Here is a 53,162-nt window from a genome sequence, read left to right on the forward strand (position 1 = left end):
CCTGGTCGTGATACATGCAGAGCGCCGCGTCATAGGAAGCGCGCGCGCGCGGATGAAACATCGTGTCAGCCGGCAGCGGTCCGATCGCGTCGATCCCTTCCGCTTTGAGCATCTCGACGGCCGGGGTCACGATCGCAGCATCCTCCAGGCCCATGGCGCCGCCTTCGCCGGCATGCGGGTTGAGTCCGGCGATCGCAAGCTTCGGCCGCGCAATGCCGAAGCGGACCTCGAGATCGGCGGCGGTGATGCGCGCGGTCGCGACGATCAGCTCCGTCGTGAGCAGCTTCGGCACTTCGGCCAAAGCGATGTGGATGGTCACCGGAACGGTGCGCAGATCGGGTCCCGCCAGCAACATCACCGGCGTCACATCCCTGCCGGTGTGGCGCGAAGCCAGGTGCGCCAGATATTCAGTGTGGCCGGGAAAGCCAAATCCGGCATCATAAAGCGGCTTCTTGGAGATCGGGCAGGTGACTATCGCCGCGGCGTGGCCGGCGAGACAGTCGGCGACGGCGCGGTCGATGGCCTCGATGGTGCCGGCGGCGTTGGCCGGGTTCGGCTGTCCCGGGCTGTCGAAATGACGCGCATCGAGCGGAACGACAGGCAGAGCCCGGGCAAAGTGGTGCGCCGCCTGTCCGGGCAAGGTCTCGGCGATCGTCACATTCGCGCCGACCAGGCGGGCGCGGGCTTCGATCAAAGCGGGGTCGGCAAGCAGATAGAAGGGCGGCACACCGGCGCTGTCGCCAGCTTGCCAGGCGGCGATGGCGATCTCAGGCCCGATGCCCGACGGATCGCCGACACTGAGCGCCAGCGGCGCGTGGGTCTTCTGCGTGCTCATGCGGTCGGCTGGCTGCGGCATCGCACGCTTGTCGCTCAGAGCATGATGCCGAAAAGTGTGCAGCGGTCTTCGGACGACATCATGCCCTATCTCTTTGATTTAGAGCCGGATTCAGATTTCAGGTCGACTCGACCTGAAATCATCCGGCTCTAGCGTTCGACGATCTTGGCCTTCTGGCGCAGCTCGGCGACATATTTCTTGCTGAGCTCGTCGGCGTCCTTGTCGTTGCTGCCTTCCGCCTGGAACACCATCTGTGCGGCCTTGTCGTCGGAAACCTCGCGCGAGGAGCAGATGCCGATGAACTCGACGCCGCGCTCGGTCTCGCGCGTCGGCGTCGCGGCGCCGACCTTGGTCGCCTTGATCTGCTCGGCCCAGTCGGACGGCAATTGCGGCGCCAGCACGCGGCCGAGGTCGCGCACGGTGACGTCGATCAGGCCCTTGGCGAATTCCCGCGTGGTGCTGCAGCTGCTGAAGCGGGCGCGCATGGCGTCGGCCTCGTGCTTGCGCTTGGCGAGCGTGCCGGCGCGCTCCGATGCCGGAACCACGAAGATCACCTGTTGCAGCATGTATTCCGTCGCGGTCGGCTTGGCGCCGCCCTTGTCCAGCATGCGCCGCACGGCGTCCTGCTCGGTCACCGAGCCGCCTTCGCCGGAGCGGTAGCGCGCGCTGAGCGCCTGGTTCCAGGCCATCTGGGCACGGATGAATTCCTTGAAATGTTCCTTGGTGACGCCCGACTGCGCCATGATCGCGTCGAGTTTCGCCAGCGGCATCTTGTTGCCCGAGGCAAAGCGCTGGTAGGCGGCGTCGACCTGCTGGTCGGTGATGTGGATGCCGAGCCGCTTGGCCTCGGCCAGGCGCAGGGTCTGGTCGATCATCTCCTGCGCGGCATCACCCTTCTTGTGCTGCAGCTTGAAGAAGGCGGCGCGGTGCGCGATGTCGCCGGTGGTGATCGGCATGTTGTTGACGACATACTTGATCTCAGCGGCGAAAGCAGGCCGCACGACAGCCGTGACCGAAATCGAGGCCGCCACCAGAAGCGCGAATCCCGCTGAAAACAGGTATTTCCTCATCTTACCTTCCTAATTTTTCCCCATCCCGAGTTTCCCGCCATCGCGGCGCCGCGCGTCCTCCGAACGCTTGCGGATGCAGTCGACCCCATGCCCATCTTATGCGGCGAAACGATGTCGCCGACGCATGGCCTTGGGAAACGCGCCCATTTTCGAAGGAACACGCTCCAAATCAAGACCAAAGCCCATCAGCGCCCCAGCCGGCGCACGGCTCGGAGACCGCGCGCCCGCCGCTTGATCACTGGATGGTATCGACCGCGCTTGTTGACGAACCGAAATCGCCGAGCGTGCGGAACGACAGGTTGAAACCGATGTTCTGCGACACTTCCTTGGTGACGGTGTCGCGCGTCTGCGAATACGTCATGATGTAAGTGAAGCAGCTATCGTTGTAGGCGAAGCCGACGCCGTCCTTGACCAGCACATTTGTCTCGATGTCGTAGGTGCCGGTGCCGAACAGCCGCCAGTTCTGCGCCAGATGGGTCGAAGCGCCGAGCGTGAGCTCGTGGCGGTCGGTGGTGAAGCCATAGAGCGGCTGCGCCTCGATGAAGGCGTATTTGGCGCTGACCGATATCGGCAGGCTGGAATAGGCGGCCTTCACTTCGGCGCGCCTGACCTCGAATGTCTGCTCGTCGAAACGCCCGCTCAGCGAGCCGGAGAAACCGCTCGGGCTGTTGAAGCCGACAAGACCGACATAATCCGAGGTCTGCTTGTCCAGGCCGGACTCGGCCCCGACATTGACGAGGTCGGGCGCGGCAAAGGAGTTTTCGCCCGCGAGCTGGTATGACTGGCCGAAAATTGCATTCGTGGCCCAGCCATTGTCATAGGCGCCTGAATACCGGAAGCCGACATTGGCGCGCGTGCCGCCTTCTATGCGGTCATAGCCCGAGAATTTGTCGCGCTCGAACAGCGTGGTGGCGTCGAAGACGAAGCTCTGCGCGTCTTCGTTCGGGACGGCCAGCCCGCCGACATATTGCTCGTTCGGGCGCACGAACACCTGCGCCGTCGGCTCCAGGACATGGCTGGAGTTCGCCATCGAGAACAGCAGCGGCCAGCGCGCCTCGAGCCCGAGGGTGGCCATGTAGCGGGCAAGCGAGGAACGCATGTCGTCGTCCTCGCCGAGATTCGTCCCCATCTGGTTGACGGCGGCGAGCGAAGCCGAATTGGCGTTGACGTAACCGGCATCGCCGCGGAAGGCGAGCAGAGGCGTCAGTTGCAGACCGCCATCCGTGGTGAAGGTGCGCTTCCACTCGGCTTCCGCCGTCAACCGGCTCGACTCGCCTTCGATGCCGCGCACATTGTTGATGGAAGTGCTGTCGATCGGATTGGCCAGCACAGCATCCAGCCGGTTGCGGCTGATCACGCGTGTATTGACGTTGAATGACAACTGGCCGCCGGCCACCGACGTGTCGGGGATATAGGCGTAGTCGAGCGACGGCAGCACCCAGGGCTGCTTGGCCGAGCGCGACGTCGGATCGCTGGAGAGCGTGTCTTCCTGTACCTCGAAGCGCATGGCGCGAACGTCGAAATAATTGCGGTCGCTCAAGCCCGTAAGATAGATCGACGACTGGTGGACGAGGTCGCTGTAGCCTTCGATGTTGTAGGTGCGCGAGAATTCCTTGTCGGTCTGGAGCAGCACGTCCCAGCCGAAATCCCAGCGCTCATTGATGGCGAACTGGCCCTTGGTGCCCATCATGCCGCGGAACTTGTTCGGGTCGCCTTCCGGGCCGGAATTGACGTTATGGCCATGGTTGATGTCGAGCGTGCGCGTATCGATGAACGCGTTCGGATCCTGCTGGTTGATGCCGGCAATCTTCAGCGTGTACTGGCCGTTGTTGAAGCGCTGGCGCCACTCGGCCTCGCCGAGGAAACCCTGCTTGGTATAGCCGCTGCCGGTGACGGTCAGGTCATAGGTCGGAGACAGGGCGAAATAATAAGGGACTTTGATGCCGACGCCGAGATGGTTGTTGTAGACGATGCCGGGGATCAGGAAGCCGCTCTTGCGCTTCACCGTCGGGTCGGCGATCTCGAAGGCCGGCAGATAGGCGAGCGGGAAGCCGAAGAACTCGAAATTCGAGTTTTCGAAGCGGACCGTCTTCTTCTCGCCGTTCCAGATGATCTTTCGCGCCTTGATGCGCCAGGTCGGCGCTTTGTCCGGCTTGTCCTCGCAAGGCTCGCAGGCGGTGTAGACGCCGTTGTGGAAGGTGGTGAGCACGCCGCCCATGCGCTCCGCGCTCTCGGCGGCGAAATAGGCTTTGTCTATCGTCTCGACGCGCAGCGCGTTGACAAAGCCGTCGGCAAAGTCGTCGGTGATGTCGATATGGTCGGAATTGACCTTGGTGCCGTCGCTGTTGATCAACTCGACGGCGCCGCTGGCGACGAGGCGCTTGGTGTCGCGGTTATACACCACGCGCTGGGCGACCAGCTTGTTGCCGCCATAGTCAATCTGCACGCCGCCGACGGCTGTCACCGTGTGCTTGTCGTTGTCATAGACAAGCGTGTCGGCGGCCAGCAGCATCTGCGTGCCGGAAGGGACGGACTTGGCAGTGATCTGCTGCGCCAGCGCGGATGCCGTCGGCACCGCGCAAGCGAACAGACACGCCAAGGCAGTCGCCCCATAGAGGCGTGCCAAACCGGCCTGCCTATGGCTGCGCAAAACCGCCTCCCTCACTAGCCGTCTTCCTTGTATAGCAGAAACGTCACCCCAAAGAACATAGCCACGACAACCGGAACCCATGCAGCCACCACAGTAGGCACGAATCCGGCTACACCGAATGCCTTGACCAGTACCGAAACGACATAAAGCAGAAAGCCGGCCACGACGCCACCCAGAATCATCGTTGCCGACTGTCCCATTCGCGCAAATCGCATTGAAACCGTTGCAGCAATCAGCGTCATGGCGACGAGAAGGAACGGCAAGGCCACCAGCGAATCAAACTGCATGGCGAAGGCGTTCGCCTTGAGTCCGAAGGAACGCGCAACCTCGATCTTGCGCGGCAGCTCGTAGAACGGGATGGTTTCCGGGCGCGCCAGGCGCTCCTGCACGAATTCCGGCTTGAGATTGGTCGGCACCCTGTCGGACGCCAGCGCCTGGATATTGCCCGCCTTGAAGACCTTTACGTCCTGCAAGTCCCAATAGCCGTCGCGCAGGAAGGCTTTGGCTGCATCCTTGCGTTCGGCGATGTTGCCCTGCGGGTCGAGGATGAAAAACACCGCCTCCGCCATCTCCAGCCCCTGATTGAGGATGGCGCGGGCGCCGATGATGGTGTCGCCCGATTCGGTCTTCTGCCTGAGCCAGGGCGTGACGTTGGTCGTGACGGCGTTCGACTTGCCGGCCCTGAGGTCGTTCTCCATCTGCTCGGACCAGGAAAAGCCGTGCGCTGCGATCGGATTGATTACGGCGACCGACAGCACGCCGAACATCAGCGCGCCGACGCAGCACGGAAACAGGAACTGCCAGGCCGAGACGCCGGCCGAGCGGGCGATCACCAGCTCGTAACGGCGGTTGAGCGACACCAGAGTTGCCATTGCCGAGAACAGTCCGACGAACGGCACCGTCTGCAGCATGATCATCGGCATCCTGAGCGCCGAAATGGCGAAGGCTGTGCCGTAGGTGAAGCCGGGCAGCCCGGTCGTGCGGCCGGAAAGCTCGGTAAAGTCGATCAGGAACACCAGGGCCAGCAGGCCGAGGAAGAACCAGAAGGTGATCGAGACGTAACGGAAAAAGAAATAGCGGCCCAGCGTCCAGCCCATGGTCAGGCTCCCTGGCCGGAAGTGCGCCGGACGAGCCAGAGCTTGAATGTTGTCCAGTTGTCGCCGGCACGCTTGGCGAGGCCCGTCAGCCAGTCTGCCCAACTGACCGGCAATTCCATGGTGCGCGACGATACGATGAACCAGATCGAAACCGCGGAGGCGATGAGCGGTATAGCGTAGAGCAGGTAGACATAGTACCAGACCCTGTCGGCCTTGCCTGCGGCGAAGAAGCCCAGCCACCGCACGAAAAGCGCTATCGCGATTGCCGTGATCAGCGGATTGATGCGCGCCTCCCGGTGCGAGCGCGCGTCGCCCGCAACGGCAAGCGCGATCAGCGCGAACACCAGCGAATAGGACCATTCGGCGAGACGCTGGTTGAGCTCCGCCCGGTAGCTGCCCGGTTCTCGCTGGAACATCTTGTCGTTGGGATCCGGGCTGAGCAGATATTGCGTCGTGCGGTCCTTGGGCAAAAGCGTGATGTCGTTCGCCGCCGACATGAACGCCGACATGTCGAAAGCATAGGAGGTGAAGCGGATGACGGAGAGGTCGCCGGTCACCGATTTGCGGTTGATGACGCCGTCATTCATCATCAGCACCTTCTCGTCGCCCTTTTCGACGATGCTGCCGGTCTTGGCGTAGTAGGTCAGGCTGGCGCCTTCCTCGCGTGAATCGGCCACGAAGATGCCGCCGAGCCGGTTGCCGGGAAGCCGCTCGCCAACCTGCAGGAACAGGCCTTCGTCGATCTTGCGGAACGTGCCTTCCTGGATGATCAGCGACAGAAGGTCGGCGCGCGATGCTGCCACCAGCTGGCGGTTCTTCTGCCTGGCGTAGGGATCGATGGCGTTGTCGACGATGAAGGAAAACGCGCAAGCCGCTATCGCGAGCAGCAGGATCGGCCGCGCGATCGTCCAGCGTGAGGCGCCGGCGGCGCCGAGCACGGCGAGTTCCGAATCGGTGTTCATGGCGCTCAGCGTCTGCGCCACCGCCACCACCAGGGCGAACGGCACCACGATCGGGATGATCGAGGGGATGATGAGTGCCGCGACTTCGAAGAAAGTCAGCGCCGACTGGCCATTGTCGGTGACGAGGTCGATCTTGGCCAGCACCTGCGTGGTCCACACGATCGCCAGCGTCCAGACCAGCGCCGCGAGGAACATCGTCAGCGCGCGGCGCATGATGTAGCGTTCAACGACCTTCATGAAGGCTTTTCTCGATTTTGCCGAACGGCATCATGCCCGCCGACAAGGTAGTGATCCGGCGGCGCCCGCACAACTGCGTCATGGGCGGCTCGCTCCGGTTTGTCGCCCCACGCCACTTGCCCCGGCGTGGCGGAGTCTCCGCGCCAATGAATAAGAAATGCAAAACATCGATGGTTAACATTAGGTTGCGGTAGCAAGCTAAGGCCGTGCCGAGGCGAATCCTTTGTCTATGGTGGCGCCGATATAGACCGCGATTTCGGCCAAAGTCTTGCCAAATGGCGGAAAACGACCAAATGTCGCGCACTCTTGCCAAACCTCTCGCCCGTTGAAAATTACCTTTGCCGGCACCTTACGGCCATCCCCGAAAGCAGGACCTGATGACGTCGAGACCATCCATTTCCTTCGCCAAATTCGCCGCGCCCAAAAAGGGCAGCGTCTTCGTCTTCGCGGCCGATGATGGCGGGCTCGGCGAGGCGGCGAAGGCCTGCGATCCGGCTGGTGCATTGGCTCGCGCCTTTCCGGTCGCCGATTTCTCCGGCAAATTCGCAAGCTCGGCCGAGGTGCTGGCGCCGGAAGGAACGCCGGTCGACCGGCTGGTGGCGGTCGGCGCCGGCAAGGTCTCGAGCCTCGACGACTATGCCTGGCTGAAGCTCGGTGGCGCCGTTGCCGCTTCGCTGCGCAAGGCGACCGAGGTGGCCGTCATCCTCGATCTGCCGGAGTATCAGCCCGACGGTCGCCAGGCGGCGAGCCTTGCCGCCGGCATCCTGCTGCGCAGCTATTCCTTCGACAAATACAAGACCAGGAAAGACAAGGAAGACGGCCAATCCGACACGAAGTCGGGCAAGCCCGCCAGGGTAACCGTTCACTGCGCCGATCCCGCTGCCGCGAAGAAGGCTTTTGCCGGCGAGGAAGCGGTGGTCGACGGCGTGCTGCTTGCGCGCGATCTGGTCAACGAGCCGGCCAATGCGCTTGGGCCCGTCGAATTCGCCGAGCGCGTCAAGGCGCTGGAGCAGCTCGGCGTCGAGGTCGAGGTCCTGGCTGAAAAGGAGATGAAGAAGCTCGGCATGGGCTCGTTGCTCGGCGTCGCGCAAGGCTCGCCGCGCGGCGCGCGCCTGGCGGTGATGCGCTGGAACGGCGGCAAGGCCAAGGACGCGCCGCTCGCTTTCATCGGCAAGGGTGTCACCTTCGACACCGGCGGCAATTCGATGAAGCCGGCCTCGGGCATGGAGGACATGAAGGGCGACATGGGTGGCGCCGCCGCCGTCACCGGCCTTATGCGTGCGCTCGCGGCGCGCAAGGCGAAGGCCAATGTGGTCGGCGTCATCGGCCTGGTCGAGAACGCCGTCGACGGCCATGCCCAGCGTCCCGGCGACATCGTCACCTCGATGTCGGGCCAGACGATCGAGGTGCTCAACACCGATGCGGAAGGCCGCCTCGTGCTGGCCGATGCGCTCTGGTACGCCAACGACCGTTTCAAGCCGAAATTCATGATCAACCTGGCGACGCTTACCGGCGCCGTCATGGTGGCGCTCGGCCAGCATTATGCCGGCCTTTTCTCCAACAATGACGAACTTGCCGGCCGGCTTTTCGGCGCCGGGCAGGCATCGCAGGAGCGGCTGTGGCGCATGCCGCTCGGGCCTGAATACGACAAGCTGATCGATTCCAAGAACGCCGACATGAAGAACATCGGCGGCCGCTATGGCGGCGCCATCATCGCCGCGCAGTTCCTGCAGCGCTTCGTCAAGGACACGCCCTGGGCGCATCTCGACATCGCCGGCACCGCGATGGGCGCGCCGTCGAGCGAGATCAACCAATCCTGGGGCTCGGGTTTCGGTGTGAGGCTGCTCGATAGGCTGGTCCGCGACCACTATGAGGGTTAGGTTTCCGGGATGACCGACATCCTGTTCTACCATTTGACCGAATCGACGCTCGAGGAGGCGCTGCCGGGCCTGCTCGAGCGCAGCGTCGAGCGCGGCTGGCGCGTGGTGGTGCAGACCGGCACGGAAGATCGCCGCGACGCGCTCGACCAGCATCTGTGGATTTTTCGCGACGATTCCTTCCTGGCGCATGCCACCGACCGCGAAGCCTATCCGGCCGAGCAGCCGATCCTGCTCACCACGGGCGAGGGCAACCAGAATGCCGCTCAGATCCGTTTCCTGGTCGACGGCGCGACGCCGCCCAACTTGTCCGGCTACGAGCGCGCCGTCTTCCTGTTCGACGGCCATGACGCGGCACAGCTCGAAGCCGCCCGCGGCCACTGGAAGACGATGAAGGAAGCCGGTCACGCCGTGACCTACTGGCAGCAGACGCAGGACCGACGCTGGGAACGCAAGGCTTAGCGCTTCTTCGCAATCGAACTGCGGCCACACCTTCGGCGGCGGTCGCACCAAGACGTCCGGCTCCCGCTCAACCCTTTGCCAGCGCCGACAGTTGCTCCAGAGTTATCTTGTGGACCAGCGGATCGGCGTGCCGGTGCGCCAGCAGCCATTCGCCGTTTTCACGTCGGAAAACCAGCGTCACCCTGAGCGGCCATTCTTGGTCCAGGCCACCGACCTTGCCATGCCCCCATTCGATCACGGCGAGCACCGCCATGTCGCCCGATGCGTACGCTTGCACCAACTCCATTTTCACCCCGCCGTCCTGAAAGTAGCTGGCCAGTTCGGCCAGATGCCCCGGGCTTCTGTCGAAGCCCCTCGAGAACGGACCGCCGAAGGGCTGCATCAAGGTGAAGTCGGGGGCGATCTCGATCAGGTCGAGATAGGTTTTCATGTCGCCACGCATGAACGCCGTGCTGGCCGCCTCCGCCCGTGTCAAAAGCTCCTTCAGAGCTGCATCGTCGATGGCCGCTTGCGGCGCAGCTTCGCTCAACGCTGCCTGCACCGCCAGCGGCAAGGCAAGCGGTGCCGCCAGCGCCAGCCGCCTGGAAACGGTTTTCCTGCGGGCTTTCCTTTCAAGCGGCGCGCTGGCCTTGCCGGTTGTGTCGGTTAATTTGGACATGGGAAATCTCCTCAAATTTGAAAATGGATACCGGCGGCGCTCGGGCCTTCCGACCGGTGCGCTGAGGGATCTCACTTCAATCGAGATGAATCCAGTGATATGATTTCAAGAATATGCTGCATCAAATTGATCTCTCTCGCGCCGATCTCAACCTGTTGGTCCTGTTCGAGACCGTCATGGAGGAACGCCATGTCGGCCGATCGGCATCGCGGCTCAACCTGTCACCGTCGGCGGTCAGCCATGGCCTCGGCCGGCTGCGCGGCCTGCTCGGCGATCCGCTGTTCCTGCGCACGCCGAGGGGCGTCGTGCCGACCTACCGCGCGCTGGAGCTTGCCGCGCCTGTCGCCGAAATCCTGGCGCGGGTGAGGAGCGTGGTCGCCAGCGCCGAGCCCTTCGATCCCAGCCGTTCCAGCCGCCGTTTCGTCATCGACGCGCCCGATGGCGCCTCGGCGGTGTTCCTGCCGCCGCTGCTCGAAGTTCTGCATCAATTCGCGCCGGGCATTGACATCGGCATCCGCCAGCTGCTGCCGAGGCAAGGTGAGACGTCGCCGTTGCCCGCCTGGAGCGACGTCATCGCCGAACTTGAGGCAAGAATTATGGATGTCGCGGTCCTCCCGATCGGCGACGTGCCCGAACGCTTTCTCCGGCGCGCGCTCTATGAAGAGGATTTCGTCATCGCCATGCGTGCCGGACACCGGTTCTCACTGGCCCCGAGCATCGAGGCATACTGCGCCATGCAGCACCTCGTCGTGTCGCAGACAGGCGACGCGCACGGTTTCGTCGATATCGCGCTCGCCGCGCGGGGTCTGTCGCGGCGCATCGCGCTCACCGTTCCCAATTTCATGTTTGCGCTCTCCGTGTTGGCCGAGACGGATTTTGTCTCGGCGCTGCCGCGTCGTTTCGTGGCCAGGCATGCGCGCCGCTTCGGTGTGATCGCGGTCGATCCTCCCGTGACGCTGCCACCTTTCCAGATCACCGCCGTAGTGCCGAAGGTCGCGATGATGGACGCTGGCATTGCCTGGCTCGTCGGCCAGTTGGAGCAGGTCGGATCGGCGATCGATCCATCTGGCCTCACGGCCGGCTGATCGACTTCGGAGTCGCAAATGCGGCGCTTCATGGGTTAGATAGGGCCAAGCTCACGTGGCGGGGGGAGAATGCAGGTCAGGATCGTCGGAACCGGCAGGGCGGTACCGGCTGAGCGGCTGACCACGCGCTCGCTGGAGGAGCGGCTCGGCCTCGGCCAGGGCGCGCTCGAAGCCGCGACCGGCGTCCTCGAGCGCTATGTGTGCAGTACCGAATCGCAAATCGATCTAGCTTGCGCCGCGGCGACGCTGGCGCTTGAGGATGCCGGCCTCGATCCCGGCGCGGTCGACCTGATCATCGGCGGCTGCGGCGTGCCTTACCAGCCGCTGCCGGCGACCGCGCCCTTGGTCATGCAGCGCCTTGGGCTGGCCGACGGCTCGGCCGCCGCCTTCGACGTCAACAGCACTTGCCTGGGCTTCCTCACCGCCTTCGACACTGCCGGCCGCATGATCGAGGCCGGGCAATGCGAGACGGCGCTGGTGTTTTCGTCCGAGGTCGCCTCGCGCGCCTTGCCGTGGCAGGATGCGCCCGAGATCGCCGCGCTCTTCGGCGACGGCGCCGCGGCCGCCGTGCTGCGCAAAGGCGGCCAAGGCGAGGGCAAGGTGGCGGCCAGCCTGATGCGCACTTATCCGTCGGGCTGGGAAGCCTGCGGCATCGGTTCGGGCGGCACGCGCTTCGATTTCCGCAAGGAGCAGGAAGCGTTCGCCGCGCACAGCCTGTTCCACATGGACGGCAAGGAATTGTTCAGGCTCACCGCGCGCCATTTCAACGGCTTCGTCGCCGCTCTGCTTGAGCGCGCCGGCTGGCGGCATGGCGATGTCGATCTCGTCGTGCCGCACCAGGCGAGCCCGTTCGCGCTTACCCATATGGCGCGCCAGACCGGCTTTGCGCCGGAAAAGCTCGTGGACATCTCCGCCCGCTTCGGCAACCAGATCGCGGCTTCCATTCCCTTCGCGCTGGACATCGCGCGCCGCGAGGGCCGCGTGGCGCCGGGCATGAAGCTGCTCATCCTCGGCACGTCGGCCGGCGTCTCCTTCGGCGGCATGGCGCTGGAGGTCTGAGGATGGCCGTGCTCGTCACCGGGGCCAGCGGTTTCTTGGGCTCGCATGTGCTCGAGCGGCTGGCTGCGTCCGGTACGCTGGCGCTCGGGCTCGGCCGCGATGAAACGTGCTGCGCCGCGCTGGAGGCCGCCGGCCATCGCATCGTCCGCCACGATCTCGCGCAGCCGCTCGACGCCGCGCTCGATCCGAGGCTTGGCAGGGTCGAACGGATCATCCATTGCGCGGCGCTCTCTTCGCCTTTCGGACGCCTCGCTGATTTCGAGGCGGCCAATGTCACGGCAACGCGCAACCTTGTCGATTTCGCGCAGCGGCAAGGCGTCAGCCGCTTCGTCCACATCTCCACCCCGTCCGTCTGCTTTGCCTTCCGCGACCAGCTTGGGCTCAGCGAGGACGTGGCCTTGCCGGAGCCCGTCAATTACTATGCCCGCACCAAGCGCGAGGCCGAAAAGATCGTGCTCGGCCAGCCCGCCATTCATCCGCTGGCGCTGCGGCCCCGCGGCATCTACGGCAAAGGCGACCACGCGCTGCTGCCGCGCCTGATCAAGGCAGCCAAAAGCCGGCCGCTGCCGCTGTTTCGCAATGGCCGGGCGGCCATCGACCTCACTCATGTCGACGATGTCGTCGACGCGGTGATGGCGGCACTTACCGCGCCCGGGGAGGCGGAGTGCCAAATCTTCAACATCTCCGGCGGCGAGGTGCTGCCGGTCCGCCGCATTGCCGACGAGGCCTGCGCCCGCGCCGGTCTCGAGGCGCGCTGGCGGCCGACGCCGCTCATGCCGGCGATGCTGGCGGCGGGCCTGATGGAAGCAGTGGCGCTCCGGTTGCCTGGCCGCCCCGAGCCGCCGGTCACCCGCTATGGGCTCGGCCTCTTCGCTTATGCGCAAAGCCTCGATATTTCCAAGGCCAAGCGGATGCTTGGCTGGGCACCGAAAATCTCGTTCGAGCAAGGGCTTGACCGCACTTTTTCCGGTGGGGCGCAGGCATGAGGATCGTCTTCGCCAACAGCGCCTGGGTGAGCGCCGCCGAGCGATTGATCCTGCGCGGCGGCCGCTGGCAAAGTGTCAGGCTGCGTGTCCGCTACGGGCTGTTCTTTCACCCAACTGCCGGGCCTGTGCTCATCGACACCGGCTACACATCTGAGGCGCTGAGCGGTGAGCGGCGTAGCCGCACGCTTCGGCTCTACGGTGCGCTGCTGAAACCCGAGCTCAACGCAGACGAGCAGGTCCTGCCGGTGCTGCGGCGTTTCGATCTGTCGCCTGACGACATCCGCACAATCATCGTCACCCACTTTCATGCTGACCACATTTCGGGCCTGTCCCTGTTCCGCAACGCGCGCTTCATCGCCAGCGATGCGGCCTGGGCTCGGGTCAAGGCGCGAGGCCCGGGGCGGAATCTGCGGCATGGCGTCTTCGCCGAACTCTTCCCTCCGGATTTCGAGGCGCGGCTGGAGGGCATCTCCGCGAAGCCCCGCGTAACGCCGCAGGGCGCCATCCCCGGCGGCGGCGATCTCTTCGGCGACGGCAGCGTGATCGCGGTCGATCTTCCAGGACATGCCGACGGCCAGTTCGGCCTGCTGTTTACCGGACCGGCCCAGCCGCTGCTCTACGCCGTCGATGCGCAATGGCTGCTCAATGCGTTGACCGAGAGCCGCACGCCGGGTTTCCCGGCCACGTTGATCGCCGAGGATGCCGCGGCGATCGAGCCGACCAGCGCCATGCTGCGTCGCTTCCTCGCCTCAGGCGGCGAAGTGATGCTCTGCCATGATCCCGCTCCGACATTTTACGACCTCGCACCGGAGGCCGCATGAACGGGCTGGCGGAAGCGGCAGGCTCCTTCGCCTTGACGCGCTGGGTCTCGCGGAAGAGCCGCGCGGATTTTGAGCGCTGGCAGGCGGCCGCCTTGCGGAGCTTCCTGAACCGCGACCTGCCGCGCACGCCCTTTTACAGCAAGGCGCCGGCGCGCCTCATCGATCTGCCGGTCACCGACAAGGCGCTGCTGATGGCGCGCTTCGACGAATTCAACATCCACCATCTCACCGCCGCGCAAGCCTGGGCGGCCGTGGCGGGCGAGGGCCGCGCTGGATCGCTCACCATCGGCGCCAGCACCGGAACATCGGGCAATCGCGGCCTGTTCGTGATTTCCGAGGCCGAAAAATACCGCTGGCTGGGCGCGATCCTGGCCAAGGCGGCGCCCGATCTACTCTGGCGCGGCATGCGCGTCGCCGTCATCCTGCCGCAGAACACCGGGCTTTACGACAGCGCCCGCAAATCGCGCCTGATAAAGCTCGCCTTCTTCGATCTGACCTTGGGCCCGGAAAGCTGGCGCTCCGCGCTCGAAGCCTTCGATCCGACGGTGATTATCGCTCCGCCGAAAATCCTGCGGCATTTCGCAAGCGAGGGTTTCCGTCTGCGTCCGAAGCGTGTCTTCTCGGCGGCTGAAACGCTGGATCCGGTTGACCGTCCGGTTATAGAGGATTTCTTCCGGCTGCCGCTCGATCAGATCTACATGGCGACCGAAGGCTTGTTCGCGGTCACCTGCCGGCAGGGCGGACTGCATCTTGCCGAAGACTCCGTATTCTTCGAATTCGAGCCGGAGGGCGAGGGGCTGGTGACGCCGTTAGTGACAACCTTTCGCCGCCGGACACAGATCATGGCGCGCTACAGGATGAACGACCTGCTGCGCTTGTCCAAAGCACCTTGCCGATGTGGTTCGCCGCTGCGCTGCCTCGACGAGATCGTCGGCCGCATGGATGATGTGTTCCGGCTCATGTCGCCGGACGGCCCGGTGCTCGTCACGCCGGATGTGCTGCGCAACGCCGTGCTCAAGGCCGATCGCCGCATCGACGATTTTCGTCTTGTCCAGACCGGGCCGGACAGGGTCGAGCTCAGCCTTCCGCCGACGTTCGCGGATGATGCGGCGGCGGCCGCGCATCAAGCGGTGCAAGCGTTGCTGGATGCGCGAAAGGCGGTCGCCACCGTCACGCTCGTCCGCGCGCCGCTGCCGCTGGAGACAGGCCGCAAGCTGCGTCGCGTCGAAGCCCGCCTGGAGCGCGCGCGATGAGCGGCGCGGCGATGGCGCAAAGGCTTGTGCAGCAGGCCGACCGGGTCGAGAACAAGCCGGCAAATGTCGAGGTTTTTGTAAGGCTCTTCAACGAGATGCCGGTGCGCCATATCATCGCCAATCTGGACACGAAAGTCGAGACGCTCGAAATCGCCGCGCGAGTTTTTCCGCTGACGTTGAACGACGGGAGTAAGGCGCACAATTGCTATATCTGCTGCCCGACCAGCGCCTATATCGACTACGCTATGGACGAGACGCGCAACTTCGCCGCCCATCCTCTGTTGCGGCGCGCGCTGAGTACCCTGATTGGAGCCTGCGCGCCGCTGGTCAGGGCAAGCGGCCTCGACCGTCAGGCGCAGGTCAACAATTGGCTCTATTCGACCAATCCGGTGCCGCTGCTCGACCGGCCGGCGATCGCGTCGCTGCGCGCGGCCCTGACCGCGCGCTTCCCCGATCGCGCCATCGTCATCCGCTCGTTGAACGATATTGCCGATCCGGCGACCATTGCCGCCTTGAAGGCCGAGGGGTTTCGCATGCTGGCGGCGCGCCAGATCTACATCTTCGCCGATCGCAGCGCCGCGCCCGCAATGACGCGCGACATGAAACGCGATCGCGCCTGCCTGCGCACAACGCCGTTCGAGCGAGTGGGCAATGAAGATTTCACCGAGGCCGATTATGCGCGCGCCGAGCAGCTCTACACCATGCTCTATCTCGACAAATACACGCCGCTCAATCCGCACTACACCGCCCGCTACATCGCCGAAATGCACCGGCGCGGCATCATCAGCCTGGCGGGGTTGCGCCGGCCGCGCGGCGAGCTGGTCGCCGTCACCGGCCTGTTCGAAAACGGCGGCACGCTGACCCAGCCCATCGTCGGCTATGACACCAGCCTGCCGGTCGCCGACGGGCTTTATCGCATGATGATGGCGGTGGCGCAGGACCATGCGACTTCGCGCGGCCTGTTCTTCAACATGAGCGCGGGCGCCGCCGATTTCAAACGCCGGCGCGGCGCGGTCGCGGCGATCGAATACAACGCCGTCTATGCCGGGCATCTTGCGCTTCGCCGGCGCTTGGCGATCCGTATCATGGAGGCCGTGCTGGCGCTGGTCGGCATTCCCCTGCTCAGGAGGTTCGAACTGTGAGCGAGCGCGGCGGGGAAGCCCATTGGCAGGCGGTGGCGTTGTCGACCGACATCGTCAAGCGGCCGAAGCGCATCCTGTTCGACGGCGCGCCCGTGGTGCTGTTCCGCTCGGCGCAAGGCATTGCGGCACTTTTCGATCGTTGCCCGCACCGGCTGGTCGAGCTGTCGACCGGCAGGATCGTCGGCGGGGAGATCGAATGCCCCTATCATGGCTGGCGTTATGACGGCGAGGGACGCTGCACCGCGATCCCCGGCCATGTCGGCGCCATGCCGCATTACCGGGTCCGCCGCTTTGCCGCGATCGAGCGCGACGGCGTCGTCTTCATTTCTTCCGGCTCGCCGACGAGCAAGCCTTACCTGCACTGCATGCAGGGCAAGGATGTCATCGTGCGGCGGGTGCGCTCATCGACGCAGTCGACGGTCATCGATGCGGCGGAAAACATCCTCGATGCCACCCATACCCATTTCACCCATAAAGGCCTGCTGCGCGGCCTGACCTCGAAGCGCCATCTGGTGCGGGTCGAGGTGACCGGAGGCGAGGGCTGGGTCGAGGCCTGCTATACCGGCGAGGACCGTCAGCAGGGCCTGATCAGCCGGCTCATGGAAGGCGAGCGTGCGAAAACCATCGGCCGCTTCCGCCATCCCGGCATCGCCGAGCTCGAATATTGGGGCAGGGACGGGCTGGTCTTAGCCACCACCTTCCATCTGCGCCAGGCCGACGAGCGCACCGTCGAGGGCGTCGGCTGGCTGATCGGACGGCGCCAAGGCCTGCTCGGCGAGCTGAAGGCGCTGGCCTTCAGGCCGCTTTTCAACATCGCGCTGCACCAAGATCGCCGGGTGCTGAAATCGGCGAGCGACAATGCCCGGCTACAGCCCCAAGCCCTGCCGGTGATCGGCCCGCTCGATTTCCTGCGCCGCGACATCGCGGCGATCATGGATGGGAAGATGCCAGCGGCTGCAAGTGAGGCAAGGGTGCATGAGATTGAGCTGTGATTGTTTGCCGATAAGGCGGCAGGTCGCGTTCCTTCGCGCCCCCCTCTGGCCTGCCGGCCATCTCCCCACGAGGGGGAGATTGGACGTCGCGCCGGCTTTGCCAATCGCCGGCGTGGCAGAAGGAGCGAGGCGCCCGAGCTGCTGATCTCCCCCCAAGTGGGGGAGATGTCCGGCAGGACAGAGGGGGGCGCTGTCCCGCCAGCTTCTACAATATGCATGCTTAGCCCGGCCCATTCCATTCGATATCCTGCGTCGAAGCCGCCTGCAGGCTGACCCGCTCGCGCAATGCCACCCGTGCAATCTCCGCCAGCGCCGGCCATTGCGCCTTAACCGGCGCTGAATCTTCCGTCCAATTGAGCAATTCCTTGCCCTCGCGCATCGCCTTTCGGAATCCGCCAAACCCTCCCGAACGCAGCGCCGCCGGCAATCCGTAAATCCACATCGCAAGCCGCACCGTTTGCGGGGCGGTGACGTCGGGCGCGACTTCCTGACCGTCGCCGAGCACGGCATCCATGAAGCGCGCGGGGTCGCGAAAGAAATGCAGGCCGCTCACCGCGCGCGGATTGCATTCGAGCGGCAGCACGCGGCCGCCCGGCTCGCGCATCAGGTCGAAGGAAATCTGCCCGGTCCACGTGGTGCCGGCCACGATCCGCTCGACCAGCTCGCGCGCGGCCTCGTCCTCGACCCGTTCGAAGAAGATGCCTGCTCCCTTTCCGGCACGATAGAGCGAGCGGTAGAGCGCGAGCGCCTTGAGCCTGCCCTGGCGCGCCACCGCATAGGCGCTGATCTCCTCGCCCTCGACAAAACGCTGCGCCACCCAGGGCATGGCGGCCGAGGGCGCGATCGCATCGAGTGCTTCAGGCGGCGGACGCAGCAGCACATGGCTGGCAAAGCGCGACCAGACCGGCTTGAACGCCAGCTCGCGAGAGCGGCTGCGCACGACCTCCATATCGCCACGCGAGCTGAGCAGCGTCGTTTCCGGCACCTCCAGCCCGAGCCGTTCGGCGAGCCGGATGAAGCTGTGCTTGTTGTGGACCTCCGCCAGCAGCTCGATATCGGGTGCGAACAAAAGCGCCGGCATGCTCCTGCCTAGCCAGGCAAGCGCAAGGTGAAAGACCTCCTCGCAGGTCGGGACGACGAGGCCGATGCCCTCGGCCCGGATCAGCTCCTCAACCGCATCGGCATAGGCCCGCGGCTCGAAGCGCGGCGGCGGCAATCGATGATAACGCGCGCAGGCTTTGCTCGCCGCCGCGATCGGCCGCGCCGGCGTGTCGGCCAGGATCACCCTATGGCCCGCGCCATGGAGAAGGCGCGCGAGATGCAGCGCAACCGGCGCCCGCGCCCCGGTAATCAGGATGGATCCGTCAGCCCCCGGCATCGCTCATTCGCGTCGTTCCCATCGCGAAAAATCGTTGCGCGAAATCGGCGTGATTGGCAACGCGGGCAGCGATCGATGCCGGAGCGGCAAGATCATTTCTTACGCGGCTTCGCCTTCTCGGTCGCCGGCTTGCGCGGCCAGTGCCAGCCTTCGCCCTCGCCATGCGCGGCCTGCGGCCGCGCCACATAGGCGAGCGCGCCATTGGCCTCGAGATAGACGCGCGACAGCATCTCGGCGAGCACGCCCGACGTCACCGCCTGCAGCCCGGCGATCACCAGGAAGAAGCCGGTGATCAGCATCGGCCTTGTGCCGATATCCTGCCCCCAGAAAACCTTGATAGCGAGGAGATAGGCAAGGATCAGCGAGCCGAGCACGCCGAACACGATGCCGATGCCGCCGAAGAAATGGCCGGGCCGCGTGCGGTAGCGCAGGAAGAAGAACATGAAGACGAGGTCCAGCACCACGCGGAAGGTACGCGAGATGCCGTATTTCGACTGGCCGTGGATGCGGGCGTGATGCGTCACCACCTCCTCGGCGATGCGGCGCGGCGTCGTCACCGTCGCGAGCCAGGCCGGGATGAAGCGATGCATCTCACCATAGAGCCGCACGCTGCGGATGACGCTGCCGCGGAACACTTTCAGGCTGCAGCCATAGTCCTTGAGCTGCACCCCGGTGACGCGGGCGATCAGCCTGTTGGCGATGCGCGAGGGCAGGCGGCGCATCCAGAAACCTTCCTTGCGGTCCTTGCGCCAGCCGGCGACGAGGTCGAGATCCTCGGTCAGCAGGCGGTAGACCATGCGCGGAATGTCGAACGGGTCGTTCTGCAGATCGCCGTCGAGCGTCGCGATGACGTCGCCGCGCGCGGCGTCGAGGCCGGCCTGCATGGCGGCGGTCTGCTTGTAGTTGCGCACCAGTTCCACGCCATGCACATGCGGCCCGTATTGGGCCGCCAGCCGGCGGATCTCGGCGGGCGTGGCGTCGGTGCTGCCGTCGTCGACCAGCACCACTTCCCAGGGCTGGCTGTAATTTTCCATCGCCTGATGGATGCGGACCAGCAGCGGCTCGACATTGTCGGCTTCGTTGTACATTGGGACGACGATGGAGAGCTTGTGCTCGGGCATGATGGCGCCCTCGGGCAATCCGGAAGCCGGAATGGGAAGCACGTTCATGGCGGTCATTTCCTTGCCGGCCCCGCCGCCGGGGTTTCCGGCAGCGTCGATTTCGAGGGGAACAGCCAGGCGATCGCACCGGTTGCGACCGCCGAGCACAGGATGAAGAGATGCAGCGCGAGCGCGGCCTGCAGGCCGTCCTTCATGGCAATGCCGGAATAAAGCAGTGCGGCGGCCGCGCCCGCTTCATAAGTGCCGAAGCCGGCGACACCCTGTACCGGCAGGATGGCGGCCGCCTCGGCCCCGACCGCGCCGGGAAAGGCGGTCTGGAACGAGGTGTCAAGCAGCATGGCGAGCAGCCAGCCCTGCACGCCGAGCTTCAGCGCCCAGTTGGCCATCGTCCACCACCAGCCGTAGCGCGAGCGTCCCGTCGCTTCGGTGAAGATGTCGCGCAATTTGCCGAGCTTCGAGACGATCCTGCCGCCCGCCGTCCAGTTGTGCGGCGCGCGCGCCCAGCGCGGCAGGTACCATGCGGCGGCGATCAGCGCCGCGATGCCGGCGGCCCGCAGCGCCGGGTGCAGGCCCGGCCAAACCAGGCATGCCAGTACGCCGACGACGAAGGCGTCCTGCAGCCTGAACCACAACAGCGAAGCGCTGGCGCGCACGATCGGCACGCCGAACACCTGGCGCAACAGGATCGGGAAGGCCGTCTCGCCGCCGCGGAACGGCACGATGTTGATCATCGCATTGTGGATCAGGATGACCCGAAGCACGGCGCCGAAGCGGCCGTTCACGTCGCCGCGGAATTCGTCGCAGACACGCAGCGCCCTGAGCACATAGGTGACGAACAGCGCCACCGCGACTGCCACGAAGGCGCCTGGCGTAATGGAGGCGAAGGCATCGCCGACCATCTTCCAGCGCTGGTCGCTGGCAAGCCATGCCAGCAGCGCCAGAGTGACGATTATCGATATCGCTCGCTTCAAACAGGTCTCCAACGGGCCGCCCGGTCGGGGCGGAAGTGCCATTCGAGGGCCTGCAAAGGGGGCGCTCTCGAATGTCGGCCCGGCCGGCGCCGGTCCGATATCGGATCCGTGCCGGCTTTTTCAAGGCGCTGTTCCTATAGAGCAATTTCAGGAAAAGTGTGAGCGGTTTTCCGTCCGGAATTGCGTCAAAACAAAGAGATAGAGCGGTTCGCCGTGTCCGTGAAACGGTGAAACGCTCTGGCGCAGCGGCGGCGGCGAATCCACAAGCTTGGTTGGAGCAGCGATTGGGGCGGCGAAAAGCGGGCGGACATCGCGTCCGCCCGATATGCCGATTAAGCCTTACTCTCCGCCCATCTCTTTCTTGAATTGATCGAAATCGACCTGCATGCCATTGAAGATGGTGCTCCAATGGCGCGTCAGCGCCGCCATGGTCACGGCCTCCTGAATCTCCTCGTCGGTGGCGCCGGCGTGCTTGGCGTTCTGGGTGTCCGACCAGATGCAGTAGCTGCAGGGGATCTGCGCCGCGACCGCCAGCGAGATCAGCGACTTCTCCTTCGGCGTCAGCGCCGTCTTGTCGCTGAGCTCGATGGCCTTGACCTCGGCCCAGGCGCCGGGCAGACCGGCCTTGGGGAACTGTTTGATGAAGCTCGGCACACCGCCCATGGTCGACTGGATGTCCTTCAGCGCCGCGTCATAGTCATCGGCGCGGGCCGGCGCGGAGGCGAGCAATGCGGCAGACACGCCCGCCGCGGCGATCAGCGAGGCGAAGCGAAGGCAGGAATGCGCGGTTGAGATGATGCGAATGACTGACATGATATTCTCCTCTGGTTTTTGTTAGCCTTACGATGTAAGGTGTGTGGAAGATGAACCTTACAGTGTAAGTTGTCAAGCGCCATGGATGCACCGAGCAGAAAAAAGCGACCCCGCGGAAAACTCTCCCGCGAGATGATCGAGGACGCCGCCTTCGAGGTGATCGAGCGGGAAGGGCTTTCCGGCTTTTCGATGCGCAAGCTCGCCGCCAGGCTCGGCTGCGAAGCGATGAGCATCTATCACCACTTCCCCTCGCAGGCGCATCTCTACGAGGCGCTGGTTGACCGCCAGATGAGCGGGCTTGTAATCCCCGACGATAGGCTGCCCTGGCGCGAGCGGGCCCGCATCGGCATGCAGGAATTCCGGCGCGTCGCTACCGAGCACCCGGCCTTTGCGCCGTTCATCGTCGTCTACCGAATGAACTCGCCGCCGTGCCTTGCCAAGCTCAACGCCATCATCGGCCTGTTCGAGGATGGCGGTTTCGGCCCCGAGCTCAGCGCCCGCCTGTTCCGCGCCGCCGGCTACTATCTGATGGGCGCGATCCTCGACGAGACGGCCGGCTATGCCAAGGGGCCTTCGGCGGTCACCACCGTCAGCGACGAGGAGCTGGCGCGCGACTATCCGAGCGTCGTGAAGGCCGGCGCCTATTTCGGCGCCGCCGGCTTCGACAAGACTTTCGAGCTTGGCCTGGAAATGTTTCTGGACGAGATGGAGCGGGTCCGCGAAGCTGCGCGAAACGAACCCGCCAAAAAATAGCAGCGATCTCGCTCAGAAACCAAGGCTCTGAATGCGCTTCCTGTGTGTCCTTCTCCTCATCGCCGGTGCCGCCATCGGCATCTTCTATCCCTGGGCGATGAGCAATTTTTCCGGCCACCCCATCGGCACGTATCGCGTCTATGAGGGCGGCCGCTTCCGGCCCGCCACCGTGCAACTTGCCGCAGGCGACGCTCCGGTAAGGGTGCTGGTCGACCTGACCGCGCGGGCCGAGCGCGTCGCGGGCCAGCAGCGAACGGTGCTGACGCTGACCGCAGCGCATGGCGGCCGCACGGTGCTGGCCTCGGCGCTCTCCTTCAACCACACGGACAATCCGCGCCAGGCCAGCCCGCAACTGCCCGACAAGATCTTTCGCGACGAGGCCGGCGTCATCGATAAGGTCGTGCCCGGTCCTTACCTCTTCACCGTCGGACCCGGCGATGCCGACGGCATCGCCATGCGCGCGGTCGATCTCATCCTGCGCGCGGACACCGGCTCGATCGACGAACGCGCGCGGCCGGCCGGCTATACGCTGATGGGCGTCGGCCTTGCCGGACTGGCGGTTTCGCTGGTCTTCGGGCGCCGCGGCGGCGGCCCGCAAAATCCCAATTCGCAGCCGCCACCGCCGCGCTGGGGCCGCAACGGTTCGCCACGAGCATGATGCCAAAAAGTGTGAAGCGGTTCTCGCTCGGCCTCATGCTCTCTGAAGGTAAGCGCGCATGAACTATCGCCACGCCTACCACGCCGGCAATTTCGCCGATGTCGTCAAGCATGCCGTGCTCGCGCGCCTCGTCGAATATCTCAAGCAGAAGGACAAGGCTTTTCGCGTCATCGACACCCATGCCGGCATCGGCCGCTACAATCTTGCCTCGGTCGAGGCCGGCAAGACCGGCGAATGGCAGACCGGCATCGGCCGGCTGGTAGAATCCGCGCTCGAGCCGAAAGCGGCGGCGCTGCTTCAGCCCTATCTGGAAGCGGTACGCGCGCGAAATCCCGACGGCGGCCTCGAGTATTATCCCGGCTCGCCGCTGATCGTGCGCCATCTCCTGCGCAACCAGGACCGGCTGACGGCGATCGAGCTGCATCCCGAGGATGCCGCGCGGCTGAAATCGGTCTTCGCCGGCGATTTCCAGACAAGGGTCATCGAGCTCGACGGCTGGCTGGCGCTCGGCGCGCAACTGCCGCCGAAGGAAAAGCGCGGCCTCGTCCTCATCGATCCGCCCTTCGAGGAGGAGGGCGAGTTCTCCAGGCTCGTCGAAGGCCTGCAGAAGGCGCATCGGCGCTGGCCGGGCGGCATCTACGCGCTCTGGTACCCGATCAAGGACCGCAAGGCGGTCACCGCTTTCCGCACGGCGTTGACGGAGACCGGCATTCCGAAGCTGCTCGACATCGCCTTCGAGATCCGGCCCGCCTCGAACGAGCCCAGCCTCGACGGCAGCGGGCTGGTGGTGGTCAATCCGCCCTACACCCTGGAGAGCGAATTGCGGTTGATGCTGCCGGTGCTGCACAAAGCGCTCGCCCTCCGACAACCGTCGCGCTGGTCGCTCGAGTGGCTGGCGGGCGAGTAAGGCGACCGGATCGCCTAAACCAGCGCCGTGGGCGTAACACCGGTCAGCCGCCGGCTTTCGCGGATCAGATGCGCCTGGTCGGCATAGCCGGCCTCGATGGCGAGCAGCGCGGTCGAGGCGTCGCCTTGCTGTCGTTGCAAGCGCCGGTACCGATGGAAGCGCAGGATGCGGTCGAGCGTCTTGGGGCCATAACCGAAGGCGTCCTCGAAGCGGCGTCGCAGCGTCCGTTCGCTCATATGGAGCTGGCGCTGCAGGAAGGGAACCAGCGGCGTTTCCGGCGGCAAACCTTTGTGAATGACGTCGAAGGCCCGTCCCATCTGCGGGTCGAGCGCATCGCGGCCTTCGGTGCGTATGCCGACCGTCTCTTCCAACTGCCGCAGCATGGCCGGCAGATCGCTCGCAGCCTTGATGCGATCCGACAGTTCGCGGGCACGCGTACCCCATAATTTCTGGAGATCGAGCCGCCCGCCGACGATTTCGCTGGCCGGCACGCCCAGCCAACCGGCGGCGGCGCCGGGCCGGAAGCGGAAGCCGACGATCACCGCGCCCGCGGCAGGCCGCTCGATCTGCGGCTCCTTGTCGGGGCCGGCCACGCGGAAGCGGCCGTCGATCCATTGCAGGTCGATCGTCGCATCCGGCGTGATGACGATGGGCGGAACGGCGCGGTCGTCCATGCGGTGGACCCAGACCGCGCAGAAGGCATCTGCCAAGCCGCCAGCGACGGGCCGCTCGCGAAAGAAGCCGGTGGTCTGCGCCAGGACCGGTTCCATTCTCTCTCCGATCTGCTCCAGCAAGGTTGCCGGATCGGTGCGACGGTCATTTTGGCCGAAATATTCAATGCCGGCCACGGCATCCATGGCAAAACGGACGCAACTTCACCGCGCTTCACGCGCTCGCATCAGACCGCATCCGAACGCGGCTGTGGTCACGAATATAGAAAGGAGTGAGAGAAATGAAAGCTCGCATCACCGTATTGACGCTCGGCGTCGACGATCTGGAAGTGTCGCTCAAATTCTATCGCGACGGCCTCGGCCTGCCGACGGAAGGCATCATCGGCCGGGAATTCGAGCATGGCGCCGTCGCTTTCTTCGAACTCGCCGGCGGCTTGAAGTTCGCCATCTTCGAACGGTCCAGCATCGCCCATGACGCGACGGTGCCGCAGAGCGGCCGCAGCCCCACCGAGCTCACCATCGGCCACAATGTCGGCAGCGAGGCCGAGGTCGATGCCGTGATGGCCGAGGCCGTCAAGGCCGGCGCACGCGTGGTCAAGCCGGCGCAAAAGACTTTCTGGGGCGGCTATGCCGGCTATTTCCAGGATCCCGACGATCATCTGTGGGAGGTCGTCTACAACCCGGCCTTCATTCCGCTGGATTGAGCAAAGCGAAGCGCGTCGTCGAGAGAGGAGGCCATCATGCCCGTTCAATCCGTTCAAGCGCTTGGCGCTCTCCTCATCGGCGGCGTGTTCGTCTTCGCCGGCATCGAGCATTTCCTGAAATTCGGCGCGATGCGCGACTATCTGGCCGCGCAGAAATTTCCGGCTCCGGCCTTGATGCTGGCCGTCGGTTCGACGGTCGAGGTCGCTGCCGGTTTCCTGCTTGCCGTTGGCATAACTCGGCCCTTTGCCGCCGGTGCGCTCGCCACCTTCACGCTGGCGACGAACGTCATGCTGCTACGCTTCTGGGCCGTGGAGGAGCCCGCGAGGCAGGTCCTGCGCAACGCATTCCTGATCAACATTGCCGTCATCGGCGGGCTGCTGCTTGCCGGCACAGTTTAGGTTGGATGGGGTTTCAGGTCAGGCCGGCTGACCTGAATCTCCATGCAACCCAATTAGCCGGTGAAGTCTGGAACGAAGTTTTACGGAAACCATTGTTTTCGCAACCGCTTGACCGCCGCCAAGTGCTCCCGCACAGTGCGCGGAACCGACCTTGAGAGGCTGTCATGACTCGCTTCGCCCATTCCGCCCTTGCCGCGCTGATTTCGCTATGCACCCCGTTGGCCACATCGCTGGGCTTCAGCCAGGCAGCGCATGCCGCCGACCTATCCATCTACACCGAGGATGACGGCAGCGTCTGCGGCGAGGCCTGGGTGCTGAACAAGATCACCGACCGCTTCTCTTATCAGGTGCATCACGTGCCGCATCTGCCGGACGTCGCGATCACTGATTTCCGCAACATCCGCCAGCATCGTTATGAGCCGGCGAGCGATGAATGGCCGATCGGCCGCCACTATTGCCGCGCCACCGTCAACCTGACGGACGGCCGCGACCGTTCGATCTTCTACCTGATCGAGGAAGGCCAGGGCTTTGCCTCGATCGGCGACAATGTCGAATTCTGCGTCTCCGGCTTCGATCGCTGGCTGGTGTATAACGGTCGCTGCCGCGTGCTGCGATAATATTTTGCGGGCTGGTAGACATTGAGGTCGGCGCTCTACGGCGCCCCCTCTGGCCTGCCGGCCTCTCCCCCACAAGAGGGGAGATTAGCGGCTTCGGCGTCCAGCTGCATTCTGCAGCCTTGGTGATTGGCGAAAGCCGGCGCGCCATCTGATTTCCCCCCTTGTGGGGAGATGGGGCGCTGTCCTGCCGACCTGTCGGAAGTTGGCTTCTGGTTTTCAGAGGTCGCCGCCGGCAGCCATGCAAGCAGCTCCCGCTCACAGCCAGCTCCGCTGCCGCTCACTCAGGCTGCCTTGCGGCCCGATACGTAAGCCTCGATCAGCTCGACCAGTTGCTTCTGCAATTCCGGCGCGTCGAGCATGTTGCGCCGTGCCGCGTTGTGGATCACGCCTTCGACAGCCGATGAGAGCACGCGCGCCATCGTCTCGGTATCCTTGCGGCGCTTGCGATACTGCGCGACGGCCGCCGCATAATGTTCGAGATAGCGCGCCTGGAACGAGGCATGGGCGGCGCGCGAGCCGCGGTCGCCGGGCGCCTCGTCCAGCAGCACCTGGTGCAGCGTCGGATGGATCGAGTGCGCGCCGATCATGCCGCGCACCAGCTCGCGCGCGAATTGCCTGAGCGGCTTCTCGTCGGCCGCCGCTTCGCGAATCACCGACAGCACATGATCGAAGTGGCGGCGCCGGATCGCTTCGACCAGGGCGAGCTTGTCGGGGAAATATTGATAGAGCGAGCCGATGCTGACGCCCGCGGCCTCTGCCACCTTGTTGGTGGAAAAGCCTGCCCAGCCGAGCTCGCTCAAAACGTGAGCACCGGCTTCGATGATCGCCTCGACGGTAGCGATCGAACGCGCCTGGCGCGGCTGCTTGCGCATGCGTGCGGCCGGCTTTGCAACGCGAGTAGACATGCTGGCCCGTCTCCCGAGAATATAGACAGGATACTCACATTCAATTCACCAACGCAAATGGGGCGGCAAAGATGAGTGCCAAGACCTTGCTGAAGGGCATGCTCGCCTACCAGGCCCGGGCGAACGACGAGCTGGTGGAGAAGCTTGCCGGGATGGATCCGTCTCGCGACGCCGGGGAACGCCACGCCGCGATCCGCCTGATGAACCATATCCATGTCGTGGCGCGGATTTTTGCCGCGCATCTGAAGGGCGTCGCCCATGGCTATGCGAGCGACAATACGCCGGACACGCCCGAGCCGCGCGCGTTGCGCGCCGCCTTGGCCGAGATCGACGGCTGGTATCTCGACTATCTCGAAGCCGTTTCGGAGCAAAGGCTTGCCGATCCTGTCGCTTTCACCTTCACTGACGGCGACAGGGGCTGCATGACGAGGCAGGAGATGCTGATCCATATCGTATTGCACGGCAGCTACCATCGCGGCGAAATCGGCCGCATGCTGGCCGCCATCGCGCTCTCGCCGCCCTGGGACACCTACGCCGTCCATCTGCACCAGGCCGAGCCGGCGCGCCGCCTGTGGCGCGGACGCCACCCGGCGGGCGTTTGAATGCGGCGCGTGAATATGAGCTTTATGCTCACTTTTAAGCGCCTAAGCTTTGGTCGTCGCATCTGGCCGGTTCGTCTGTAGATGTTTCTGCTGGACAAGATGAAGTCGACGTTCAACGGCCTCTTGTCTATTATGAGCACTCTGCTCACATTGTGATGCAAGGTTATGACGCTGGTCGATGGAGGATCAGGCGATAGAAGCCGCGCGAAAATCTGTGCGCCAGGCCGTCACGTCGAAAGTGATAGATTCGCTCACAATTTTTCCATGAGATGCATCTTAAAGCGTTTCGTGTAACTAAAATTCAATAACTGAAAATCATTGTGTTGCTTCGCTGGCTAGACAGTCGCGAGTCAGATATGCATAGACACGCCGGGTCACTCACGACCATTGGCAAAACGCAAGGGGCATCGCATGGCAAAGACGACAACCAAAGCGCCGGCGGCGAAAGCGCCGGCAAAGAAGCCGGCAGCTAAGGCTGCCGCGAAACCTGCAGCAGTGAAGAAGGCAGCCGCACCGAAGGCAGCCGCCAAGGCCCCGGCCAAGGCAGCAGCGAAGCCGGCAGCGAAGGCTGCGGCTAAGCCCGCCGCCAAGAAGCCGGCAGCGAAGGCTGCGGCCAAGCCCGCCGTCAAAGCAGCGGCAAAGCCGGCGGCCAAGCCCGCCGCCAAGAAGCCGGCAGCGAAGGCCGCGGCCAAGCCCGCCGCCAAGGCTCCGATGAAGGCCGCCGCCGCCAAGGCACCGGCAGCCGTGAAGAAGGCAGCTCCGGCCAAGAAGCCGGCCGCCAAGAAGTAATCGCGTAGCTTCGCTCGCGAACCGCAACAGGTGAGGGCGGGTGCCACTCAGGCACCCCTCTCGCCAATTCGGTGTCACGGCGAGCGGAGTCGGAGCGCACGCTCCTCCTAAAGCTCTCGGTAATTTTGCTGCCAGGCAAACTTCCGGGAGCTTTTTTTGTTGCCGCGCCCGGGCGTCAAAAATGTATTGGCCAAGCTGGATCGGCCTTGCTGGGCCGTTGCCCTGGAGACCCATTCGGTCAACAGTGCCGCAGACAAACTGGAAAGCCGATCATGCCGAAGCTGCTTTACGCGCCCACGTCTCCTTATAGTTCGAAGGTCCGCATGGCGGCCCTCCATGCCGGGATCGCCATCGATCTCGTGCCGGTCAAGACGGAGGACAAGCCGGCCGAGCTGATCTCGGCCAATCCGCTCGGCAAGATCCCGGTGCTGGTGCTGGAGGACGGCCGGTCGGTCCATGACAGCCGCGCCATCACGCAACATCTCAACCGGCTGTCGAAGAATGCGCTGTTCCCTCGCAATCCCGACAAGCGGCTCGAAGCGGAAGTTCTCGAGGCGCTGGCCGACGGCATCTGCGACTGCGCGCTGTCGATGGTCTATGAACGACGCACGCGTCCGGAAACGATGGTCTACCAGCCCTGGCTCGATCGCCAGTGGGCGAAGGTCACCGCCGCGCTCGACCTCATCAACGCCAACCCGCCGAAGCTGCCGAAGAAGATCACCGCCGGCCATATGGCGCTGCGCGCCTGCCTCGGCTATCTGGCGCTGCGCTTTCCCGGCCAATGGGAGAAGGGCCGCAGCCGGCTCGTGCGCTGGGCCGCGAGGTTTGATGAGAAGTTTCCGGAGCTGAAGGGCAGCGTGCCGGGGTGACGGCGGCGCCTCCTTCTCCCCTTGTGGGAGAAGGTGGATCGGCGCGCAGCGCCGAGACGGATGAGGGGTGTTGGACGGAGTGGGACTCTGGCGAACCCGGTGCCGTCCATCGCTGATGAATGCGTCAAGCTGGAGCACCCCTCATCCGTCCGAGCTTCGCTCGGCCACCTTCTCCCACAAGGGGAGAAGGGGAAGACCGCCTTGAACCCCGTCCGTTTCCATGCTTGCCTGACACCGCCCAAGTCGGAGTGGTGACATGGCAAAGCCCTCAACCAGCCTCGCGCCCGACCCTATGGTCGAGCGTCTGCGTGCGGCGCTCGACCGGCGCGCCTTCACCGAGCAGAAAATGTTCGGCGGCACCTGCTTCATGATCGACGGCAACATGCTGATTGGCACGTCGAAGCGCGGCTTGCTAGTGCGTGTCGGCAAGGCCGCGCATGCGGCCGCAGTCGCACGGCCCCATGCAAGCCCGATGGAAATGGGCGGGCGCTCGATGGAAGGGTATGTCCATGTCGCGCCGGAAGGCACAGCCACGGAGGCGGATCTCCGTGGCTGGCTCGGCCTTGCGCTGGCATTCGTCGAAACTTTGCCGCCGAAACCCGCCAAGGTCGCAAAGAAACGCGCGTAAGCCGCTCGTCGCATCGGCCTTGCGGACCGCGATGGGTCAGTGTTGTTGAGCTGGCCTCGAGGAACGAACGGCCAGGGGAGGAAGCAATGGCACTCAATGGGCATTGCATGTGCGGTGCTGTGGCCTGGACCTATTCAGGCGAGATCACGCGCAACCTGGTCTGTCACTGTACCGATTGTCAGCGGGCGACATCCGCCCCCTTCACGGCCTTTCTGGGAATGAGGCCGGACAAGCTGAGCTGGAGTGGCGACATCAGGCACTATGAAAGCAGCCCGAATACTTTTCGCGGTTTCTGCCCGTCCTGCGGCGCGAGGCTCTACTTCCGCTCCGACCGATGGCCTGCCGAGATCCATGTCCACGCCGCCACGCTGGACGACCCGGGCGAGTACCGTGCGGATGCGCAAGTCATGATGCGCTCAAGAGCAAAATGGCTCGACCGGCTGCAGTCGATTCCAGTCCATGAGGATTTCCAGCAGGCGCCGTCGACGCCGACTCCCTGAAGTCAGGGCGATACGGCTCGCGTGCAGTTTGTTGCCTGCTCGTACAAGGTTCTCGAAACCGGCAAGGGCAGAAGGACAGGATTACAAACACAAAAAAAGCCGGGCTCAAGGCCCGGCTTTTTCGTGTCGTGGCTTCTACGACTTAGAACTTCATACCGACGCCGAAGGTGACGCGGTTGTCCTTCGACTTGACGTTGCCGAGGGCGCCGAAGTCCTTGTCGCCGTAGTCGGTGTAGCGGTACTCGACGCGGCCGAACACGTTGTCCGTGATCTTGATGTCGGTGCCGACACCGGCCGTCCAGCCGAGCATTGCCTTGCTCTCGTCAGTGGCGGTGACGCTATCCGTGATCTTCTGGTTCTTGGCGGCGAGACCGCCGGTGCCATAAAGCAGGATTTCCGGGGTCACGGCATAGCCGAGGCGAGCGCGCAGCGAGCCTTCGAGGCCGCCCTTGGCGTTGATGCCAGCGCTGTCGCCCTTGACGCCGTTGTAGCCGAGATCGGCTTCAGCGCCGTAGACGAAGTTATCCTGCTGCCAGTTGTAGCCGCCGAACACGCCGCCGATGAAGCCCTTGGTCTTCACATTGACGCCGGCGTCACGAGCATCGGCATGGCCGCTGAAGCCGTAGCCGAGGCTGATACCGGCATAGGGGCCAGCCCAGGAAGCGACCGGAAGCTCGGCAACCGGGGCGGGAGCCGGCGGCTCTTCGGAAACGACGTCGGCCGCAAAGGCGGTGCCAGCAAAGGCGAACAGCCCGAGCGCAGCGGCAAGCGGCGCGAATTTGAGATTGGTCTTCATTGTTATACTCTCCTTAAGCCACAAGACACTTAGGCTTTTTTGTTCATGAAACGCCCCGGCCCGTCCGGGGGGATAAACGGGCTTGGCGCTCAACGGTTCCGAATGTCGTGCTGAAATGCGGCTGAAGCGAACCTGAACTTGGGTCATTCCCCGGCGCGAATAAGGCCGAAAGTTGACGTTGCATCTTCGCAACAGCGAATGTCAGCAGGCTAATCATGTTGCGCTGCACACCGCTTGGTTCAAGGGGTCCGGCGACATATATTGCCGTGAACGGCGCCCCGAATCCGATGGGGCGGAGGCGCGTCCGGGCCGCTTCGCCACATTCCTGCCTCAGGTGGAAATGGCATTTAACGCTTGGCCCGTCACATTGTGCCGGCTTCCCGGAATCGTGAAGTCGATTGAGGATTGACACCATGAGACAAGCCACGACCGTCGCGCTGGTGACGGGTGGAGCAAGGCGGATCGGCAAGGCGATCGTCGAGGATCTGGCCGCCAATGGCTTCGCCGTCGCCATCCACGCCAATCGCTCCGGCAACGAGGCCGAGGCGCTGGCAAAGAAGATCGTGGCCGGGGGCGGCCACGCCGCCGCTGTCGCCGCCGATCTCACCGACATGGATGCCGTGGGTGATCTTGTCGGTCGCGCGCAGGCGGCGCTCGGACCCGTCACGCTGCTGGTCAACAACGCTTCCTTGTTCGTCGACGATCGCGTCGAGGATTTCGACTGGCGAGCCTGGGACCGCCACTTCGCCATCCACGTGAAGGCGCCGGCGCTTTTGGCGCAGAACCTTGCTCGCGCGCTGCCGCAAGAGGGGGAGGGGCTGATCGTCAACATCATCGACCAGCGCGTCTGGCGGCCGACGCCGCGCTATTTCTCCTATGCGCTGTCGAAATCGGCGCTGTGGACGCAAACCCAAATGCTTGCACAGGCGCTCGCACCGCGCATCCGCGTCAACGCCATAGGCCCCGGCCCGACACTGAAGAACAAGCGCCAGGACGACGACGATTTCGAAAGCCAGGTCGAGGGCCTGATCCTGAAGCGCGGCCCGCAATTGCCCGAATTCGGCGCCACGATCCGCTATCTGTGGCAGGCACGCTCGGTGACCGGCCAGATGATCGCGCTCGATGGCGGCCAGCATCTTGCGTGGCAGACGCCCGATGTGACAGGCATGGTGGAATGAGTCCCGTAGCCCAAAGAGACAAACGAAACGGCGCCGCCGACGATCTGCCGCCCGATATCGACCCCGAGATGGACGTTGAGGACGAGGCGACGGAGGAGATCGTCGAGGCCGAGCCTTTGCCGTCCGGCCCCGAGGTCGCCTTCACGGCCATCGACTGGACGCCGCATGCCGGCGACGCCGACGGCATGGTCGGCGCAGAGGTGATCCAGACCCTGGTCAAGCGGCTGCCCAACCAGCCCGGCGTCTATCGCATGATGAACGCCGCCGGCGACGTTCTCTATGTCGGCAAGGCGCGCAGCCTGAAGAAGCGCGTCACCAATTACGCGCAGGGGCGCTTCCACACCGCCCGCATTGGCCGCATGGTGCGCGAGACGGCGACGATGGAATTCGTCGTCACCCGCACCGAGATCGAGGCGCTGCTGCTCGAGGCCAACCTCATCAAGCGGCTGCGGCCCCGTTTCAACGTGCTGATGCGGGACGACAAGTCCTTCCCCTACATCCTGCTCACCGGCGACCATGTCTCGCCCGGCATCTACAAGCATCGCGGCGCGCGCTCGCGAAAAGGCGACTATTTCGGCCCCTTCGCTTCCGCCGGCGCCGTCGGGCGCACCATCAATTCGCTGCAGCGCGCCTTCCTGCTTCGAAGCTGCACCAACTCTTTCTACGAGAACCGCACAAGGCCGTGCCTGCTCTATCAGATCAAGCGCTGCGCCGGGCCTTGCACCGGCGAGATATCGCATCAGGGCTATGCCGAGCTGGTCGCCGAGGCCAAGGACTTTCTCTCCGGCCGCAGCCAGAAGGTGAAGACCGAAATCTCGGCCGCCATGCAGCAGGCCTCCGAAGAGCTCGATTTCGAGCGCGCCGCCATCTACCGCGACCGGCTTGCGGCGCTCTCGCATGTGCAGGCACATCAGGGCATCAACCCGCAGACGGTCGAGGAGGCCGACGTCTTCGCCATCCACCAGGAGGGCGGCCAGACCTGTATCCAGGTATTCTTCTTCCGCACCGGTCAGAACTGGGGCAACCGCGCCTATTTCCCCAAGGCCGATCCGGCGCTGGAGCCGGCGGAGGTGCTGGACTCGTTCCTGGCGCAATTCTATGACGACAAACTGCCGGCGCGCACGCTGCTGCTTTCCCAGGCCGCGCAGGAACAGGAACTGCTCGCTGAGGCGCTCTCCACGCATGCCGGCCGCAAGATTACGATTTCGGTGCCACAGCGCGGCGAGAAGAAGGAACTGACAGACCACGCGCTGCAGAACGCGCGCGAGGCGCTTGGTCGCAGGTTGGCCGAGACCTCGACGCAGGCGCGGCTGCTCGCCGGCTTCGCCGAGACCTTCGGCCTGGCAAAGCCGCCGGTGCGCATCGAGGTCTACGACAACTCGCACATCATGGGCACCAACGCGGTCGGCGCCATGGTCGTCGCGGGACCGGAAGGTTTCGTGAAGAACCAGTACCGGAAATTCAACATCCGCTCCACCGAGATCACGCCGGGCGACGATTTCGGCATGATGCGCGAAGTGATGCAGCGGCGCTTTTCGCGGCTGCTCAAGGAGCATGGCGACGCCCAGCCCGGCTCGGCCGTCGAGGACGAAGCCGGCGAGGAGGATCTGGTCGCCGGCAATGGCGGCTTCCCGGCCTGGCCGGATGTCATCCTGATCGACGGCGGCCAGGGCCAGATGACGGCCGTGCGCCAGATTCTTGCCGATCTCGGCGTCGAGGACAGGGTGGTGGCCATCGGTATCGCCAAGGGCCCGGACCGCGACGCCGGCCGCGAGCGCTTCTTCGTCAAGGGCAGGGACTCTTTCATGCTGCCGGTGCGCGATCCGGTGCTCTATTTCGTCCAACGCCTGCGCGACGAGGTGCACCGTTTCGCCATCGGCTCCCACCGCGCCCGCCGCAAGAAGGAGATGGTCAAAAGCCCGCTCGACGAGATCGCCGGCATCGGTCCCGGCCGCAAGCGCGCGCTGCTCCACGCCTTCGGCACCGCCAAGGCAGTCAGCCGCGCCGCGGTCGAGGACCTTGTCAAGGTCGACGGCATTTCCGAGCACGTGGCGAAGCTGGTCTACAATCACTTCCACGAGAGCTGAGGGCTGGTCACGCGCATGGAAGGTTGACCAAGGCGTCGGTATGGCGAGGGATGTTGCACCTTAGCGATTAGCTCAAACGCCCACCACGTCGTCATTCCAGGGCGGAGCAAGGAGCGCAGCGACGCGGCGCAGACCCTGGAATCCATTCCGTTCCTCTAGGCGCTGCAGCGGTTCAGAAAACCTCCGTTCTGCTCCGTTGCAGTCCTCGCGCGAGGTCACGGAATGGATCCTCGGGTCTGCGCGTCCGCTTCGCTCCCGCTCCGCCCGTGGATGACGAAGTTGCTTAGGCTTCGCCTATCCCAACGTTGCAAGAAGAGTATACATCGAAGTTGCCAATCTCTGCCTCTGACGTGGAATGCCCAGACCAGAGCGGGTGCTTCACGCCGACCTTCACGCCATTTTTCCCTGGTCAATCGAATCTCGGCTGTTGACCCCCTACATTGGCTTCTGATTTGAGTACGTCTGGCGGTGGAGATTTCCCGAGACGACATGGCACAGCGCGCGTTCAACCTGCCGAACATCCTTACCTATGCCCGCATCGTCGCGGTGCCGCTGGTCGTGCTGTGCTTTTTTCTTGAAGGCCACCTGAAGTCGTCCGACTTCGCCCGCTGGTCGGCGCTGGTCATTTTCCTGCTTGCCTCGATCACCGATTACTTTGACGGCTATTTCGCGCGCGCCTGGCAGCAGACCTCCAACATCGGCAAGATGCTCGACCCGATCGCCGACAAATTGCTGGTCGCAACCTGCCTGCTCCTGCTTGCCGCCGACACCGACCGCCATGGCGGCATCGCCGGCTGGTCGCTGTGGGCTGCAATCATCATCCTGTGCCGCGAGATCCTTGTTTCGGGGCTGCGCGAATATCTGGCCGCCTTGAAAGTGTCGGTGCCGGTGACCCAGCTCGCCAAATGGAAGACCACCATACAGATGGTCGCCATCGCCTTCCTGCTGGTCGGCCCGGCCGGCGACAAGATCTTTCCGCTGACCACGCAGATCGGCCTCGTGCTGCTGTGGGTTGCGGCGCTTGTCACGCTCTACACCGGCTACGACTATTTCCGCGCCGGCCTCAAGCACATCATGGACGAGTAGGAAGCGCGGATGTCGACGAAACTCATCTATTTCGCCTGGGTGCGCGAGCGGATCGGCAAGCCGGAAGAGGACGTCGACTTGCCTGCCGGCATCGAGACGGTCGCCGATCTGCTGCGCTGGCTGAAGTCGCGCGGCGAGGAGTATGAAAACGCGCTGCAATACCCTGATGTCATCCGCGTCGCCATCAACCAGGAGCATGTCGGCCATCGCGAGAAGATCCAAGGCGCGCGCGAGATCGCCCTGTTCCCGCCGATGACCGGGGGCTGACATGGCCGGCGCGGTAGTGCCTGCCATCCGCATCCAGCGCGAGGACTTCGACGTCGCCGCCGAGATCGCCGGCCTGACCAAAGGCCGGACCGATATCGGCGCCGTGGTCACTTTTTCCGGCCTTTGCCGTGACGAACAGGGCGCGCTCTCGGCGCTCGAGCTCGAGCACTATCCCGGCATGGCGGAGGCCGAGATCGGCCGCATCGCCGCCGAGGCGGCCGGGCGCTGGCCGCTGCAGGGGCTCACCGTCATCCACCGCCACGGCAAGATAGCGCCGGGCGAGAATATCGTGCTGGTGGTCGCGGCCTCGTCGCACCGCCAGGCCGCCTTCGAGGCGGCGAATTTCCTGATGGACTACCTGAAATCGCGTGCCCCCTTCTGGAAGAAGGAACACCGCGCCGACGGCTCCGAGGGCGGTTGGGTCGGGGCCAAGGAAGCCGACGATCAAGCTGCGGAGCGCTGGAAGAAACAGGGCGAATAATGCATGTCGCCCAGAACTGTGCAGCGGTTCTGGGCAACGACATGCATCAGAAAAAACTCCCGTTCGGCCATCGAACGACCGCAATCCATCCCAAGCCTGCCGGGTGGTTTGATTTGCTTGGCGGGAGCAATCTCATGCTGGACCGCATCGCGGAATTCTTCATTTTCGGGCTGGTGCCATTGGTCGTCGGTGCGCTCGCCGTGCCGGAAGCGACCAACGCCGGCGAAATGACGATCGCGGGCGAGGTGACCTACCGCGAGCGCATCGCGCTGCCGCCCGACGCCGTGCTCGTGGTCGAGCTTGCCGATGTCTCGCTGGCCGATGCACCGGCAACCGTGGTCGCTAGGCGCAGGATAGCGCCCACCGGCCAAGTGCCGATCAGGTTCGAGATCGGTTTCGATCCCAAGGCGATCCAGAACGGCCGGACCTATACGCTGCAGGCGCGCATCACCGTTGGCGAACGGCTGATGTTCGTTACCGGTGCAAGTCATCAGGTCGATCCGCTGGCGGGCAAGCCTCAGACGGTTCTGCTGAAAATGGCGCGCTGACGTCGCGCGCCGAGCCCGACCGCGCAACTTTTGTGCCTGGACACCGTTTTCTCCGGAATAACCCGGCGACGCCGGGCGTTCACCTATGCAGATGGCGGGCAGGCAAAGGGACAATGTCCCTTCACTTAAGCCGCCAGACCGAATGCGCGGGCTCGATCTGGCCACTCAAAGGAGACCAGACATGAAAAAGCGCACGCTCATCCTCGCAGCCGCGGGTGCATCGCTGATTGCCTTTGCCGGCGTTGCCCGGGCGGACGACCATCTGTTCAATGCCGAGCAGCATGGCCTCAGCCCTGACAGCCAGCCGTTCCAGACCAACAAGGCCGGCCACAGCGGCGACCTTGCGCCTGGACAGGGCAGTCCGTTCACCGGTGAGGAGACGAAGACGCCGTCTACCGATACCGAGGCAGCGAACGCCCATGCGAATGTGAAAGAGCGTCAAGCCAAATGACGTCTGCCCGCCGGGGGCGGCGGGTTTATGAGCAATTCCGGGAAAAACGGGGCGCGGTTTTCCGTCCGGAATTGCATCGAAAACAACAGAGCATGATGTCGTCCGAAAACCGCTCCGCTTTTCGGCATCATGCTCCGGCTGGCCTGACCGTCTCAACGGCTCTGTCCGTCATTTAAGCACGCCGCAATTGACCACGCTGTTGCAACCGCCTAGCTTCCCTCGAAAATGGGGATGGGGTTCCCCCGAAACCGCCCTTATGGGCTGATGACTCCTGCCAGGCGTGCTCTCGCGCGGCAGGATTTGTTTTTCCGCTCCGCTTCGTGCCTGTTCTTGTGAGGTGATTCCGGTTTGGGATCGCGTTTGGAAAGGCATTGAAGCGATGACCCTTGCGGCTTGCGCCCTGGTCCTGATCGGCGGTTTCTTCGGCGGCATTTCCCGCTTTTTCCTCTCCGGCGTGGTCGGCCGTTCCATCGGCGAGACCTTTCCCTGGGGCACGTTGTTGGTCAATGTTTCCGGCGCCCTGGCCATCGGCGCCTTCGCCGGCGCGGCACGCTCGGTCGGCGGCGTCTTCGCCAGCGATCTCGTGCGCGACCTGATCGTCGTCGGCCTGTTCGGCGGCTACACCACGGTGTCGTCCTTCTGCCTGCAGACGCTCAACCTGGCGCTCGAAGGCGAGGGGCGGCTGGCCGCCTTCAATGTCGTCGCGTCGTCGGCTCTGTGCGTGCTGTTCGTCGCCCTTGGCTTCTGGGCGGTGGTGTGGGTGTTTGGTTCATCCATCGGGGCTGCGGGCTGAGCGATGGTGGACAGACAGATGGCAATGCGGCTTTATCTGGCGGTCGGCTGCGGCGCGGCGACCGGCTCGCTGGCCCGCTTCCTGTCGGGCTATGTCATCGTCTCGCTGCTAGGCCTGAACGCGCTGTGGTCGACCGCTTTCGTCAATGTCGTCGGCTCGTGGATCATCGTGGTTTTCGCCACGCTCACCGGACCGGACGGCCGCATGATGGTCGGTCCCGCCAGTCGCAATTTCGTCATGGCGGGCTTCTGCGGCGGCCTCACCACCTTTTCAGCGATGAGCCTCGACACCTTCACTCTGCTGTTCGAGGGCGACTTGCCGCTGGCCGCGACCTATCTCATCAGTGTGGTCGGCCTGTCGCTCGCCGCCGCGTGGCTGGGCTATCTCATGGCGTCCAGGCTCAACCGCCTGCCGGTCGACAGGCAGTCGGCCAATAGGTGATGGGCCAACACAGGTGACCAGGGAGAAGAGAACATGGAACTTCCCGCGCAATGCGCGCTGCTCAGGATATTCTTCGGCGAGGATGACAGGGCGGCCGACGGCAAGCCGCTGCATGAAGCAATCGTCATCAAGGCGCGCGAGACCGGCATGGCCGGCGCCACGGTGCTGAGGGGCCCACTCGGCTTCGGCCGCTCCAGCGTGCTCCACACCGCCAAGATTCAGCGCCTGTCGCAGGATTTGCCCATCGTCGTCGAGATCGTCGACGTGCCGGAGAAAATCGAGGCGCTGATCCCCGAGATCAAGGCACTGACCAGGACGAAGAGCTGCCTGATCACCCGGGAGAAGGTGGAAGTCATCCGCTACGGCGACGGGGACTGAACTCCCCGGCTCTCCACGTCACCGCCTCGGAGACGGCGGCCGATGGCCACTTCATCGAAGACACCGGCGGAAAACAGTCTCATCGCCTCTATCGCCAGGTCCGACGCCTCGGGACTGCCTAAGACGATGCCGCGCTCCTCGCAGACCTCGTCATAGATACGCTTCAACAGGACAAGATCGTCCGGATAGGCAAGGCCACTTTCAGAAACATGAGGCTTGATCATGCCTCCCTCCTCGGTTCGGCGGAAGCGCGGCTCACAGCCGTCGACGCCCAGCGCTACTTTTGCCAATTTCGCTGAACCTAGGGCAGGCGGCGGATGTGACCACCCGTTGCAAACAAAAACGGCCCGCTGGAGCGGGCCGTTCCGTGAAACTCGAGCTTGCGCCTCAGCCGACGATCTCAGTGTCCGAGAACCAGTACTTGATCTCCTGAGCGGCGGTTTCGGGCGCGTCCGAGCCATGCACCGAATTCTCGCCGATCGACAGTGCATGGACCTTGCGGATGGTGCCCTCGGCGGCGTTCGCCGGATTGGTGGCGCCCATCACTTCGCGGTTCTTGGCGATGGCGTTCTCGCCCTCCAGCACCTGCACGATGGTCGGCGCCGACGACATGAATTCCACCAGCTCGCCGAAGAACGGGCGATCCTTGTGGACGGCGTAGAACCCTTCCGCCTCGCGGCGGCTCATCCACACGCGGCGCGATGCGATGACGCGCAGGCCGGCGTCTTCCAGCATTTTGGTGATGGCGCCCGTCAGGTTGCGCCTGGTCGCGTCCGGCTTGATCATGGAGAAGGTGCGTTCGATCGCCATAGGGTCGTCCTTGTTGTGGGAATGGAAATTGGAGTGGCGGGCTCTATACAAGCCGCCCGGCGGCTTGCCAAGGGGAGGCGGCTTCTGGTCAAGGCGAGCGCTTTGCGGGATAATTGGACGGCTGCGAACGCGCTGGACGCAGCTTGGAGCCGAGGCGATGAACTGGCCCTATCTCAGTCGCGGCGACATGGCGGGCATTGTCTTAGTGGCCGTGGTTCTTGCCTTGGCTGTCTTCGCCCTGCTGTTCTTCCCGCAGCGCGCAGAGCAGAATTTCGGCTTCGGCCCGGAATGGCAGTGCGTGCGCATGGAACAGGGCGATCCGATCTGCGTGAGGCTGGCCGACGGCAATGCGCCGAACGGGGACGCGCGCGACAAGGACGCGTCAAAATAGACGCGAATGGCACTGCACAGGGATTTTGACCGGTCGGCTTCAGTCGGCTCTGATCTAAAGCTCGACCTCAATGGTCAGCTTCGGCGAATCCCCTGCCTTGAGACCTTCGCGCTGGCGCACCGAGGCCTTGACCGGCAACAGAAGGCTGCCGGACGCCTTGTCGGGAAAGAGTGATGTTTGCCACCTGGTCTTGCCGATCGCCGCCGTGATGCCGAGCGAGCCCCAAGGGCGCGCCAGCCCCGTCATCGCCGCCTTGATCCGTGCCGCGAACTCCAACGGTAGTGTCACGAAATGCCAGCCGCCCTTGCCGGGGTAGACCCAAATCTCGGCCCGCATCTCATAGCGCAACATGCCAGCCCCCAACACTCGCGGTCTTCACGCCGCCGCCGCGACCTGCCGGCCGATCCCGCCATGCAGGTCGAGACAGCGCTCGAACCAGCGGGCGATGCTGTCGCCGTCGTCGAGCAACCGGAAAGGCGAGGCGATGCGGCCCCATTGCAGCGCCCCGAACACGATGTAATCGGCAAACAGCGGCGCCTCGCCGCCGATGAAAGACTGGTAGGCGAGGGTCGAGCGCAGCGGCTCCAGCGCAGCGCGGAAGGCCGGGAGCCCGGCATCCCGGTTGGCCACGACCTCTTCCAGGCGCTTGCCATAGCGCTGCTCGCGATTCTCGCGGAAATAGGCAGCGTTCGGTTCGTCCTGCATCGCATGCAGATCGGTCAGCGCCACCGTCGCGATGTAGGGGTGTATGGTGAGCTGCGACCAGCGCTCGATGAAGCGTGCCATCGCCTTGCCGCCTTCGCCGGAAAACAGCGTCGGCCGTTCCGGATAGGCTTCGTCGAGATAGAGCGCGATGGCGAAGGAATCGGCGACAACCCGCTCGCCGTCGCGGATCACCGGCACCGTCTTCGACACGCCGCCTTCGACTTTCGGCACCTCCAGGAAGCGCGTCGGCACGTCGGTGGCGGCAAGTCCCTTATGCGCCAGTGCCATCTTGGTCTTCCAGCAATGCGGGCTGAACGGGCGGGCGACGTCGTGGCCGACGAGGTCATAGAGCAGAATGGTCATTGGCGGGTCCGTTGCTGCGGGTTACGAAGGGCCCGGATTCGGGTCAAGCCGGGTGGGAAGAATGAAGCAGCATTTCATGATGTTTGCGGCCTACAATCAATGGGCCAATGGCCGTCTCTATGATGCCGCCGCCGATCTTGCCGAAGAAGAGCTCGGTCGCGACGTCGGCGCCGTCTTCGGCTCGATGCTCGGCACGCTCAACCATCTGCCGCCGTCGACCGCGTATGGATGAAGCGCTTCACCGGCGAGGGCGACGCGCCTTCGAACACCGCCGCCATGCTCTACCACGCCTTGCCGGCCCTGAGGCTGGCGCGCGAGGCCGAGGACAGGAGGATCGTCGACTGGATGGGCGGGATCGGCGACAAGGCGCTCGCCGGCCGTTTCTCCTACATGACCGTCGACATGCGCACCGTCTCGCAGCGCCTTTCGCCGGCGCTCGGCCATTTCTTCAACCACCAGACCCACCATCGCGGCCAGGCGCATATGGTGCTCACGGTGCTCGGCCGGCCCTCGGTGTCGCTCGACCTGGCACTGTTCCAGCGCTCCGAGGAAGGTCGCGCCTACGCCTGAGCGCTGCGTGGTCCAGGCTTTTCCGCGAGCCGATTGTTGATCAAACTCGACCATCAAGGAAGACGCGGAATCAGCGAATTTTTCCTTGAAAAAATGGAACCCTGACCGAGCCCGTTCGTATTCCCTTCATTCCCTCTCGCACAGGCATGCGCACGGACCCGGCAGTCCGGCGATGCAGTGCGAAAAAAAGTGGCAACGAAGGAGAATGCCATGAATGGTATCGTAGAAAAAATCGCCGGCACATTGATCGGCGGCATCGCCATTCTCGCCGTGCCGGCGAATGCCGCTGGTCTCGACATCGGCTTTGGTATTGGCAACACTGGCGTCGCGGCGGGTAACCCGGGCGGCGCGGGCACCGGCACGGGCTCCTCGATGGGTGGCTCAACCGGTCTCGGCACTGGCTTTGGCAGCAGCATCGGCGGCGTCGGCGTGGGCGGCACCGGCGGCTTCAACGCCGGCACTACTGGCTCGATCGGCGGCGTCGCGGGCACGACTACCGGGACAGGCACCTCGTTCGGTGCGACCGGCGGCATCGGCGGCACCGGCACGGTGAGCGGCGCCAGCGGCTTGAACGCCGGCACCGGCGGCTCGATTGGCGGTGCCATGGATACAACCACCGGCACCCCGTTCGGCGCGACGGGCGGCATCGGCGGCGTCGGCACAGTAGGTGGCGGCGGTGGTTTGAACGCCGGCACCAGCGGCTTGACTGGTGGTGCCGCGGGTACAACTACCGGCACCTCGTTCGGTGCGACGGGCGGCATCGGCGGCGTCGGCACAGTAGGTGGCGGCGGTGGCTTGAACGCCGGCACCAGCGGCTCGATTGGCGGTGCCATGGATACAACCACCGGCACCTCGTTCGGTGCGACCGGTGGCGTCGTCGGTACCGGCTCCGTGGGTGGCGGCGCTGGCGGCTTGAACGCCGGCACCAGCGGCTCGATTGGTGGTGCCACAGGCACAATCATCCCCAATACTGGTACCTCGTTTGGTGCGACGGGCGGCGTCGGCGGCACCGGCACGGTGGGCGGCTCCGGCGGCTTCAACGCCGGCATCGGCGGCTCGGCCGCCGGCTCCACCATGGGTTCCGGCAATACCTCGACCGGTGGAATCGGTGGCACCGTGGGTGGTTCGGGCAGCTCGACAGCCCACTAAAAGGAAAAGCAGAGCCCGCCGCCGTGGAGGCGGGCCTGCCGTTCGCGTTATTGCTGCGCGCACCGAGCTTGCATTGAAGCCGATATTGTTCTCCCGCTGGACAATCGACCGGTTGCAGCGGGGCAATACCATGCAGCCAACGGCCAACCGGGAGCATCGGACCGGCCGTGAGGCTCTGCGGCACTCCTGCCGCGTTGCCGGCTGCGGCCGGCGGTGCCTGACGAGGTCTCCGGCCAGTCGGAGAGCCTTCCGTGGTGGCTTTCTGCTTGCCCCCACCGCAGGCGGTGCCGACGGCGTGTTAACCACACTTGCATTGAAGCTAATATGTTAGGACTTCTTTTGCGCTCGCGCTCCACAATAAGCGTGTTGCAGTGGGAGCAAAGGGCATGCGCATCGATTTGTCCCCGACAAGTTGGGGCAGGGTCGTGGTGGTCACCGCCGCCGGTACCGCCTTTTTCATTGCCGCCGCTTTCTTCGTCGATTCCTTCAATTTCCCCTCGCTGTCGCCGCAGGCGCTGCTTTGGGCGCAACTCACGGACCTTTTCCTGCCGCTTGTCCTTGGCGGCTCCTTCCTGTTCTTCCTGATGTGGAAGATGCGCCAGCTGGCCATCACGCAGAAGGAACTCGGCGTCATTGCTGCGACCGACAGCCTGACGGCGGTCTTCAATCGCGGTGCCTTCTCGATGCTGGTCGAAGCCTATCTCGAGCGGGCGCGCGACCAAACGGTCGCCGACACCGGCGCGCTGCTGATCGTCGATGCCGATCACTTCAAATCGATCAACGACCGCCTCGGTCACGATTGCGGCGACCAGGCGCTGAGGTTGATCGCCGCGACGATCAAGGGGCAACTGCACGGCGCCGACATTGTCGGACGCATCGGCGGCGAGGAATTCGCGGTCTTCCTGCCCGGCGCCGACGCCGCACGCTCGTTTCTGGTCGCCGAATCCATCAGGCGCCGCATCCGCGAGGCCGAGTTTGCGCCGGGCGGCCGGCCCTGGCCGCTTTCCGTGAGCATCGGCGGTACCGCCTTCAGCGGCCCGACCACCTACCATGACATGTTCCAGGTCGCCGACCGCCATCTCTACAAGGCCAAGTCCAATGGCCGCGACCAGGTGAGCTTCGAGATCCCGCGCGGCGGGCCGGCGGGTGATGCCGCCGGCACGGTCCACTGAATCCGAGGTCAACGGTGCCTGCGGTTGAGCAGCGGCCTGTGCTGGCGGATCAACTGGCGCTCGACATTGAGATAGGCCTGACCGGGCCCGCCGCGGTCGGGGTCGACCCCGGCTGATGCACCACCGCCATCAGCATGCCGTGTTCGGCGAGCAGGTTCAGCCACTTCAGCGCTTCCCATTTAGGCGTCGCGCCGCCGCGGCCCGTGAGGCTGCGATTGATGTAGCCGGGATAGGAAAGCAGGCGCTTGCCCGCCGAGGCGCCGCAGGTGCCGATCCTGACCGCCTGGCCGTCGGTGGTGACCCAGGCATAGACGGCTTCGCCGAGTTCGCAGGCCTTCGGATCGGTTATCGTCGCTCGGATCGACGACTTGTCCCGGCCAAGCCGCATTTCGGCCGCCGGCTTGAAACGCTCGCGATCGAGAAACATCCGCCCTCCCGATGCATGTCGCCCGGAAGTGTGCAACGGTTCCGGGACAACGACATGCATCAAAACAAAGACTTAAAGCGCGTCCGCAACTGACATTGTGAACGGCAACCGTCCGTGTGGTGTTTCACGCAGCCGTCGAAAAGTTTTCATGCGATTTCGCAGCGCCGCGTATGCCAGCAACGGTCCGTTCATTCTTTGGCGGCTAGTGTCGGAGACTGGCCTCAGCCGATCCGCGAGCGACCGTGTTCGATCTCATCGACTACAAGGCGGTGCTGGTCATCGCCCTCATCTTCATTCCGCTCGAGCAGCTCCTGCCGCTGCATGCCGAGCAATCGGCCACGCGCCGGCATTGGCTGAACGACGTCTTCTATCTGCTCTTCAACGGCATCGTCATCAAGTTCGGCCTGTTGCTGGTGATCGGCGCTGCGATGCTGGTGGTCCCGCGCGTCGTTCCCGAGGCGCTTTCGGCCGCCGTCCGGTCGCAGCCTTTATGGCTGCAGACGATCGAGGCCCTGCTCATCGCCGATATAGGCTTCTACTTTGCCCATCGCGCCTTTCACGCGGTGCCGTTCCTGTGGCGTTTTCACGCCATCCATCACTCGATCGAGGAGATGGACTGGCTGGCCGGCCACCGCGTGCATCCGGTGGATCAGATCCTGACCAAGTCGGCTTCGTTCCTGCCGCTCTTCGCCCTGGGTTTTTCCGGCGAAGCGGTTCTCATCTATGTGCTGATCTATCACTGGCAGTCGGTGTTCATCCACTCCAACACCCGCATCAAGTTCGGGCCGCTGAGATGGCTGATTGCCTCGCCGCAGTTTCATCACTGGCACCATGCCAACGAACGCCAGGCCTATGACAAGAACTTCGCCGGACAGTTGCCCGTCCTCGATCTGATCGGCGGCACCTTGTTCATGCCGCAACATATGCCGGAAAAATACGGCATCGACGAGCCGGTGCCGCAGCTCTATCACCAGCAGCTCGTCTATCCCTTCGTGACCGCGGCCGAGCCGGTCGCGCCGCTCGCAGAAACGTTACCGGCGGCCGCCAAGCCGGAATGACGTCACGGAAAACCCGCCACTGAGGGCGGGCTTTCCGGGAGGGCGGTCTTCTGTAAAATTCAGGCGGCGAAGCCGCCATAGCCGCGCGCCACCGGCTTGACCGAGACGACCGGCTGCTCCGAAGGCCACAAGACGCCTGCCGTCACCGCGAAGGTGATCAGCGCATCGCGCGCGGCCTCGACCGGGATTTCTCCATTCCGCGCGGCCTCGCAGGCCTTCACCGCGGCGCCATAGCTGAGGCGGCGGCGCGACGGCGGGAACTCGGTCAGGAAATCATGCATCTCGAACAGCGAGGCGATCATGCGCTTGTGGCCGGCGCCGACGCTGAGGGCGACCGGTGTGAAGAACGTCCTGTCGTGCATTCGGACCTCGTCAGTTGGCTGCGGAGGCGGCGAGCCTCCCTGGCTGGGGAAGGACGCCACACAACGCGGCTTGCGGCGGGAGGTTCCACGCATGCCGCTGTTTTCTCAAGGATGGCGTCCCCCCCGCTGACGCGGAGACAAATCGGGCTCTTTGCCTTGCAGTCGCTGGAACGGCCAGGCAGCCTATTTCCACATGCCGCGCATGCGGGCGCCGAGGTCGACCTTGACGCCCGGCCGCTGGCGCGGGTCGTCCTTGAGCGCGGCGCTCGCCCAGGACGACTGCTCGAAGGCCGAAAGCATCGAGGCCGGGATGAAGCGCGTGCGCGAGGCATAGACGTGGCGGTCGCCGCGCGCCGCCTGGTTGTGCGGATAAAAGCGCTGCGGCACGACGAGATGCAGGCTGTCCTTGGCCCGGGTCATCGCCACATAGAGCAGGCGCCGCTCCTCCTCGATGTCCTCCTTGGTGCCGACGCCGAGATCGGCCGGGATGCAGCCGTCAACGGTGTTGAGCACGAAGACGTTCTTCCATTCCTGGCCCTTGGCCGAATGGATGGTCGATAGGATGAGATAATCCTCATCGCGATGCGGCGGCCCGGCCTGGTCGCTTGTTGCGTCGGGCGGGTCGAGGGTGAGCTCGGTCAGGAAGCGCTCGCGCGACGGATAGGTCGATGCGATCTGCTCAAGCTGGAGGAGATCGGCCCGGCGCGTGATCGCATCCTCATGGATGCGCTCCAGATGCGGCTCGTACCACAGCCTGATCCGCTCGAGGTCGGCCGGCCATTTGGCGCCGGCGCGTAAGCCGCCATAGATGTCGAGGAAGACCGGCCAGTCCTGCGCCGCGCGCTGCGGCGGCCGGAAGCGGGCAAGGCCCAGCGTCTCGTCCAGCGATGTCGCCATGGCGTCGACGATCTGCGAGGCGGCGGACGGGCCGATGCCCGGCATAAGCTGCAGCACGCGAAAACCGGCGACGCGGTCGCGCGGGTTCTCGGCAAAACGCAGCATCGCCAGCATGTCCTTGACATGCGCGGCATCGAGGAATTTCAAGCCGCCGAACTTGACGAAGGGGATGTTGCGGCGCGTCAGCTCCACCTCCAGCGGCCCGCTATGGCTCGAGGTGCGGAACAGCACCGCCTGTGCCTTCAGCGCCGTGCCCGCCTCGCGCTCGGCCAGGATCGCCTGGCATACATAGTTGGCCTGCTCGGCCTCGTCGCGCACGCTGACCAGTTGCGGTTTGTGCGAGGACCGGCGCTCGGTCCACAGATTCTTGGTGAAGCGCTCGCTGGCCTCGCCGATCACCTTGTTGGCGGCGGCCAGGATCGTCTCGGTCGAGCGGTAGTTGCGCTCCAGCATGACGATCTCGGTGGGCTTTGCGAATTGTTTCGGGAAATCGAGGATGTTGCGCACTTCGGCAGCGCGGAAGGAATAGATCGACTGCGCATCGTCGCCCACCACGGTCAGCCCGGCGCCGTCCGGCTTCAGCGCCAGAAGGATCGAGGCCTGCAGCCGGTTGGTGTCCTGGTATTCGTCGACCAGCACGTGGTCGAAGCGGCCGCCGAGATGCGCCGCGATCTCCGGCTCGGCCGCCATCTGCGCCCAGTAGAGCAGCAGGTCGTCGTAATCGAGAACATTCTGCGCCTGCTTGGCCTCGACATAGGCCGCGAACAGCTCTTTCAGCTGTTCGGCCCATCCCGAGCACCAGGGGAAGGCCGAACCAAGCACTTCTGCCAGCGGCGCCTGCGCGTTCACCGCGCGCGAATAGATCTGCAGGCAGGTGCCTTTGGTGGGAAAGCGGCTTTCGGTGTTCGAGAATCCCAGCTCGTGTCGGGCAAGGTTCATCAGGTCGGCCGAATCCTCGCGGTCATGGATGGTGAAGGCCGGGGCGAGGCCGATCTGCTCGGCATAGTCGCGCAGCAGTCGCGCGCCGATGCCGTGGAAAGTGCCGGCCCAGGCCAGCGCGTCGGCGATGATTGCCGCGTCGCGCCCCAGCACCTCGCCGGCAATGCGCTCGACGCGCTTGGCCATCTCGGCCGCCGCGCGGCGCGAGAAGGTCATCAACAGGATGCGGCGCGGATCGGCGCCCCTGACGATGAGATGGGCGACGCGATGCGCCAGCGTGTTGGTCTTGCCGGAGCCGGCGCCGGCGATCACCAGCAGCGGCGCCGCCACCTTGCCGTCGCCATGCATCACCGCCAGCCGCTGCTCGTCGTTCAGCCGGCCAAGATAGGCGGGCGCCTCGAAGGACGAATCACGAGCGGCGATGTTCATCGCCCATCAAGCATCGTTTCCGCTTTGTTCGCAATAATTTCCTCGGCCCGCGCAAGGGGGGAGAGATGGCCGCGAAGCGGCCGGAGAGGGGCAGCGCCGACATCCACGCTTCACCGGAAGGGGCTATTCCCAATCGAAAGAGCCGCTACCGCTTCGGCTCGACCCCCATTGCCGCCGACTGGCGCCGCAAATTGCGCCTTTCGTCGCCCGGCATATCCAGCGGCGCGACGTCTCCAGGCACTTCGTCGATGATCCTCACGGCAACGCGATAGGCGGTGTAGGCAAAAAGCCCGGCAAGCAGAAGGCGGACCATAATCAGTTTCCTCGTTGCGTTCGATTGGCTCGGGATTCCAACCGGACTCGGATCGGTTGGTTCCCGCCGGTCAACGCAACCAAACCGCCACCGTCCCGTTTGCCCCTCAAAGGAGCGAACGAGAGGAGGTCGTCATGAAGAAGCTTCCTGTGCTGCTGGCTCTTGCGGCAGGGCTCGTGCTCGCCGCCTGCGACAACAGCGTGCCGCCCACCAAGGCGCCGGGCGATGAAGTCAACCAGAACCCACAGGTCGACAAGAACCCTGTGCCGAAATCGACCACCGGCGGCGATCAGCCGGGCACCCCGCCGAAGCAATAGCGCCAGGGCCGGCCTTGCCGAGATTATCGTCGGGCTGAAACGAAGAAGGCCGGCGCTGCTTGGGAGGAAGCTGGGTAGCGCCGGCCAAGCGGGAAAATCAGGCCCGCCGCACAACACAAGATAGCTGAGTCTCCGCTTCGCGTCATGGCGCGATCACGCTAGCCGGCTAGGGAACCACAGAAAATCACGAAATTCTGCAAAGCCCGCCATTGCGAGGCCTCCGGAGGTGCGGAATTCGCTCAAGTGAGCATCCGTGGAAGACTGGCCTTCACGCCATCGCCACGCGCCGTACCGGCACGTTGGCGATCTCGATGTCCAACTGGCGCTGCGTCAGCGCCGCTTCGGCCATGATCCACCGCTTGAACAGCTCGACCTTGCGGGCGCCGACCGCCTTGATGGGGCTGACGAAATACCAACCCGCCGTGTTGGGATGGTGGACCGCGAAGGGGGCCACCAGCCGCTCGGCGCGGATGTCGCTTGCCATATAGGCGCGGTTGGCGACGGCAAAGCCCATGCCGGCATTGGCCGCTTCGTAGGACATCATGCAGCTATCGAAATAGACGCTCCTCGTTTCGCCAAGCACGAAGCTTGCGCCGGCAAAGCCCAGCCACGACTGCCAGTTCTGCGTGCACGTGTCAGAGTGTAGCAGCGTGAAGTAGCGCAGATCCTCCGGCACTACCTTCGACAGCGGTTTGTCGCCCAGCACCTCATGGAAGAGTTTGCGGCTGCACACCGGCGTCAGATCTTCCTTGAACAGCAGCTCCGACGTGAGACCGGGGAAATTGCCGTCGCCGTAACGGATTTCGAGGTCGTATTCCGAAGTCGAGAATTCATGGGTGGCGTAAGAGGTCGACACCCGCATCTCGATGTCGGGATATTGATGCTGGAAGGCCGAAAGCCGCGGAAACAGCCAGCGCGCCGCAAAGGTCGGCAGCACGCAGATCCGCAACACATGCGCCTGCGACTGGCCGGTAGCCTCCATGCTGGCCGCCACGATCCGCTCCAGCGCCTCGCGCACGCGCGCCACATAGGTCTCGCCCTCCGGCGTCAGTGACACCGCGTTGCCGCCACGCTCGAAGATCTTGAAGCGCAGCTGATCCTCCAGGCTCTTCACGCGCTGGCTGACGGCGGAAGCGGTGATGAATTGCTCTTCGCCGGCGCGCGTGAAATTCCTGTGCCTCGCGGCGCTCTCCACGATTTTCAGCGAATTGAGATTGACCTGACTGAGCAGTCGCACGGGGTTTCGACCTTAAGCTGCGCTTACGCTACCACCAGCATTCCTAAATTTACAGGGGTAGGTGTTTAAATGACTGTTAACCAAGTGTTGCCCCCATCTTGGAGAAAATAGAATGAACGCCCATACAATTCCCGAACTGCGCTGTGCAATGAGCCGCGAGGCCATCATTGGTCATGAGACCTCCTGGAAAGTGTCGGGTTTCGGCGTCGCCCAGTATCGTCACGGTTACGACCCGGCTCTGCTTGCCGCCATCGAAGAAGCGGCGCTCAAATTGAAGGCCAGCCATGCCGTGCACAAGCACCTCGACCTCACCTTCATCACTGGTGCCGACCGCTATATTCCCGAGATCAAGGAGCTCTTGCACGACAAGCTGCGCCTGGAAAGATTGTCCGACATGATGGGAACCAAGCTCGAGCCCTATCCGCTGTCGATCGTCGGCTCGACCGTCACCTTCATGAATCCAAGGGATGGCGCGGTCGAATGGCATTGCGACGGCGTTCCGGTGACGGAGCTCATTCCGCTGTCGATCAGCGATCCTCTCATCGGCGGTCATCTGGAAATCTACTGCGACGATTCCGAGACCGGCCGCTCGATCCTGGAATCCGGCCGCGAGCTGCCGCGCAACAAGATCATGCGCATCGACCACAAGATGAATTACGCCACGCTCGGCCAGTTCCTCGGTGTGCTCCACCGCACCGCGCCGATCCAGCTCGGCGAGCGCGTCACCCTGGTGCTCAACCAGCGCTCGACGGCCAAACCCTATGTCGACGACAACCGCATGTTCTACCTCGCCGCCGACAACGACCATGACCGTGCCTGGGTGAACGAGCTGGCCGAGGATGTCTGGACCAACCAGCTGCCCGCCTACCGCCGCCATGCCGAGGAACATCCTGTGCCGCAGCCGACGGCGGAAGCGGTTTCCGGCGGGGCGAGGGAGTCTTGGTAATGACCGACGATCCGGTCGAGTGTCAGCCGCCTTCAGTGTCGCTGAGCCTCGGGCCGGTCATGCCGGAAAGCCAAAGCCTTTCCGGCGCCCTCGGCGCGGCGCTTGCCTTCGCCCTCGGCGCCGTGGCGCTGTGGGCGACCAACGCCCTAGTCGGCAAGACCTTGCTTGCCGTCTATCCGGTGTCGCAAGTGCAGTTCCTGCAATTTTGCGGCGCGACGATTGTTTTCGCGCTGATCCGGCTCTTTCCTTCCCCCCTTGTGGGGGAAGGTGGATCGGCGCGCAGCGCCGAGACGGATGAGGGGTGTTCCAGCGGAGTGAGACGCTGGCATTCCCTGGAACACCCCTCATCCGTCCTCGCTACGCGAGGCCACCGCCCGGAGGCGAGCCACGGGTCTCGCCCCGTCCTTCGGACCCCACAAGGGGAGAAGGGAAATGCCGCGCTCGCCTATCTCGTCGGCTTCCTCGGCCTGGTCGGCACCATGGTCCTGCAATATATCGGCTTCGCCTCGGCGCCGGTCATCGAGGCGAACCTTGTCGCCTATACTTGGCCGCTGATGACTGCCGCGGCGGTCATCCTGCTTGGCAGGCCGCGGCGTCCGGTGTTGCTCGGGCTGGCGGCGGCGCTTGGTTTCGTCGGCGTGGCGCTGGTGATCTCCGGCGGCCGCGCGCATTTTTGGTCCAACGGGGCATGGTTCGAAGGCGGCAGCCTTGTCGGCTATCTCGCCGCTTTCGGCTCCGCGCTCTGCATGGCCTTCTACTCGTTCGCTGTCGGCCGCCTCGCCGTGTCGCCCGAGCGGCTGCTCCTGCCTTCGGCGCTGATCGGTGTCGCGCTCACCTTCGCCTGGTGCCTTCATGATGGCGTCGTGCGCCCGACCGGCGCGCATCTTCTGCTCGGCTTCTATCTCGGCGCCGGCCCGATGGGGCTCGGCTATTATTTCTGGTCGCGCGCGGCAAAGCTCGACCACGGCGGCAGGATAGCGGTCGTCGCCTATCTGACGCCGATAGCTTCCACGTTTCTGCTGACGCTCTCGGGCGAAAGCTTGTCGATGACGGCTGTTGCCGGCGCCGTCCTCGTCATTGGCAGCTGCCTTGCGGTCGGCATCGAAGGTACGGAGAGCAGGCACAATGTCCAAAATGGCCGTTGACGAGGACGAACGCCGCGCCAGGCAGGAGGCGCACTGGCTGGTCAGGGAGTTTGGCGCGGAGGCGCCGCTCTATGCGGCCATGAAGGCCGAAAAGGCCATCGAGCAGAAGGACTTTAGCCGCTGCGCGCGCTGGAAGCGCGTGCTGGAGATCCTCGCGGAGAGGCCGCCTGCCGAGCTCAGGCGCGGTGTCGCCGCCGGATGAGCGATTTGCCATGGGGCCGCCGAATCGCGCATGGTCGAGCATTCGGCTGGCGGATTGCCGTTGCCGTGCTGGAACTTGGCCTGAACTTCGATTTTTCAGCAACTCCTACCGTAGGTTGAAGTTCTGTAGCCCCTTTTACCTATCCAGGCGGGCGGCCGGTGCTATAAAGCGTGCGCTATAGCTATTAGAATTCCTAACTTGCGCGTTTCCAATCCGTGTAGAAACATCACCCGGTATTGAGTCTCGTAGCTTTACTGACTCTGGACGGTCCGTTGGGGGACAGGTCCAATTCGATACACCGACGAAAGTCTTAAAAAAAGAGCTGGCGATTTGAGGGCCAGCAGAAGGTGAAAAAATTGTCCAACATCGACGACAAGACTGCAATCGAACTGACCGCCGACATTGTCTCGGCCTATGTCGGCAACAATCCGCTCCCTGCCTCCGGCCTGCCCGATCTGATCGCCAGCGTCAGCGCGTCGGTGCGCAGGCTCGCCACCGGCAGCGTTGTCAAGGAGGCGGTGGCGCAGACGCCTGCGGTCAACCCGAAGCGCTCGGTTTTCCCCGACCACATCGTGTGCCTGGAGGACGGAAAGAAGTTCAAGTCGTTGAAGCGTCACCTCGCGACCGATCATAACCTGACGCCGGACGAATATCGTGCCAAATGGGGCCTGCCCGCCGATTATCCGATGGTGGCGCCGAGCTACTCGGCCACCCGCTCGGCGTTGGCCAAATCCTCCGGCCTCGGCCGCAAGC

The 53,162-nt window shown here is 64.4% G+C and carries 61 protein-coding genes, 1 pseudogene and 1 riboswitch (2 of these 63 cut by a window edge); of the genes and pseudogenes, 40 read left to right on the top strand and 22 right to left on the bottom strand.

Going from position 1 to position 53,162, the window contains the following annotated elements; translation table 11 throughout:
* The 5 genes from pdxA to lptF all read right to left on the bottom strand — a co-directional run.
* Window positions 1-856 carry the 5' portion of a 4-hydroxythreonine-4-phosphate dehydrogenase PdxA gene (gene pdxA / locus LB523_RS18170; RefSeq protein ID WP_224605588.1) on the bottom strand. It extends 200 nt beyond the left edge of the window, so the window shows 856 of its 1,056 coding nt (coding positions 1-856); the start codon lies at window positions 854-856; the stop codon falls past the left edge of the window.
* A 128-nt stretch (window positions 857-984) separates the two neighbouring features.
* Window positions 985-1,905 carry a SurA N-terminal domain-containing protein gene (locus tag LB523_RS18175; RefSeq protein ID WP_224605590.1) on the bottom strand — a complete coding sequence of 307 codons (921 nt, stop codon included), beginning with the start codon at window positions 1,903-1,905 and terminating at the stop codon, window positions 985-987.
* A gap of 235 nt (window positions 1,906-2,140) precedes the next feature.
* Window positions 2,141-4,570 carry an LPS-assembly protein LptD gene (locus LB523_RS18180; RefSeq protein ID WP_224605591.1) on the bottom strand — a complete coding sequence of 810 codons (2,430 nt, stop codon included), beginning with the start codon at window positions 4,568-4,570 and terminating at the stop codon, window positions 2,141-2,143.
* Window positions 4,570-5,652 (bottom strand): LPS export ABC transporter permease LptG, encoded by a 1,083-nt coding sequence (lptG, locus tag LB523_RS18185; protein WP_224605593.1) that lies wholly within the window; start codon window positions 5,650-5,652, stop codon window positions 4,570-4,572. The genes LB523_RS18180 and lptG overlap by 1 nt, the downstream gene beginning before the upstream one ends.
* A 2-nt stretch (window positions 5,653-5,654) precedes the next feature.
* Complete coding sequence (gene lptF / locus LB523_RS18190; RefSeq protein ID WP_095767018.1) at window positions 5,655-6,851, bottom strand: LPS export ABC transporter permease LptF; 1,197 nt, start codon at window positions 6,849-6,851, stop codon at window positions 5,655-5,657.
* A gap of 377 nt (window positions 6,852-7,228) precedes the next feature.
* Between lptF and LB523_RS18195 the strand changes: the two genes are divergently transcribed.
* Together LB523_RS18195 and LB523_RS18200 are read left to right on the top strand one after the other, a co-directional pair.
* Window positions 7,229-8,731 carry a leucyl aminopeptidase gene (locus LB523_RS18195; RefSeq protein ID WP_224605596.1) on the top strand — a complete coding sequence of 501 codons (1,503 nt, stop codon included), beginning with the start codon at window positions 7,229-7,231 and terminating at the stop codon, window positions 8,729-8,731.
* 9 nt (window positions 8,732-8,740) lie between these two features.
* A complete protein-coding gene (locus LB523_RS18200) occupies window positions 8,741-9,190 on the top strand; it encodes a DNA polymerase III subunit chi (protein ID WP_224605598.1) in 450 nt (149 codons plus the stop codon).
* 67 nt (window positions 9,191-9,257) lie between these two features.
* Here LB523_RS18200 and LB523_RS18205 read toward each other — a convergent pair whose 3' ends face one another.
* Window positions 9,258-9,848, bottom strand: a complete 591-nt coding sequence (locus tag LB523_RS18205; RefSeq protein ID WP_224605602.1) for a YybH family protein — start codon at window positions 9,846-9,848, stop codon at window positions 9,258-9,260.
* A gap of 113 nt (window positions 9,849-9,961) precedes the next feature.
* Here LB523_RS18205 and LB523_RS18210 point away from each other — a divergent pair, with 113 nt between their 5' ends.
* The 7 genes from LB523_RS18210 (at window position 9,962) to LB523_RS18240 (ending at window position 17,186) form a co-directional block, all read left to right on the top strand.
* On the top strand, window positions 9,962-10,933 hold the full coding sequence (locus LB523_RS18210; protein WP_224605606.1) for a LysR family transcriptional regulator: 972 nt from the start codon (window positions 9,962-9,964) through the stop codon (window positions 10,931-10,933).
* A 69-nt stretch (window positions 10,934-11,002) separates the two neighbouring features.
* Window positions 11,003-11,992, top strand: coding sequence for a 3-oxoacyl-ACP synthase III family protein (locus LB523_RS18215; protein WP_224605609.1), 990 nt, complete (start codon window positions 11,003-11,005; stop codon window positions 11,990-11,992).
* 2 nt (window positions 11,993-11,994) lie between these two features.
* On the top strand, window positions 11,995-12,978 hold the full coding sequence (locus LB523_RS18220; RefSeq protein WP_224605612.1) for an NAD-dependent epimerase/dehydratase family protein: 984 nt from the start codon (window positions 11,995-11,997) through the stop codon (window positions 12,976-12,978).
* Window positions 12,975-13,799, top strand: coding sequence for an MBL fold metallo-hydrolase (locus LB523_RS18225; RefSeq protein WP_224605615.1), 825 nt, complete (start codon window positions 12,975-12,977; stop codon window positions 13,797-13,799). Before LB523_RS18220 ends, LB523_RS18225 begins: the two co-directional genes overlap by 4 nt.
* Window positions 13,796-15,052, top strand: coding sequence for a F390 synthetase-related protein (locus LB523_RS18230; protein WP_224605618.1), 1,257 nt, complete (start codon window positions 13,796-13,798; stop codon window positions 15,050-15,052). The genes LB523_RS18225 and LB523_RS18230 overlap by 4 nt, the downstream gene beginning before the upstream one ends.
* Window positions 15,049-16,194, top strand: a complete 1,146-nt coding sequence (locus tag LB523_RS18235) for a GNAT family N-acetyltransferase (protein ID WP_224605622.1) — start codon at window positions 15,049-15,051, stop codon at window positions 16,192-16,194. The genes LB523_RS18230 and LB523_RS18235 overlap by 4 nt, the downstream gene beginning before the upstream one ends.
* Window positions 16,191-17,186, top strand: coding sequence for a Rieske 2Fe-2S domain-containing protein (locus tag LB523_RS18240; protein ID WP_224605626.1), 996 nt, complete (start codon window positions 16,191-16,193; stop codon window positions 17,184-17,186). Before LB523_RS18235 ends, LB523_RS18240 begins: the two co-directional genes overlap by 4 nt.
* A 220-nt stretch (window positions 17,187-17,406) precedes the next feature.
* On the opposite strand, the gene LB523_RS18245 is transcribed toward LB523_RS18240, so the two are convergent.
* From LB523_RS18245 to LB523_RS18260, 4 genes are all read right to left on the bottom strand, one after another.
* Window positions 17,407-18,564, bottom strand: coding sequence for a hypothetical protein (locus LB523_RS18245; protein ID WP_224605629.1), 1,158 nt, complete (start codon window positions 18,562-18,564; stop codon window positions 17,407-17,409).
* 92 nt (window positions 18,565-18,656) lie between these two features.
* A complete protein-coding gene (locus tag LB523_RS18250; RefSeq protein WP_224605632.1) occupies window positions 18,657-19,733 on the bottom strand; it encodes a glycosyltransferase family 2 protein in 1,077 nt (358 codons plus the stop codon).
* Between the two features lie 5 nt (window positions 19,734-19,738).
* Window positions 19,739-20,656 (bottom strand): lysylphosphatidylglycerol synthase domain-containing protein, encoded by a 918-nt coding sequence (locus tag LB523_RS18255; protein WP_224605635.1) that lies wholly within the window; start codon window positions 20,654-20,656, stop codon window positions 19,739-19,741.
* Between the two features lie 339 nt (window positions 20,657-20,995).
* Window positions 20,996-21,469 (bottom strand): carboxymuconolactone decarboxylase family protein, encoded by a 474-nt coding sequence (locus LB523_RS18260; RefSeq protein ID WP_224524957.1) that lies wholly within the window; start codon window positions 21,467-21,469, stop codon window positions 20,996-20,998.
* Window positions 21,470-21,601: 132 nt separating this feature from the next.
* Here LB523_RS18260 and LB523_RS18265 point away from each other — a divergent pair, with 132 nt between their 5' ends.
* From LB523_RS18265 to LB523_RS18275, 3 genes are read left to right on the top strand one after another with little or no spacing between them, the layout of a single operon-like run.
* A complete protein-coding gene (locus LB523_RS18265; RefSeq protein ID WP_224605650.1) occupies window positions 21,602-22,222 on the top strand; it encodes a TetR/AcrR family transcriptional regulator in 621 nt (206 codons plus the stop codon).
* 31 nt (window positions 22,223-22,253) lie between these two features.
* Window positions 22,254-22,880 carry a hypothetical protein gene (locus LB523_RS18270; protein WP_095767034.1) on the top strand — a complete coding sequence of 209 codons (627 nt, stop codon included), beginning with the start codon at window positions 22,254-22,256 and terminating at the stop codon, window positions 22,878-22,880.
* A gap of 58 nt (window positions 22,881-22,938) precedes the next feature.
* The gene (locus tag LB523_RS18275) at window positions 22,939-23,787 is read left to right on the top strand and encodes a 23S rRNA (adenine(2030)-N(6))-methyltransferase RlmJ (protein WP_224605667.1); all 849 of its coding nucleotides are present in this window, start codon (window positions 22,939-22,941) and stop codon (window positions 23,785-23,787) included.
* A 14-nt stretch (window positions 23,788-23,801) separates the two neighbouring features.
* Here the strand turns inward: LB523_RS18275 and LB523_RS18280 are convergent, their stop codons facing one another.
* Window positions 23,802-24,557 (bottom strand): AraC family transcriptional regulator, encoded by a 756-nt coding sequence (locus LB523_RS18280; RefSeq protein ID WP_224605670.1) that lies wholly within the window; start codon window positions 24,555-24,557, stop codon window positions 23,802-23,804.
* A gap of 182 nt (window positions 24,558-24,739) precedes the next feature.
* Between LB523_RS18280 and LB523_RS18285 the strand changes: the two genes are divergently transcribed.
* The 3 genes from LB523_RS18285 (at window position 24,740) to LB523_RS18295 (ending at window position 26,178) form a co-directional block, all read left to right on the top strand.
* Window positions 24,740-25,162: a VOC family protein gene (locus LB523_RS18285; protein WP_140842309.1), complete on the top strand. Its 423-nt coding sequence runs from the start codon at window positions 24,740-24,742 to the stop codon at window positions 25,160-25,162.
* 36 nt (window positions 25,163-25,198) lie between these two features.
* Window positions 25,199-25,561: a DoxX family protein gene (locus LB523_RS18290; RefSeq protein ID WP_140842307.1), complete on the top strand. Its 363-nt coding sequence runs from the start codon at window positions 25,199-25,201 to the stop codon at window positions 25,559-25,561.
* Window positions 25,562-25,725: 164 nt separating this feature from the next.
* The gene (locus LB523_RS18295) at window positions 25,726-26,178 is read left to right on the top strand and encodes a hypothetical protein (protein ID WP_095767037.1); all 453 of its coding nucleotides are present in this window, start codon (window positions 25,726-25,728) and stop codon (window positions 26,176-26,178) included.
* A 281-nt stretch (window positions 26,179-26,459) separates the two neighbouring features.
* On the opposite strand, the gene LB523_RS18300 is transcribed toward LB523_RS18295, so the two are convergent.
* Window positions 26,460-27,050 carry a TetR/AcrR family transcriptional regulator gene (locus tag LB523_RS18300; protein WP_224605757.1) on the bottom strand — a complete coding sequence of 197 codons (591 nt, stop codon included), beginning with the start codon at window positions 27,048-27,050 and terminating at the stop codon, window positions 26,460-26,462.
* A 104-nt stretch (window positions 27,051-27,154) separates the two neighbouring features.
* On the opposite strand from LB523_RS18300, the gene LB523_RS18305 reads away from it, so the two are divergent.
* From LB523_RS18305 to LB523_RS18325, 5 genes are all read left to right on the top strand, one after another.
* Complete coding sequence (locus tag LB523_RS18305) at window positions 27,155-27,685, top strand: DinB family protein (protein WP_224605673.1); 531 nt, start codon at window positions 27,155-27,157, stop codon at window positions 27,683-27,685.
* Window positions 27,686-28,096: 411 nt separating this feature from the next.
* Window positions 28,097-28,474: a hypothetical protein gene (locus LB523_RS18310; protein ID WP_181174787.1), complete on the top strand. Its 378-nt coding sequence runs from the start codon at window positions 28,097-28,099 to the stop codon at window positions 28,472-28,474.
* 272 nt (window positions 28,475-28,746) lie between these two features.
* Window positions 28,747-29,343: a glutathione S-transferase gene (locus tag LB523_RS18315; protein WP_095767040.1), complete on the top strand. Its 597-nt coding sequence runs from the start codon at window positions 28,747-28,749 to the stop codon at window positions 29,341-29,343.
* A 256-nt stretch (window positions 29,344-29,599) separates the two neighbouring features.
* Window positions 29,600-29,971, top strand: a complete 372-nt coding sequence (locus tag LB523_RS18320) for a TfoX/Sxy family protein (RefSeq protein ID WP_224524943.1) — start codon at window positions 29,600-29,602, stop codon at window positions 29,969-29,971.
* Between the two features lie 86 nt (window positions 29,972-30,057).
* The gene (locus tag LB523_RS18325; protein WP_095767042.1) at window positions 30,058-30,471 is read left to right on the top strand and encodes a GFA family protein; all 414 of its coding nucleotides are present in this window, start codon (window positions 30,058-30,060) and stop codon (window positions 30,469-30,471) included.
* A 142-nt stretch (window positions 30,472-30,613) separates the two neighbouring features.
* Here the strand turns inward: LB523_RS18325 and LB523_RS18330 are convergent, their stop codons facing one another.
* Window positions 30,614-31,267, bottom strand: coding sequence for an outer membrane protein (locus LB523_RS18330; protein ID WP_095767043.1), 654 nt, complete (start codon window positions 31,265-31,267; stop codon window positions 30,614-30,616).
* Between the two features lie 413 nt (window positions 31,268-31,680).
* On the opposite strand from LB523_RS18330, the gene LB523_RS18335 reads away from it, so the two are divergent.
* The 10 genes from LB523_RS18335 (at window position 31,681) to LB523_RS18380 (ending at window position 38,977) form a co-directional block, all read left to right on the top strand.
* On the top strand, window positions 31,681-32,445 hold the full coding sequence (locus tag LB523_RS18335; protein ID WP_224605676.1) for an SDR family oxidoreductase: 765 nt from the start codon (window positions 31,681-31,683) through the stop codon (window positions 32,443-32,445).
* A complete protein-coding gene (uvrC, locus tag LB523_RS18340) occupies window positions 32,442-34,532 on the top strand; it encodes an excinuclease ABC subunit UvrC (protein WP_224605680.1) in 2,091 nt (696 codons plus the stop codon). Before LB523_RS18335 ends, uvrC begins: the two co-directional genes overlap by 4 nt.
* Before the next feature lie 489 nt (window positions 34,533-35,021).
* Window positions 35,022-35,618, top strand: a complete 597-nt coding sequence (gene pgsA, locus LB523_RS18345; protein ID WP_040984724.1) for a CDP-diacylglycerol--glycerol-3-phosphate 3-phosphatidyltransferase — start codon at window positions 35,022-35,024, stop codon at window positions 35,616-35,618.
* Between the two features lie 9 nt (window positions 35,619-35,627).
* Window positions 35,628-35,885, top strand: coding sequence for a molybdopterin converting factor subunit 1 (moaD, locus tag LB523_RS18350; RefSeq protein ID WP_224605681.1), 258 nt, complete (start codon window positions 35,628-35,630; stop codon window positions 35,883-35,885).
* 1 nt (window position 35,886) lies between these two features.
* Complete coding sequence (locus LB523_RS18355) at window positions 35,887-36,366, top strand: molybdenum cofactor biosynthesis protein MoaE (RefSeq protein WP_224605683.1); 480 nt, start codon at window positions 35,887-35,889, stop codon at window positions 36,364-36,366.
* Between the two features lie 134 nt (window positions 36,367-36,500).
* On the top strand, window positions 36,501-36,914 hold the full coding sequence (locus tag LB523_RS18360) for a YbaY family lipoprotein (RefSeq protein ID WP_224605686.1): 414 nt from the start codon (window positions 36,501-36,503) through the stop codon (window positions 36,912-36,914).
* Between the two features lie 181 nt (window positions 36,915-37,095).
* Window positions 37,096-37,365: a hypothetical protein gene (locus tag LB523_RS18365; protein WP_224605689.1), complete on the top strand. Its 270-nt coding sequence runs from the start codon at window positions 37,096-37,098 to the stop codon at window positions 37,363-37,365.
* Between the two features lie 218 nt (window positions 37,366-37,583).
* A riboswitch (Fluoride riboswitch) is annotated at window positions 37,584-37,646 on the top strand.
* Between the two features lie 98 nt (window positions 37,647-37,744).
* Window positions 37,745-38,158, top strand: coding sequence for a fluoride efflux transporter CrcB (gene crcB, locus LB523_RS18370; protein ID WP_224524930.1), 414 nt, complete (start codon window positions 37,745-37,747; stop codon window positions 38,156-38,158).
* Window positions 38,159-38,176: 18 nt separating this feature from the next.
* Window positions 38,177-38,599, top strand: coding sequence for a fluoride efflux transporter CrcB (gene crcB / locus LB523_RS18375; protein ID WP_411966476.1), 423 nt, complete (start codon window positions 38,177-38,179; stop codon window positions 38,597-38,599).
* Window positions 38,600-38,632: 33 nt separating this feature from the next.
* Window positions 38,633-38,977, top strand: a complete 345-nt coding sequence (locus LB523_RS18380) for a DUF190 domain-containing protein (protein ID WP_224605694.1) — start codon at window positions 38,633-38,635, stop codon at window positions 38,975-38,977.
* Here LB523_RS18380 and LB523_RS18385 read toward each other — a convergent pair.
* Both LB523_RS18385 and ndk read right to left on the bottom strand, forming a co-directional pair.
* Window positions 38,959-39,201: a hypothetical protein gene (locus tag LB523_RS18385; RefSeq protein ID WP_224605697.1), complete on the bottom strand. Its 243-nt coding sequence runs from the start codon at window positions 39,199-39,201 to the stop codon at window positions 38,959-38,961. The two genes, LB523_RS18380 and LB523_RS18385, sit on opposite strands and share 19 nt — an antisense overlap.
* A 163-nt stretch (window positions 39,202-39,364) precedes the next feature.
* The gene (gene ndk / locus LB523_RS18390; protein ID WP_027165590.1) at window positions 39,365-39,787 is read right to left on the bottom strand and encodes a nucleoside-diphosphate kinase; all 423 of its coding nucleotides are present in this window, start codon (window positions 39,785-39,787) and stop codon (window positions 39,365-39,367) included.
* Between the two features lie 157 nt (window positions 39,788-39,944).
* On the opposite strand from ndk, the gene LB523_RS18395 reads away from it, so the two are divergent.
* Window positions 39,945-40,178 carry a hypothetical protein gene (locus LB523_RS18395; protein WP_224524927.1) on the top strand — a complete coding sequence of 78 codons (234 nt, stop codon included), beginning with the start codon at window positions 39,945-39,947 and terminating at the stop codon, window positions 40,176-40,178.
* Window positions 40,179-40,232: 54 nt separating this feature from the next.
* Here LB523_RS18395 and LB523_RS18400 read toward each other — a convergent pair whose 3' ends face one another.
* Together LB523_RS18400 and LB523_RS18405 are read right to left on the bottom strand one after the other, a co-directional pair.
* Window positions 40,233-40,529 (bottom strand): DUF1905 domain-containing protein, encoded by a 297-nt coding sequence (locus tag LB523_RS18400; protein WP_224544036.1) that lies wholly within the window; start codon window positions 40,527-40,529, stop codon window positions 40,233-40,235.
* A 24-nt stretch (window positions 40,530-40,553) separates the two neighbouring features.
* Window positions 40,554-41,246 (bottom strand): glutathione S-transferase family protein, encoded by a 693-nt coding sequence (locus LB523_RS18405; protein ID WP_224605700.1) that lies wholly within the window; start codon window positions 41,244-41,246, stop codon window positions 40,554-40,556.
* 61 nt (window positions 41,247-41,307) lie between these two features.
* On the opposite strand from LB523_RS18405, the pseudogene LB523_RS18410 reads away from it, so the two are divergent.
* From LB523_RS18410 to LB523_RS18420, 3 genes and pseudogenes are all read left to right on the top strand, one after another.
* Window positions 41,308-41,816 (top strand): annotated as a pseudogene (locus tag LB523_RS18410) (DinB family protein).
* 210 nt (window positions 41,817-42,026) lie between these two features.
* Window positions 42,027-42,965 (top strand): hypothetical protein, encoded by a 939-nt coding sequence (locus LB523_RS18415; RefSeq protein ID WP_224605703.1) that lies wholly within the window; start codon window positions 42,027-42,029, stop codon window positions 42,963-42,965.
* Window positions 42,966-43,351: 386 nt separating this feature from the next.
* Window positions 43,352-44,137: a GGDEF domain-containing protein gene (locus LB523_RS18420; RefSeq protein WP_095767192.1), complete on the top strand. Its 786-nt coding sequence runs from the start codon at window positions 43,352-43,354 to the stop codon at window positions 44,135-44,137.
* Window positions 44,138-44,186: 49 nt separating this feature from the next.
* Here LB523_RS18420 and LB523_RS18425 read toward each other — a convergent pair whose 3' ends face one another.
* Window positions 44,187-44,564, bottom strand: a complete 378-nt coding sequence (locus LB523_RS18425; protein ID WP_224605706.1) for a hypothetical protein — start codon at window positions 44,562-44,564, stop codon at window positions 44,187-44,189.
* 242 nt (window positions 44,565-44,806) lie between these two features.
* Between LB523_RS18425 and LB523_RS18430 the strand changes: the two genes are divergently transcribed.
* The gene (locus LB523_RS18430; protein ID WP_140846064.1) at window positions 44,807-45,622 is read left to right on the top strand and encodes a sterol desaturase family protein; all 816 of its coding nucleotides are present in this window, start codon (window positions 44,807-44,809) and stop codon (window positions 45,620-45,622) included.
* Between the two features lie 59 nt (window positions 45,623-45,681).
* Here LB523_RS18430 and LB523_RS18435 read toward each other — a convergent pair whose 3' ends face one another.
* From LB523_RS18435 to LB523_RS18445, 3 genes are all read right to left on the bottom strand, one after another.
* Window positions 45,682-45,984, bottom strand: coding sequence for a DUF982 domain-containing protein (locus LB523_RS18435; protein ID WP_095767062.1), 303 nt, complete (start codon window positions 45,982-45,984; stop codon window positions 45,682-45,684).
* 183 nt (window positions 45,985-46,167) lie between these two features.
* Entirely contained in the window at window positions 46,168-48,249 is a 2,082-nt protein-coding gene (locus LB523_RS18440) for an ATP-dependent helicase (protein ID WP_140846065.1), read from the bottom strand.
* Between the two features lie 145 nt (window positions 48,250-48,394).
* Complete coding sequence (locus LB523_RS18445; RefSeq protein ID WP_181165039.1) at window positions 48,395-48,562, bottom strand: hypothetical protein; 168 nt, start codon at window positions 48,560-48,562, stop codon at window positions 48,395-48,397.
* Between the two features lie 134 nt (window positions 48,563-48,696).
* Between LB523_RS18445 and LB523_RS18450 the strand changes: the two genes are divergently transcribed.
* Entirely contained in the window at window positions 48,697-48,879 is a 183-nt protein-coding gene (locus LB523_RS18450; protein ID WP_140846066.1) for a hypothetical protein, read from the top strand.
* A 268-nt stretch (window positions 48,880-49,147) separates the two neighbouring features.
* Here the strand turns inward: LB523_RS18450 and LB523_RS18455 are convergent, their stop codons facing one another.
* Window positions 49,148-50,116, bottom strand: a complete 969-nt coding sequence (locus LB523_RS18455) for a LysR substrate-binding domain-containing protein (protein ID WP_140846067.1) — start codon at window positions 50,114-50,116, stop codon at window positions 49,148-49,150.
* Between the two features lie 112 nt (window positions 50,117-50,228).
* On the opposite strand from LB523_RS18455, the gene LB523_RS18460 reads away from it, so the two are divergent.
* The 4 genes from LB523_RS18460 to LB523_RS18475 form a co-directional block, all read left to right on the top strand.
* A complete protein-coding gene (locus tag LB523_RS18460) occupies window positions 50,229-51,062 on the top strand; it encodes a hypothetical protein (protein WP_181174920.1) in 834 nt (277 codons plus the stop codon).
* A gap of 59 nt (window positions 51,063-51,121) precedes the next feature.
* Window positions 51,122-52,207, top strand: coding sequence for a DMT family transporter (locus tag LB523_RS18465; RefSeq protein ID WP_224605759.1), 1,086 nt, complete (start codon window positions 51,122-51,124; stop codon window positions 52,205-52,207).
* The gene (locus LB523_RS18470) at window positions 52,188-52,409 is read left to right on the top strand and encodes a hypothetical protein (RefSeq protein WP_224544029.1); all 222 of its coding nucleotides are present in this window, start codon (window positions 52,188-52,190) and stop codon (window positions 52,407-52,409) included. The genes LB523_RS18465 and LB523_RS18470 overlap by 20 nt, the downstream gene beginning before the upstream one ends.
* 356 nt (window positions 52,410-52,765) lie before the next feature.
* Window positions 52,766-53,162, top strand: partial view of a MucR family transcriptional regulator gene (locus tag LB523_RS18475; protein ID WP_140846068.1) — the 5' portion only. The gene runs 53 nt beyond the window's last position; only the first 397 of its 450 coding nucleotides appear in the window; its start codon is at window positions 52,766-52,768; its stop codon lies beyond the right edge, outside the window.

This window comes from Mesorhizobium sp. ESP-6-4 (assembly GCF_020164735.1).
Taxonomy (GTDB): domain Bacteria; phylum Pseudomonadota; class Alphaproteobacteria; order Rhizobiales; family Rhizobiaceae; genus Mesorhizobium.

What these genes read in the sequence shown, in the direction of transcription:
- LB523_RS18175 (WP_224605590.1), bottom strand. Translation starts at nt 1,905, where the DNA reads ATGAGGAAATACCTGTTTTCAGCGGGATTCGCGCTTCTGGTGGCGGCC.
- lptG (WP_224605593.1), bottom strand. Translation starts at nt 5,652, where the DNA reads ATGGGCTGGACGCTGGGCCGCTATTTCTTTTTCCGTTACGTCTCGATC.
- lptF (WP_095767018.1), bottom strand. Translation starts at nt 6,851, where the DNA reads ATGAAGGTCGTTGAACGCTACATCATGCGCCGCGCGCTGACGATGTTC.
- LB523_RS18195 (WP_224605596.1), top strand. Translation starts at nt 7,229, where the DNA reads ATGACGTCGAGACCATCCATTTCCTTCGCCAAATTCGCCGCGCCCAAA.
- LB523_RS18200 (WP_224605598.1), top strand. Translation starts at nt 8,741, where the DNA reads ATGACCGACATCCTGTTCTACCATTTGACCGAATCGACGCTCGAGGAG.
- LB523_RS18205 (WP_224605602.1), bottom strand. Translation starts at nt 9,848, where the DNA reads ATGTCCAAATTAACCGACACAACCGGCAAGGCCAGCGCGCCGCTTGAA.
- LB523_RS18210 (WP_224605606.1), top strand. Translation starts at nt 9,962, where the DNA reads ATGCTGCATCAAATTGATCTCTCTCGCGCCGATCTCAACCTGTTGGTC.
- LB523_RS18215 (WP_224605609.1), top strand. Translation starts at nt 11,003, where the DNA reads ATGCAGGTCAGGATCGTCGGAACCGGCAGGGCGGTACCGGCTGAGCGG.
- LB523_RS18220 (WP_224605612.1), top strand. Translation starts at nt 11,995, where the DNA reads ATGGCCGTGCTCGTCACCGGGGCCAGCGGTTTCTTGGGCTCGCATGTG.
- LB523_RS18225 (WP_224605615.1), top strand. Translation starts at nt 12,975, where the DNA reads ATGAGGATCGTCTTCGCCAACAGCGCCTGGGTGAGCGCCGCCGAGCGA.
- LB523_RS18230 (WP_224605618.1), top strand. Translation starts at nt 13,796, where the DNA reads ATGAACGGGCTGGCGGAAGCGGCAGGCTCCTTCGCCTTGACGCGCTGG.
- LB523_RS18235 (WP_224605622.1), top strand. Translation starts at nt 15,049, where the DNA reads ATGAGCGGCGCGGCGATGGCGCAAAGGCTTGTGCAGCAGGCCGACCGG.
- LB523_RS18245 (WP_224605629.1), bottom strand. Translation starts at nt 18,564, where the DNA reads ATGCCGGGGGCTGACGGATCCATCCTGATTACCGGGGCGCGGGCGCCG.
- LB523_RS18250 (WP_224605632.1), bottom strand. Translation starts at nt 19,733, where the DNA reads ATGAACGTGCTTCCCATTCCGGCTTCCGGATTGCCCGAGGGCGCCATC.
- LB523_RS18260 (WP_224524957.1), bottom strand. Translation starts at nt 21,469, where the DNA reads ATGTCAGTCATTCGCATCATCTCAACCGCGCATTCCTGCCTTCGCTTC.
- LB523_RS18265 (WP_224605650.1), top strand. Translation starts at nt 21,602, where the DNA reads ATGATCGAGGACGCCGCCTTCGAGGTGATCGAGCGGGAAGGGCTTTCC.
- LB523_RS18270 (WP_095767034.1), top strand. Translation starts at nt 22,254, where the DNA reads ATGCGCTTCCTGTGTGTCCTTCTCCTCATCGCCGGTGCCGCCATCGGC.
- LB523_RS18275 (WP_224605667.1), top strand. Translation starts at nt 22,939, where the DNA reads ATGAACTATCGCCACGCCTACCACGCCGGCAATTTCGCCGATGTCGTC.
- LB523_RS18280 (WP_224605670.1), bottom strand. Translation starts at nt 24,557, where the DNA reads ATGGAACCGGTCCTGGCGCAGACCACCGGCTTCTTTCGCGAGCGGCCC.
- LB523_RS18285 (WP_140842309.1), top strand. Translation starts at nt 24,740, where the DNA reads ATGAAAGCTCGCATCACCGTATTGACGCTCGGCGTCGACGATCTGGAA.
- LB523_RS18290 (WP_140842307.1), top strand. Translation starts at nt 25,199, where the DNA reads ATGCCCGTTCAATCCGTTCAAGCGCTTGGCGCTCTCCTCATCGGCGGC.
- LB523_RS18295 (WP_095767037.1), top strand. Translation starts at nt 25,726, where the DNA reads ATGACTCGCTTCGCCCATTCCGCCCTTGCCGCGCTGATTTCGCTATGC.
- LB523_RS18300 (WP_224605757.1), bottom strand. Translation starts at nt 27,050, where the DNA reads ATGCGCAAGCAGCCGCGCCAGGCGCGTTCGATCGCTACCGTCGAGGCG.
- LB523_RS18305 (WP_224605673.1), top strand. Translation starts at nt 27,155, where the DNA reads ATGAGTGCCAAGACCTTGCTGAAGGGCATGCTCGCCTACCAGGCCCGG.
- LB523_RS18310 (WP_181174787.1), top strand. Translation starts at nt 28,097, where the DNA reads ATGGCAAAGACGACAACCAAAGCGCCGGCGGCGAAAGCGCCGGCAAAG.
- LB523_RS18315 (WP_095767040.1), top strand. Translation starts at nt 28,747, where the DNA reads ATGCCGAAGCTGCTTTACGCGCCCACGTCTCCTTATAGTTCGAAGGTC.
- LB523_RS18320 (WP_224524943.1), top strand. Translation starts at nt 29,600, where the DNA reads ATGGCAAAGCCCTCAACCAGCCTCGCGCCCGACCCTATGGTCGAGCGT.
- LB523_RS18325 (WP_095767042.1), top strand. Translation starts at nt 30,058, where the DNA reads ATGGCACTCAATGGGCATTGCATGTGCGGTGCTGTGGCCTGGACCTAT.
- LB523_RS18330 (WP_095767043.1), bottom strand. Translation starts at nt 31,267, where the DNA reads ATGAAGACCAATCTCAAATTCGCGCCGCTTGCCGCTGCGCTCGGGCTG.
- LB523_RS18335 (WP_224605676.1), top strand. Translation starts at nt 31,681, where the DNA reads ATGAGACAAGCCACGACCGTCGCGCTGGTGACGGGTGGAGCAAGGCGG.
- uvrC (WP_224605680.1), top strand. Translation starts at nt 32,442, where the DNA reads ATGAGTCCCGTAGCCCAAAGAGACAAACGAAACGGCGCCGCCGACGAT.
- pgsA (WP_040984724.1), top strand. Translation starts at nt 35,022, where the DNA reads ATGGCACAGCGCGCGTTCAACCTGCCGAACATCCTTACCTATGCCCGC.
- moaD (WP_224605681.1), top strand. Translation starts at nt 35,628, where the DNA reads ATGTCGACGAAACTCATCTATTTCGCCTGGGTGCGCGAGCGGATCGGC.
- LB523_RS18355 (WP_224605683.1), top strand. Translation starts at nt 35,887, where the DNA reads ATGGCCGGCGCGGTAGTGCCTGCCATCCGCATCCAGCGCGAGGACTTC.
- LB523_RS18360 (WP_224605686.1), top strand. Translation starts at nt 36,501, where the DNA reads ATGCTGGACCGCATCGCGGAATTCTTCATTTTCGGGCTGGTGCCATTG.
- LB523_RS18365 (WP_224605689.1), top strand. Translation starts at nt 37,096, where the DNA reads ATGAAAAAGCGCACGCTCATCCTCGCAGCCGCGGGTGCATCGCTGATT.
- crcB (WP_224524930.1), top strand. Translation starts at nt 37,745, where the DNA reads ATGACCCTTGCGGCTTGCGCCCTGGTCCTGATCGGCGGTTTCTTCGGC.
- crcB (WP_411966476.1), top strand. Translation starts at nt 38,177, where the DNA reads ATGGCAATGCGGCTTTATCTGGCGGTCGGCTGCGGCGCGGCGACCGGC.
- LB523_RS18380 (WP_224605694.1), top strand. Translation starts at nt 38,633, where the DNA reads ATGGAACTTCCCGCGCAATGCGCGCTGCTCAGGATATTCTTCGGCGAG.
- LB523_RS18385 (WP_224605697.1), bottom strand. Translation starts at nt 39,201, where the DNA reads ATGATCAAGCCTCATGTTTCTGAAAGTGGCCTTGCCTATCCGGACGAT.
- ndk (WP_027165590.1), bottom strand. Translation starts at nt 39,787, where the DNA reads ATGGCGATCGAACGCACCTTCTCCATGATCAAGCCGGACGCGACCAGG.
- LB523_RS18395 (WP_224524927.1), top strand. Translation starts at nt 39,945, where the DNA reads ATGAACTGGCCCTATCTCAGTCGCGGCGACATGGCGGGCATTGTCTTA.
- LB523_RS18400 (WP_224544036.1), bottom strand. Translation starts at nt 40,529, where the DNA reads ATGTTGCGCTATGAGATGCGGGCCGAGATTTGGGTCTACCCCGGCAAG.
- LB523_RS18405 (WP_224605700.1), bottom strand. Translation starts at nt 41,246, where the DNA reads ATGACCATTCTGCTCTATGACCTCGTCGGCCACGACGTCGCCCGCCCG.
- LB523_RS18415 (WP_224605703.1), top strand. Translation starts at nt 42,027, where the DNA reads ATGAATGGTATCGTAGAAAAAATCGCCGGCACATTGATCGGCGGCATC.
- LB523_RS18420 (WP_095767192.1), top strand. Translation starts at nt 43,352, where the DNA reads ATGCGCATCGATTTGTCCCCGACAAGTTGGGGCAGGGTCGTGGTGGTC.
- LB523_RS18425 (WP_224605706.1), bottom strand. Translation starts at nt 44,564, where the DNA reads ATGTTTCTCGATCGCGAGCGTTTCAAGCCGGCGGCCGAAATGCGGCTT.
- LB523_RS18435 (WP_095767062.1), bottom strand. Translation starts at nt 45,984, where the DNA reads ATGCACGACAGGACGTTCTTCACACCGGTCGCCCTCAGCGTCGGCGCC.
- LB523_RS18440 (WP_140846065.1), bottom strand. Translation starts at nt 48,249, where the DNA reads ATGAACATCGCCGCTCGTGATTCGTCCTTCGAGGCGCCCGCCTATCTT.
- LB523_RS18445 (WP_181165039.1), bottom strand. Translation starts at nt 48,562, where the DNA reads ATGGTCCGCCTTCTGCTTGCCGGGCTTTTTGCCTACACCGCCTATCGC.
- LB523_RS18450 (WP_140846066.1), top strand. Translation starts at nt 48,697, where the DNA reads ATGAAGAAGCTTCCTGTGCTGCTGGCTCTTGCGGCAGGGCTCGTGCTC.
- LB523_RS18460 (WP_181174920.1), top strand. Translation starts at nt 50,229, where the DNA reads ATGAACGCCCATACAATTCCCGAACTGCGCTGTGCAATGAGCCGCGAG.
- LB523_RS18465 (WP_224605759.1), top strand. Translation starts at nt 51,122, where the DNA reads ATGCCGGAAAGCCAAAGCCTTTCCGGCGCCCTCGGCGCGGCGCTTGCC.
- LB523_RS18470 (WP_224544029.1), top strand. Translation starts at nt 52,188, where the DNA reads ATGTCCAAAATGGCCGTTGACGAGGACGAACGCCGCGCCAGGCAGGAG.